Annotated in this window: 48 protein-coding genes (2 of these 48 cut by a window edge); 23 read left to right on the top strand and 25 right to left on the bottom strand. The window is 43.1% G+C overall.

Annotation, left to right across the window (positions count from 1 at the left end; genetic code table 11):
• The 8 genes from AC1DXF_RS03480 to AC1DXF_RS03515 form a co-directional block, all read left to right on the top strand.
• Positions 1-2626, top strand: partial view of a DUF6443 domain-containing protein gene (locus AC1DXF_RS03480; RefSeq protein WP_477446160.1) — the 3' portion only. 1031 nt of this gene lie to the left of the window's left edge; only the last 2626 of its 3657 coding nucleotides appear in the window; the start codon falls outside the window, past its left edge; it ends in the stop codon at positions 2624-2626.
• Positions 2627-2628: 2 nt separating this feature from the next.
• Positions 2629-3327: an Imm52 family immunity protein gene (locus AC1DXF_RS03485; RefSeq protein ID WP_477446162.1), complete on the top strand. Its 699-nt coding sequence runs from the start codon at positions 2629-2631 to the stop codon at positions 3325-3327.
• Between the two features lie 450 nt (positions 3328-3777).
• Positions 3778-4323, top strand: a complete 546-nt coding sequence (locus tag AC1DXF_RS03490) for an REP-associated tyrosine transposase (protein WP_477446164.1) — start codon at positions 3778-3780, stop codon at positions 4321-4323.
• A gap of 101 nt (positions 4324-4424) precedes the next feature.
• Complete coding sequence (locus tag AC1DXF_RS03495) at positions 4425-5027, top strand: hypothetical protein (RefSeq protein ID WP_477446166.1); 603 nt, start codon at positions 4425-4427, stop codon at positions 5025-5027.
• A 1448-nt stretch (positions 5028-6475) separates the two neighbouring features.
• Positions 6476-6940 carry a YciI family protein gene (locus tag AC1DXF_RS03500; RefSeq protein WP_477446168.1) on the top strand — a complete coding sequence of 155 codons (465 nt, stop codon included), beginning with the start codon at positions 6476-6478 and terminating at the stop codon, positions 6938-6940.
• A gap of 4 nt (positions 6941-6944) precedes the next feature.
• On the top strand, positions 6945-7619 hold the full coding sequence (locus tag AC1DXF_RS03505; RefSeq protein ID WP_477446170.1) for a DNA alkylation repair protein: 675 nt from the start codon (positions 6945-6947) through the stop codon (positions 7617-7619).
• 422 nt (positions 7620-8041) lie between these two features.
• A complete protein-coding gene (locus AC1DXF_RS03510; protein ID WP_477446172.1) occupies positions 8042-9523 on the top strand; it encodes a PAS domain-containing sensor histidine kinase in 1482 nt (493 codons plus the stop codon).
• Positions 9524-9539: 16 nt separating this feature from the next.
• Positions 9540-9986, top strand: a complete 447-nt coding sequence (locus AC1DXF_RS03515) for a response regulator (RefSeq protein ID WP_477446174.1) — start codon at positions 9540-9542, stop codon at positions 9984-9986.
• Between the two features lie 19 nt (positions 9987-10005).
• Here AC1DXF_RS03515 and AC1DXF_RS03520 read toward each other — a convergent pair whose 3' ends face one another.
• From AC1DXF_RS03520 to AC1DXF_RS03540, 5 genes are all read right to left on the bottom strand, one after another.
• Complete coding sequence (locus tag AC1DXF_RS03520) at positions 10006-10491, bottom strand: hypothetical protein (RefSeq protein ID WP_477446176.1); 486 nt, start codon at positions 10489-10491, stop codon at positions 10006-10008.
• Between the two features lie 29 nt (positions 10492-10520).
• The gene (locus AC1DXF_RS03525; RefSeq protein WP_477446178.1) at positions 10521-11501 is read right to left on the bottom strand and encodes a type I phosphomannose isomerase catalytic subunit; all 981 of its coding nucleotides are present in this window, start codon (positions 11499-11501) and stop codon (positions 10521-10523) included.
• A gap of 50 nt (positions 11502-11551) precedes the next feature.
• Positions 11552-12265 carry a hypothetical protein gene (locus AC1DXF_RS03530; protein WP_477446180.1) on the bottom strand — a complete coding sequence of 238 codons (714 nt, stop codon included), beginning with the start codon at positions 12263-12265 and terminating at the stop codon, positions 11552-11554.
• A gap of 587 nt (positions 12266-12852) precedes the next feature.
• Entirely contained in the window at positions 12853-14868 is a 2016-nt protein-coding gene (ligA, locus tag AC1DXF_RS03535) for an NAD-dependent DNA ligase LigA (protein ID WP_477446182.1), read from the bottom strand.
• Between the two features lie 238 nt (positions 14869-15106).
• On the bottom strand, positions 15107-16012 hold the full coding sequence (locus AC1DXF_RS03540; protein ID WP_477446184.1) for a DUF6263 family protein: 906 nt from the start codon (positions 16010-16012) through the stop codon (positions 15107-15109).
• 151 nt (positions 16013-16163) lie between these two features.
• On the opposite strand from AC1DXF_RS03540, the gene AC1DXF_RS03545 reads away from it, so the two are divergent.
• The 3 genes from AC1DXF_RS03545 (at position 16164) to AC1DXF_RS03555 (ending at position 17185) form a co-directional block, all read left to right on the top strand.
• Positions 16164-16412, top strand: a complete 249-nt coding sequence (locus AC1DXF_RS03545) for a hypothetical protein (RefSeq protein WP_477446186.1) — start codon at positions 16164-16166, stop codon at positions 16410-16412.
• A gap of 243 nt (positions 16413-16655) precedes the next feature.
• Positions 16656-16895 carry a hypothetical protein gene (locus AC1DXF_RS03550; RefSeq protein ID WP_477446188.1) on the top strand — a complete coding sequence of 80 codons (240 nt, stop codon included), beginning with the start codon at positions 16656-16658 and terminating at the stop codon, positions 16893-16895.
• Between the two features lie 14 nt (positions 16896-16909).
• Positions 16910-17185, top strand: a complete 276-nt coding sequence (locus tag AC1DXF_RS03555; RefSeq protein ID WP_477446572.1) for a type II toxin-antitoxin system RelE/ParE family toxin — start codon at positions 16910-16912, stop codon at positions 17183-17185.
• A 59-nt stretch (positions 17186-17244) separates the two neighbouring features.
• Here AC1DXF_RS03555 and AC1DXF_RS03560 read toward each other — a convergent pair whose 3' ends face one another.
• Complete coding sequence (locus tag AC1DXF_RS03560; protein WP_477446190.1) at positions 17245-19029, bottom strand: DUF885 domain-containing protein; 1785 nt, start codon at positions 19027-19029, stop codon at positions 17245-17247.
• Between the two features lie 84 nt (positions 19030-19113).
• On the opposite strand from AC1DXF_RS03560, the gene AC1DXF_RS03565 reads away from it, so the two are divergent.
• Positions 19114-19587, top strand: a complete 474-nt coding sequence (locus tag AC1DXF_RS03565) for a DinB family protein (RefSeq protein ID WP_477446191.1) — start codon at positions 19114-19116, stop codon at positions 19585-19587.
• A 99-nt stretch (positions 19588-19686) separates the two neighbouring features.
• Here AC1DXF_RS03565 and AC1DXF_RS03570 read toward each other — a convergent pair whose 3' ends face one another.
• Entirely contained in the window at positions 19687-21003 is a 1317-nt protein-coding gene (locus tag AC1DXF_RS03570; RefSeq protein WP_477446193.1) for an alpha/beta hydrolase, read from the bottom strand.
• A 277-nt stretch (positions 21004-21280) separates the two neighbouring features.
• Here AC1DXF_RS03570 and AC1DXF_RS03575 point away from each other — a divergent pair, with 277 nt between their 5' ends.
• A complete protein-coding gene (locus AC1DXF_RS03575; protein WP_477446195.1) occupies positions 21281-23719 on the top strand; it encodes a TonB-dependent receptor domain-containing protein in 2439 nt (812 codons plus the stop codon).
• A gap of 8 nt (positions 23720-23727) precedes the next feature.
• On the opposite strand, the gene AC1DXF_RS03580 is transcribed toward AC1DXF_RS03575, so the two are convergent.
• The 3 genes from AC1DXF_RS03580 to AC1DXF_RS03590 all read right to left on the bottom strand — a co-directional run bounded on the left by AC1DXF_RS03580 (position 23728) and on the right by AC1DXF_RS03590 (position 25368).
• Complete coding sequence (locus AC1DXF_RS03580; protein WP_477446197.1) at positions 23728-23958, bottom strand: KTSC domain-containing protein; 231 nt, start codon at positions 23956-23958, stop codon at positions 23728-23730.
• A gap of 46 nt (positions 23959-24004) precedes the next feature.
• Positions 24005-24394 (bottom strand): DUF1634 domain-containing protein, encoded by a 390-nt coding sequence (locus tag AC1DXF_RS03585; protein WP_477446199.1) that lies wholly within the window; start codon positions 24392-24394, stop codon positions 24005-24007.
• Between the two features lie 137 nt (positions 24395-24531).
• Complete coding sequence (locus tag AC1DXF_RS03590) at positions 24532-25368, bottom strand: sulfite exporter TauE/SafE family protein (RefSeq protein ID WP_477446201.1); 837 nt, start codon at positions 25366-25368, stop codon at positions 24532-24534.
• A 232-nt stretch (positions 25369-25600) separates the two neighbouring features.
• Here AC1DXF_RS03590 and AC1DXF_RS03595 point away from each other — a divergent pair, with 232 nt between their 5' ends.
• The 3 genes from AC1DXF_RS03595 to AC1DXF_RS03605 all read left to right on the top strand — a co-directional run bounded on the left by AC1DXF_RS03595 (position 25601) and on the right by AC1DXF_RS03605 (position 30373).
• The gene (locus tag AC1DXF_RS03595; protein WP_477446203.1) at positions 25601-26974 is read left to right on the top strand and encodes a M16 family metallopeptidase; all 1374 of its coding nucleotides are present in this window, start codon (positions 25601-25603) and stop codon (positions 26972-26974) included.
• Positions 26975-27064: 90 nt separating this feature from the next.
• Positions 27065-28369: a M16 family metallopeptidase gene (locus AC1DXF_RS03600; RefSeq protein WP_477446205.1), complete on the top strand. Its 1305-nt coding sequence runs from the start codon at positions 27065-27067 to the stop codon at positions 28367-28369.
• Between the two features lie 156 nt (positions 28370-28525).
• The gene (locus AC1DXF_RS03605; protein WP_477446207.1) at positions 28526-30373 is read left to right on the top strand and encodes a UbiD family decarboxylase; all 1848 of its coding nucleotides are present in this window, start codon (positions 28526-28528) and stop codon (positions 30371-30373) included.
• A gap of 94 nt (positions 30374-30467) precedes the next feature.
• On the opposite strand, the gene AC1DXF_RS03610 is transcribed toward AC1DXF_RS03605, so the two are convergent.
• The 4 genes from AC1DXF_RS03610 to AC1DXF_RS03625 all read right to left on the bottom strand — a co-directional run bounded on the left by AC1DXF_RS03610 (position 30468) and on the right by AC1DXF_RS03625 (position 33331).
• Positions 30468-31214: a DUF72 domain-containing protein gene (locus AC1DXF_RS03610; protein ID WP_477446210.1), complete on the bottom strand. Its 747-nt coding sequence runs from the start codon at positions 31212-31214 to the stop codon at positions 30468-30470.
• A gap of 189 nt (positions 31215-31403) precedes the next feature.
• Positions 31404-32330, bottom strand: a complete 927-nt coding sequence (mmuM, locus tag AC1DXF_RS03615; protein ID WP_477446212.1) for a homocysteine S-methyltransferase — start codon at positions 32328-32330, stop codon at positions 31404-31406.
• A gap of 330 nt (positions 32331-32660) precedes the next feature.
• Positions 32661-32987, bottom strand: coding sequence for a hypothetical protein (locus AC1DXF_RS03620; RefSeq protein ID WP_477446214.1), 327 nt, complete (start codon positions 32985-32987; stop codon positions 32661-32663).
• A gap of 11 nt (positions 32988-32998) precedes the next feature.
• Entirely contained in the window at positions 32999-33331 is a 333-nt protein-coding gene (locus AC1DXF_RS03625) for a hypothetical protein (protein ID WP_477446216.1), read from the bottom strand.
• A gap of 165 nt (positions 33332-33496) precedes the next feature.
• Between AC1DXF_RS03625 and AC1DXF_RS03630 the strand changes: the two genes are divergently transcribed.
• From AC1DXF_RS03630 to AC1DXF_RS03640, 3 genes are all read left to right on the top strand, one after another.
• Positions 33497-34798: a hypothetical protein gene (locus tag AC1DXF_RS03630; RefSeq protein WP_477446218.1), complete on the top strand. Its 1302-nt coding sequence runs from the start codon at positions 33497-33499 to the stop codon at positions 34796-34798.
• Between the two features lie 210 nt (positions 34799-35008).
• Positions 35009-37489: an AsmA family protein gene (locus tag AC1DXF_RS03635; protein WP_477446220.1), complete on the top strand. Its 2481-nt coding sequence runs from the start codon at positions 35009-35011 to the stop codon at positions 37487-37489.
• A gap of 341 nt (positions 37490-37830) precedes the next feature.
• Positions 37831-38691, top strand: coding sequence for a sigma-70 family RNA polymerase sigma factor (locus AC1DXF_RS03640; RefSeq protein WP_090652399.1), 861 nt, complete (start codon positions 37831-37833; stop codon positions 38689-38691).
• Positions 38692-39114: 423 nt separating this feature from the next.
• Here the strand turns inward: AC1DXF_RS03640 and AC1DXF_RS03645 are convergent, their stop codons facing one another.
• The gene (locus tag AC1DXF_RS03645) at positions 39115-39306 is read right to left on the bottom strand and encodes a cold-shock protein (protein ID WP_090652398.1); all 192 of its coding nucleotides are present in this window, start codon (positions 39304-39306) and stop codon (positions 39115-39117) included.
• 149 nt (positions 39307-39455) lie between these two features.
• Positions 39456-41396: an alpha-amylase family glycosyl hydrolase gene (locus tag AC1DXF_RS03650; protein ID WP_477446222.1), complete on the bottom strand. Its 1941-nt coding sequence runs from the start codon at positions 41394-41396 to the stop codon at positions 39456-39458.
• Positions 41397-41748: 352 nt separating this feature from the next.
• Here AC1DXF_RS03650 and AC1DXF_RS03655 point away from each other — a divergent pair, with 352 nt between their 5' ends.
• Together AC1DXF_RS03655 and AC1DXF_RS03660 are read left to right on the top strand one after the other, a co-directional pair.
• Positions 41749-42300, top strand: a complete 552-nt coding sequence (locus AC1DXF_RS03655) for a hypothetical protein (RefSeq protein WP_477446224.1) — start codon at positions 41749-41751, stop codon at positions 42298-42300.
• Positions 42301-42401: 101 nt separating this feature from the next.
• A complete protein-coding gene (locus AC1DXF_RS03660) occupies positions 42402-44582 on the top strand; it encodes a TonB-dependent receptor family protein (RefSeq protein ID WP_477446226.1) in 2181 nt (726 codons plus the stop codon).
• 52 nt (positions 44583-44634) lie between these two features.
• Here AC1DXF_RS03660 and AC1DXF_RS03665 read toward each other — a convergent pair whose 3' ends face one another.
• Together AC1DXF_RS03665 and AC1DXF_RS03670 are read right to left on the bottom strand one after the other, a co-directional pair.
• Entirely contained in the window at positions 44635-45003 is a 369-nt protein-coding gene (locus AC1DXF_RS03665) for a response regulator (RefSeq protein ID WP_477446228.1), read from the bottom strand.
• Positions 45004-45171: 168 nt separating this feature from the next.
• Positions 45172-45744: a thymidine kinase gene (locus tag AC1DXF_RS03670; RefSeq protein WP_477446230.1), complete on the bottom strand. Its 573-nt coding sequence runs from the start codon at positions 45742-45744 to the stop codon at positions 45172-45174.
• A gap of 308 nt (positions 45745-46052) precedes the next feature.
• On the opposite strand from AC1DXF_RS03670, the gene AC1DXF_RS03675 reads away from it, so the two are divergent.
• Positions 46053-47060, top strand: a complete 1008-nt coding sequence (locus AC1DXF_RS03675) for a hypothetical protein (protein ID WP_477446232.1) — start codon at positions 46053-46055, stop codon at positions 47058-47060.
• A 105-nt stretch (positions 47061-47165) separates the two neighbouring features.
• On the opposite strand, the gene AC1DXF_RS03680 is transcribed toward AC1DXF_RS03675, so the two are convergent.
• Both AC1DXF_RS03680 and AC1DXF_RS03685 read right to left on the bottom strand, forming a co-directional pair.
• On the bottom strand, positions 47166-49745 hold the full coding sequence (locus tag AC1DXF_RS03680) for a family 20 glycosylhydrolase (RefSeq protein WP_477446234.1): 2580 nt from the start codon (positions 49743-49745) through the stop codon (positions 47166-47168).
• A 233-nt stretch (positions 49746-49978) separates the two neighbouring features.
• Entirely contained in the window at positions 49979-50905 is a 927-nt protein-coding gene (locus tag AC1DXF_RS03685; RefSeq protein ID WP_477446236.1) for a cobalamin-binding protein, read from the bottom strand.
• 175 nt (positions 50906-51080) lie between these two features.
• Between AC1DXF_RS03685 and AC1DXF_RS03690 the strand changes: the two genes are divergently transcribed.
• A complete protein-coding gene (locus AC1DXF_RS03690) occupies positions 51081-51704 on the top strand; it encodes a LysE family transporter (RefSeq protein WP_477446238.1) in 624 nt (207 codons plus the stop codon).
• A gap of 218 nt (positions 51705-51922) precedes the next feature.
• Here AC1DXF_RS03690 and AC1DXF_RS03695 read toward each other — a convergent pair whose 3' ends face one another.
• The 5 genes from AC1DXF_RS03695 to murC all read right to left on the bottom strand — a co-directional run.
• The gene (locus tag AC1DXF_RS03695) at positions 51923-53170 is read right to left on the bottom strand and encodes an aminotransferase class I/II-fold pyridoxal phosphate-dependent enzyme (protein ID WP_477446240.1); all 1248 of its coding nucleotides are present in this window, start codon (positions 53168-53170) and stop codon (positions 51923-51925) included.
• Between the two features lie 270 nt (positions 53171-53440).
• Positions 53441-55051, bottom strand: a complete 1611-nt coding sequence (ftsZ, locus tag AC1DXF_RS03700) for a cell division protein FtsZ (RefSeq protein WP_477382431.1) — start codon at positions 55049-55051, stop codon at positions 53441-53443.
• A gap of 127 nt (positions 55052-55178) precedes the next feature.
• Positions 55179-56519, bottom strand: a complete 1341-nt coding sequence (gene ftsA / locus AC1DXF_RS03705; protein ID WP_477446242.1) for a cell division protein FtsA — start codon at positions 56517-56519, stop codon at positions 55179-55181.
• A gap of 1 nt (position 56520) precedes the next feature.
• Entirely contained in the window at positions 56521-57381 is an 861-nt protein-coding gene (locus tag AC1DXF_RS03710) for a cell division protein FtsQ/DivIB (RefSeq protein ID WP_477446244.1), read from the bottom strand.
• Positions 57374-57671, bottom strand: the end of a protein-coding gene (gene murC / locus AC1DXF_RS03715; RefSeq protein ID WP_477446246.1) for a UDP-N-acetylmuramate--L-alanine ligase. The gene runs 1061 nt beyond the window's last position; only the last 298 of its 1359 coding nucleotides appear in the window; the start codon falls outside the window, past its right edge — the gene reads right to left on this strand; the stop codon is at positions 57374-57376. Before murC ends, AC1DXF_RS03710 begins: the two co-directional genes overlap by 8 nt.

A 57671-nucleotide genomic window follows, 5' to 3' on the forward strand; every position in this document is an offset into this window, starting at 1 on the left:
GGTACCGGGCAAGGGTTGGGAATTTATCATTTACAACAAGCTTGACCAGCCTATTGCCACCCAGGATTCGGTACAGCGGATGAAGGTCACACAGGAATGGACGATAACCAAGTACGACGCCATGGGCAGGCCGGTTATTACGGGCATTTTTCAGAACGGCAGCAGTGGCGCCGATAACCATGTGGCCGTGCAGGCGCTGGCCGATACCGCAACAAAATATTGGGAAACCCGGCAGGCCACGGGCAGTACAGGCTATACCTCGGTTGCCTGGCCCGGAACATATACCACTACCCTAAGCGTAACCTACTATGATACTTACACTAATATTCCGAGCTTTCCATCCCTGTACAACCAGCAAAGCAACACGCTGTACAGCAAGAAAACTACGGGGCTGGTAACAGCCACCAAGGTATTGGTACTAAATACTACAGCTGATTATTTGTGGACTGTACCTTATTATGACGAGGACGGGCAGGTGATCCGTACGTTTAGTCAGCATTACCTGGGCGGAGCTTCCTGGCTTAATCAATATAACTATGACGATGAACAAATAAAGTATAACTTCAACAAACAGCCGCTCACAGTAGTAAGGTATCACTACAATAAAAATGCCGCCGGCAGCGGGCAGGTTCTTATAGTCACGGCAACCAATGAATATACCTACGATCACATGGGCCGGAAGTTGCTGTCGAAAAGCAATTTGCAGAATGGCACAGACACTACCGGGTACAGGGCGATAGTTTCCAAAAGCATCTACAACGAACTTGGGCAGTTGAAGCAAAAAGGCCTGCATTCGCTTAACGGAACAAGCTTTCTGCAGAATGTGGATTATAGGTACAATGCCCGCGGATGGCTGACTAACATCAACAACCCAACATTGACAGCAGACGGCGGATTAACCAACGCTGATACCAACGACCAGTTTGGCATGGAGCTGAAATATAATAATGCGCCTGTGCCGCAGTACAACGGGAACATTGGCAAAATAAAAACGCTGACAGGGGCATTATCGGGAACAACTTATTCTGCGCTTACCTATAATTACAGATATGACAAGCTGAACCGGCTGGTAAACGCCATCAGCTCCACCGCCACAGAAACGGCCAACGACAATTTTTACAATGAGAACGTGACTTACGATGTGATGGGCAACATCACGAAGCTGAACCGTTACGATAAGCCCACCACTACCCGCACAGCGATTGACAGCCTGACCTATACTTATGTAAGCGGCAATAAGGTTGACAGGATAGACGATGCCGTAGCGGGTGGTACAATCGGCTTTATTGAAGCGGTGAAGCAGCCTGGTGAGTATACCTACGATGGTAACGGCAACCAACTAAACGACCTGAACAAAGAACTTACCCAGACCTACAATATGCTTAACCTGCCGCAAACGGCGGTGAAAGGCGGCACCTCGGTAGCTTACATTTACGATGCTACAGGCAGAAAACTCAGAAAGTTGTCGACAACCTTTGGTACTACTACTGTTACCGAATATATCGGCGGAATCCAATATCAATACTCCAATGCAACCCCGGTACTTGACTTTATATCTACCGAGGAAGGCCGGGCACGCAAAAGCGGAACAGCTTATAAATATGAGTATGACCTGAAAGACCATTTGGGCAATACCCGGATGACCACTACCTGGAACCCGAGCGATGCAACACAGATGACACCGCTGAACTCGCAGCGGAGCGATTATTACGCTTTTGGATATACCATACAAAGTTTAGTTGGGACTACGCCAAGTTCTGCAAATCACTATCTTTACAATCACAAGGAGTTGCAGGACGAGACGGGGCTGTATGATTACGGCGCAAGGTTCTATGATCCGGTGATCGGGAGGTGGACGAGCGTGGATCCGCTTGCCGAGAAAGGGAGACGATGGTCGCCATACGTTTATGCTTTTAATGACCCAATAAGGTTCATTGATCCGGACGGAATGTGGCCGGATTGGGGTACTATTTGGAATTTTGTGACAAGGCCAGGTACGCCAACCGGAGCTGGCGTGCATTTAGCGAAGCACGTATTGATGGGCACTGCTACTACGATTGGCGTATTACTTAAACCTATCGATAACACGAATAACGGTGGACGTTTCAAAGTAGGCTCAAAAGAATGGAAAGCATTGCAACAAGAGGGGATACGAGATACTAAAGAAGCGGCAGCCACCGTTGCAATTATGTTAGCCACTGATGGCATTCTAGGAAGAGTTGGCAGAGTTTTTAGTCCGGTTGCCAGGGAAGTAACTGGTTCATGGGTTTCGGAAAGTACAAGCGGATGGTCAAACGCAGCAAAGGCATACCAGGAACAAATAACCGGCGTTCCAGCAGGTAGCGCATTTGAAGTAAACGGAGTAAAGTTTGATGGCATAAGTAACGGAAGCTTATTAGAAGCCAAAAGTTCTTATGATGGTTTTGTTGGAAAGGATGGGAGTTTTCGATTATGGTTTAAAGGTCAAAAAGCGTTAGTTAATCAAGCCGAGCGACAAATTGAAGCAGCAAACGGAGCACCAATTGAGTGGAATTTTTCGAGTCAAAAGACTTTAGATGCTACAAAAACATTGTTTGAAGATAATAACATTACAGGTATTACATTAAAATATACACCAGCAAAGTAAACATGACTGATACATTCTATATCGGAGCATATTGGAAAAATAGAAAAGAAGTGCTCAAGAACATAGTCATTCCAACCTTGAATACTTTAACCGAATTAAGGGGAATTGATGATCAATTTTTGAATTTTTACGAATTAGGAATGAGTCGTAAACAAGCGTTGGAACGAGAATTTATTCCATCTTCCGAATATGTGGAAAGGCTATATCGACAAGGGCTTAAAAAAAAGGATATGGATCAAGATGGATATAGCAAAATAGGTTTTAGCTTATGGTTATGGTCAGGACATAAAGACGAAGAATCAAGCCAGATATCTTTCGGGGTAGGCAAAGACTCCGAAAGATTGACCAATGTTTGTTTAATTAAAATTCCTATTGAAGGAATTGCGAAGGTGCGGCTACTACAACTCGACAAAGTAAAGCAGATAATAGAAGTATTGATCAAAAATTGGAATCCTGATATAGTAGTTTTAAATTCAAAGGAACTTTCTGCTGCTTTAAATTCCACAAATGAGTTTGGCTGGGTTACTTATATAAAACGTACAAAAGGCATACTTAAAGTCAGTGGAAAAATTGTTCATGAGCCCAATTATTATGGTGGTGATCTGTTTTATTTGAATACCAATAACGGTCTTGCTTACGATTATAGCTTAATGAATGAATACCTGCCATTAAGAAAAACAATAGCATCATTGGTGCGATAATGACATGCCTTAAAAAGGGATTATCTCAATCCCGAATAAAGCTGTCGGCTTGTGCATACCACCCAGCTATTACAAGTGTTTTCGCTGTGGCAAGATCCAGCCTTGCCAGCGTGCTAAATAATATAATATGTAGCCCCCGGCTACCGCAAGCGTTTTGTCGCTGCCGCTGAGCCTCCGGGCTTGTGGCCCCCCAGCTGCCGCGAGGGCTTTTTGAACTCAGCTACCGCAAGCCTCCAGGCTTGTGCGCACACTGACAGGTAAACGCCATACTAAGTAATAAATATGCAACCCCCAAGCTGGCGCACGCGTGTCGCGTGTGCCCCGCTGATAGGTATACGCTATGCAAAGCCAATTGCAAATCCCGGATGTTTATGAGCATCTGGGATTTTTTGCATGTGTTTATTAATGTTATCTAATCATTGTAGCTTTATAAAACTAAACCAATCACCAATGAGCAGAAAATATAAATTTTTAAATAAAGAGGGGTTATACTTTGTAAGCTTCGCCACAGTTAACTGGATAGATGTTTTTACAAGGCCGGTTTATAACGAGGTAATAACAGAAAGTTTAACTTATTGCAAAAATAACCTCGGCATGGAATTATATTGCTGGTGTATAATGCCCAGCCATATACATTTAATTTACAGGGCAAGGGATAATAACCCCGAAGTAATATTAGGCAGGTTTAAAGAATTTACAGCGAAAAAATTGGTTAAGGAAATTGAGGGCAACATCCAGGAATCTCGCAGGGAGTGGATGTTATCGATGTTTAAAAAGGCGGCTACAAATAGCAGTAACGTTACAAGTTACCAGTTTTGGCAGCATCATAACAAACCTATTGAACTATGGAGTGCCCACGTTATCCAACAAAAAGCCGACTATATTCACAACAACCCGGTAGCGGCCGGCTTTGTTGACGAACCATGGTACTGGAAATATTCAAGCGCTATTGATTATGCCGATGGTAAAGGACTCGTTGATATTGAATTTTTGTAAATGACAAGATTTGTACTAACCAACTTGGCACACGCGACACGCGTGCGCCAGCCCGGGGGAAAATAAGGCAAGAAAGCAAGAAGGCAAAAAACTAAGAGGACATGAAAAGGGACAAGATGAATAAAATTAGCTTAGCAGTAATGTTTCTATTACTGCTACTATTTACTCAATGTGTAAATAATAGTAATAAACAAGAAGTGAAAATTTGGTGTTTGCAAAGTGACAGCAATATATACGTCAGAATAGAAAATAGAACTCGCGAAATATGTTTTGTTCCTAAAATATATTCTATCCAATATAAAGGGTATTCAGATACAGCATATTTTTCTGGAGTTTCAAAAAAAAATAATGAAACCGAGAAATATTACTATGATAAATTTTTTTCCGACCCTGTTATTGTATTTAAAAGACTGGATGGATTAGACTATATGTCACATAAAAAAGACAAAATCGAAACTAGTTATTTTCAATTTCAGCCACCTGAGCTTATTAAAATTAACGCAAATGGAGTTTTTTTATATAAAATACCATTTGTACTAAGTAGAAATATCCAATTTGCTTGTTTTAAGATATATAAGGAAGATTATATTGGAAATGTGAATAACAATTATGAATCATTACACTCTTACGATAATTTTATTGAATACGAAAACAATAAATCAATAAATATTTGTGTGGGGATTTATTCTGCTATAAAATATTAATTTCCTTAGCTACCGCCAGGGCTTTTGCCATGCGTACTGCCCCCAGCTACCGCAAGTGCTTTCCGCTGCCGCAAGGCTCCTGCCTTGTGGCCCGCTGATAGGTAAACGCCTTGCTAAGTAATAAATATGCAACACCCGGATGAAAATAAACATCCGGGTGTTTTTGTATACCCGCAGTTCGCGTTAAGGATTGTAGTGAAAAGCCCACAGCGCGGGTAGGCCGGGGCGGCAAAGGCAAAGCGAGGACTTGTAACGGAAAGCCTGACGCCGCTTCTACCAGCGGGGGAACGCCATGATTTAAGTCAAAAGTAAAAATTCAAAATTCAAAAATGCGCAAACCTCGCTATTCAAAGTTTCCAGGTTTCGAACCACTATGCCTGTAACTTAAAGTATGCTTAAAACAAGCAACAATCTTCGCCCCGGTAAACCAAACCAGAGTTTTTAGGCGATCCGGGGGCGTGTCAACAAAATTGACGGATGTTCTTTAGCCCAAAGTCTTAAGTTCTAAGTCAAAAGAGAAAAAAACAACTTTAAACTTACGACTTAGTACTATTGACTTAACACGGGTACATCACTGTACGCTTTTTCAAAAATCCCACTCACCGAGGAGTAGTTGCTTCCCGAACCCCTCAGGGTCCTTTTGCAAAGAGACCCTGAGGGGACGTAAAAACAAGCAACAATCTTCGCCCCGGTAAACCAAACCAGGGTTTATGCGGTCCGGGGACATCACTGTACGCTGTTTCAAAATCCCACTTACCGAGGAGTAGTTGCTTCCCGAACTCCTCAGGGTCCTTTTGCAAAGAGACCCTGAGGGGACGTAAAGAGACCCTGAGGGGACGTAAACCAAACCAGGGCTTAGGCGGTCCGGGTACATCACTGTACGCTGTTTCAAAATCCCACTCACCGAGGAGTAGTTGCTTCCCGAACCCCTCAGGGTCCTTTTGCAAAGAGACCCTGAGGGGACGTAAAAACAAGCAACAATCTTCGCCCCGGTAAACCAAACCAGGGTTTATGCGGTCCGGGGACATCACTGTACGCTGTTTCAAAATCCCACTTACCGAGGAGTAGTTGCTTCCCGAACTCCTCAGGGTCCTTTTGCAAAGAGACCCTGAGGGGACGTAAAAAACAAGCAACAATCTTCGCCCAAGTAAACCAAACCAGAGCTTACGCGATCCGGGTACATCACTGTACGCTGTTTCAAAATCCCACTCACCGAGGAGTAGTTGCTTCCCGAACTCCTCAGGGTCCTTTTGCAAAGAGACCCTGAGGGGACGTAAAATGACCAATGACAAGCGCAGCGTCAATGACTAATGACAGCGAAGCGAAATGACCAATGACAAGCGCAGCACCAATGACCAATGACAGCGAAGCGCCAATGACCAATGACAGCGAAGCGAAATGACCAAGAGAATAAATGTATATTTGATGATAAACCAACAAATCCTTACATGAAAAAGCTTATCCTCATCATCGCAATGGCTACGTTAAGTATCAATTGTTTAGCCCAAAAATCAGCCAAAGCGGTTTATGATGCTGCACTCGCCAAAAAACTGGGCGCCGATAAATATGGGATGAAAAAATATGTGATGGCCTTTTTAAAGGAGGGGCCAACCCGTTTAACAGATTCGGCGGCGCGCATGCAACTGCAAATGGCCCATTTAAAAAATATATCCAAACTGGCCGATGAAGGCAAATTAGTTGTTGCCGGTCCGTTTTTAGATGACCAGCCTATTAAAGGCATTTTCATTTTCAATGTAGCAACCATTGAAGAAGCAAAAACCCTTACCGAAACCGACCCGGCAATAAAAGCTGGTTCGTTAATAATGGAATTACACCCGTTTTATTGTTCGGCCGCCTTAATGGAAGTGGTAAAAATTCACCACTCGCTCGAGAACGTAAGCATTACCGATTAAAACAATGCAGGTTGACGAAATTTTAGGGTTACTCAGGCAACAGGCCAGCCCAACCTATCTTGCCGGCATGCAGCGTTTTGGTATAGATAGTTCCAGGGCCCTTGGTGTCAAGCTCCCTGTTGTGCGTAAATTGGCTAAAAGCCTAAAAAAAGACCATGTGCTGGCACAGCAGCTTTGGGATACCGGCATCCATGAGGCGCGAATTATGGCCTCGCTGGTTGACGACCCAGCCCTGGTTCCCGAACAGCAAATAAACAACTGGACAAAAGATTTTTATTCGTGGGACCTGTGCGACCAGGTATGCGGTAACCTTTTTGACCGCACTCCCTTTGCTATTGCCAAAGCCATTGAATTTAGCACCCGGGACGAAGAGTTTGTTAAACGCGCAGGGTTTGTATTAATGGCCGAATACGCTGTACATAACAAAAAAGCATCCGACGATATTTTTATCCCCCTTTTTGCCATTATGGAGCGTGAGGCCTGGGATAACCGCAACTTTGTTAAAAAAGCGGTAAACTGGGCGCTGCGGCAAATAGGTAAAAGGAACAGTACTTTAAAAGTAGTAGCTATTGCGGTTGCCAACCGTATTTCGGCCCAAAACAGCAAATCGGCCAAGTGGATTGCCTCGAATGCCCTGGCCGAATTAACAATTGACCGAAATTTCTCAAAAAAAGCCTGAAATATTCATAAAAACACAGTCTGTCAACCCAAAAACTGCCTTTCTTTGCTGTTTTTGTCACAATTTTTATTATTTATTAGAATTTTTATGCCAACGAAGTATTATTCCCTTTCATTTTAGCGTTTAAAACTCGAAAAATACATTTATGGTTACTGTTAAGGGCATTTATTTCTCAATATCCCGTGGATAATTATCCGAATTCAGGCATGTAATTTAAATTTTGTAATTAGCAGTATCAGAGTGATTTATATCATACCAAATACTATATTTGAAATCCCATAATTATTCAAAAAAATTACTGGTCGGGTTAAATGTAAACAACCAAGGGTTGTGTAAATAAATTATTTTCTAATTATGGCACATATTTTATTAATACATGTGGCATTAAGCAAATAAATGAAGGGGCTATTTATAGTATTTGTATGAGTTTTTCTGAAGGGCACAAATTTTCTGAAGATAGCAAGCAACATCTTGCCCAAATCATCGATAATATCAATGCCGGCATTTGGGAATACAACATTACAACAAAAAACATCAAATGGTCGGTAGGGTTTTACACCGTTTTGGGGTACGAGCCGGATGAGATAGAATGTTCGAACCATACATTTTTTGAACATTTACTATACCACCAGGATAAACCTGCTTTTTTAACTGCCCTGAATAGCCAACCGTCAAACTCAACCCAGCCACTACAAATCAGGTTACTTACCAAGGCATCGGGCTATCATTGGTTTGAGAGCACAGTAAAAAAATATAACGACGAAACCGGGCAAATCATTTACGGATCGATCATTAATATTAACCAGTACAAACAGGCCCAGATACAGGCCGCGCACAATGATTTATTTTATAGCGAGGCCCTTAAAATTGCCAAATTGGGCAGTTGGGAATTGAATGCCCTTACCATGGGCCTATCGCTATCAAAGCAGTTTTATGACATTTACGAGCTGCAAAACCAGGTTAGGCTTTCGCTTGACGAGGTTATCAGTTTTTTTGAGCCGCCACATCGCCCGGTAATTAAAAACGCTATTGATAATGCAATTGAATATTGCCAGCCTTATGATTTGGAATTGCTGTTCAGATCGGCAAAAAACAATGTAATATGGGTAAGGGCCAAAGGGATACCCATTATTAACGATTTTGGCAAATGTATTACCATACGGGGGATTATACAGGATATTGATAATAAAAAACGGAAAAACCTGGCGCTGGAATCGTCATTAAATTTATTGACCGACCAAAACCGTCGCCTCCAAAATTTCGCTTACATTGTATCGCATAACCTTCGGTCGCATGCCGGCAATTTACAGTTCATGGTAAAACTGCATGATGAAACCGAACTTCCTGATGACAAGGCCGAAATTTTATCGCACATTAAATCTATCAGCGATAGCTTAAGTGCAACCATTGAGCATTTAAATGAGATAGTTCAAATTCAAACCGAAATTACCAATGAGCGGACGGTAGTTGATTTTGAGACGGTATTTAAAAACATCATATCAGCATTAAAAAGCAATATCGACACGCTTGAAGCCACCATAACCTATGACTTTAGCAGGTGCCCGCAAATACATTACATCCCGGCCTATATGGAAAGTATTTTGCAAAACCTGCTCACCAATGCGCTTAAATACAGTTCGCCGGAGCGAAAGCCGGTTATAAAATGCCATACCATAAAAGAACGGAACCATATTTACCTCTTTTTTGAAGACAATGGTATTGGCATTGATATGGAGCGGTATGGCGACAAGATGTTTGGCATGTACAAAACCTTTCATCAAAATCCCGATGCAAAAGGCATTGGGCTATTTATAACCCGCAACCAGATAGAGGCATTGGGCGGCACTATAAAAGTAGACAGCACCGTAAACATTGGCACAAAATTTACTATTAGGCTGGTATAAATAATACCAATAGCAGATGACAGCAGAGAAGGATCCCGTGGGGGTGTGCTTAATTGATGATGACCAGGTTTATACTTTCGGATTTAAAAAACTGATCAATTTAAGGGGGCTTAACAGCCGGGTAATTAATTTCAGGGACGGAAACCAGGCCATTACCTGGCTAACAAACCCGTTGAATGGCCACAATTTACCCGATGTAATATTCCTGGATATTAATATGCCTAATATGGATGGCTGGGATTTTATGCGGGAATTTGCGGAAATAAAATCCCAATTGGGCAAAAAAATCACGATATACATGCTCAGTTCGTCTATCGACCTGAATGATATTTACCGGGCAAAAAAAATTGCCGATGTAGCAGATTATATTTTTAAGCCTATAAACGAGTATCAGCTAAACAGCATATTTGCCAATATACAACACGGAATTGACCACCGGATATTTAAAAATGGAACCATTTAGTTCCGTTTTTAAATATCGCTTATTGTTTTATATAAGTTGATATTGCTACACTCCCGATTGATTTTATAGTATCTTTAAATACTATTTGAATACTGCCTCCTACATTACTTACTTGCCCGTAGGAAGTAGCTGTATACGGCGTTAATACATTTAACTTTATCAGGTTTCCTTTTTGCGACCATGTGCTTGTTGTAGATTGACCTTTAATCCCGATGATCAAAGATGAAAATGCCGATTTTTTAACATAACAACTATCGGTGCCATTGTATGCCGAACTTGACGTACCATCGCTGTTAAACGTTGATTTGTTATTGGCAAGGCAAGGTGTAAGTAAGCTGGTAAAAGTCTCAGATGCGGAGCCTGTAAGGTTAGTATTAACTATAGATGAAAGTGCAAATGTACCTGTTACATCAATCTTAACAGTAGTATCTGTTTCGGACTTGTCTTTTTTGCAACTATTAAAAGCAAGCAATACTATTGCGCCAAATAAAAATATCTTCTTCATGATTTAGGTTATATCGAATAAAGATAATGTTATTCGATATAACTTTCTAATATTTTAAAGCCGCCGGTGGTCTCCAGTTCAATTTTATCAATGCTTTTTGGCAGCAGGATGCACTCGCCCATTTTTACCGGGTAAGTTTCGCCGTTATAAGTTACGTTATAGGCACCTTCAACGCAAACATGTACTACAAACGAGTCGAGCGCCGAATAATCTTTCGCGGTGCTTTTGTCAAAATCAAGTATATTGGTAGTAAAGTAAGGGCAGGTTACCAAATGAACTGTTTCGTCTTTTTGTGGCTGGTATATGGTTTTGTATTCAGGGTAGTGTTTGTAATCAATGGCAGCCAACGCTTCCTGGGTATGCAGCTCACGTTTATTGCCTTTGTCGTCTACCCTGTCAAAATCATAAATACGGTACGTGATATCGGATGTTTGCTGAATTTCGGCAATCAACAAACCCTTGCCTATGGTATGCACGCGGCCGGCCGGCAAAAAGAACACATCACCGGCGGTAACATCTTCTTTATTCAAAATATCCATGATATGGCCGCTGTTTAATGCGTCTACATATTTCTGCTCCGTCATATCCTGGTTAAAACCGGCTATCAGCGTCGAGCCCGGGTCGGCTTCAATCACATACCACATTTCGGTTTTGCCGAATGAGTTATGACGTTCCCTGGCCAGTTTATCATCAGGATGTACCTGTACCGACAGGTCGTCATTGGCATCAATAAATTTAATCAGCAAAGGGAAAATATTGCCAAAATGCTCATAAACCTTTTTACCAACCAACTCGTCTTTATATTTCTCCAGTAAATCAGCAAGCGATTCGCCATCCAGCGCGCCGCCATTTACCACAGATACATCCGATTTTACACCCGATAGCTCCCAGGTTTCGCCGCAGTTTGGTAAATTGCCATAATCTTTATGCAGATAGGTTTTGATTTTTTGACCGCCCCAGATTTTATCTTTATATATGGTTTTAAACTTTAAAGGATATAATGCCGACATAGTAGTTTGTTGCTTTTGCCCGCTAAGTTAAAAGTTAAATATAAAAAGCCCTAAATAACTTTTAAATCGGCCGGTTTAAGTAACACCTTTCGATAAATGAGAACAACAAGAAACATGACCAGGGTATGCAGGTAAATGAAATCGGCTATACCCAACCCGTGTGCCTGTGCCATTACGCCTGCCTGGATTACCTTGCCTAAAAACTTAAATTCGTAAACAAACATGATAATCATCGGCCCCAATGCCCATGTCAGCATAAAGCCTATAACTTTGCTGTTTAGTAACCTGTTATAAACCATGTATATTGGTGGCCCGGCAAGCAGCAGCACTATTATAAAGCCAATAATTTTAACCAGATATATATTCAATTGCGGCGATAAAAAATGGCGCAGCACTGTTGTTTCATCGCCCCCGCCCATGGCCGCGGTAAAAACGCGCGCAAATGCCAGGTTGCCCATTACCAGCACAAAGCCTGCCGGCCAGCATTTTTTGTTTTGAGATTTTAGCATGAAAAAACCACACCACATCAATATATAACTAAAAACAGGCCCGGCTACCGTAGCTAAAAAAGATAAGGAATTATTTTGGCAGGTGGCGCAAATAGTCCACAAGTTAAAATCTGCCTGTTTGCCGGGGCAGCCGCAAACCAGGTATACAGTAGCCAAGTGCGCCATTTCATGCAGCTGGCCAAACAGGAGCACAAAAGCCATAAAGGCTATGCAATAACGAAGGGTAGGTTTTATAAACATGCAGTTTTGATGCATGTTTTTGGTTGATGGTTACAGGCAACTGTTTTTTTTTAAATAAAGAGGTTCCACCTGCTTTAGTACCTGCTGTGTGTTCTTGAGGGCAGCTATCAGTTTATTTTAATACAAGCTATCTTATTGCGAGGAACGAAGCAATCGCAAGGATGCAAGGCCGGCCTGCATTGTTCGCGATTGCTTCGTACCTTATAATGACATGGTTATAAATAACTGATTGTCAAGGCTGTATTTTAATACAATCTATGTCATTGCGAGGAACGAAGCAATCGCGAACTATACAGGGTGGACTTGCAGAGTTCGCGATTGCCGCGCTACGCTCGCAATGACATGGTTGTTGTGGGGCTCTAAAGCCAACATGTAATCCCTGTTTTTTTCAGGATCATCCTGATATGTACTCGCAATGACATAATTTGAAACTGCTGGTTATCAATTTATTGAATTCATTATTTCTCCTCGCCGCTACGCACAACCCATCCCTGGTTCGGTCGAAATGTCAAGGATTTATTTATTGATAAGAACCTGAAAGATGCATACTCCCAGCAGGCCTTAGTTCAGGAAATCTCACATTATCAATAATAGCCCTACAATTACGCAATCAAATCCAATAACTCCTGGTCGCTGATGATGGGGATATTGAGTTTTTGGGCTTTTTCGAGCTTGGCCGGCCCCATGTTATCACCGGCGACCAGGTAATTCAGCTTTGCCGAAATACTGCTTAAAATTTTACCGCCATTTTGTTCAATGATATCTTTCAGCTCATCGCGCGAAAATTTTTCAAACACCCCCGAAATAATAAAGCTTTGGCCTGCCAGTTTTTCGCTGGCCAGTGTCACTTCCTTTTCTTCGGCTACAAACTGCAGCCCGGCGGCCTTTAATTTTTCAATCTCCTGCTGATGTTTTTCGTCGCTAAAGTACTCCACAATACTTTGGGCTATACGGCCGCCAATTTCATCGGCGGCGGTAAGTTCTTCTTCGGTGGCAGCCATCAGCTTATCAATGGTTTTAAAATGGAAAGCAAGTTTCCTGGCCACCGTTTCGCCAACGTACCTGATGCCCAACCCAAACAGCACTTTTTCAAAAGGCATTAGTTTTGATTTTTCGATACCATCCAGCATATTGCTGATAGATTTTTCGCCAAAGCGGCCCATCTGCTTTAATTCGGCTGCATGGGTGTGCAAATCATAAATATCGCTGATGTGATTTATAAACCCGCGCGAGTGCAGCGTTTCTATAGTTTCGTCGCCCAGGCCATCAATATTCATGGCCTTGCGGCCTATAAAATGCTGCATTTTACCTACTATCTGCGGCGGGCAGCCTTCGTCGTTCGGGCAATACCACGCAGCCTCGCCTTCAGTACGCAATAAAGGCGTATCACATGCCGGGCAATGGATTATATATGCTATAGGCTTGGCATCGGGCTTGCGCTTATCTAAATTAACGCTAATGATCTTGGGGATGATCTCCCCTCCTTTTTCAACAAATACGGTATCGTGCTCATGCAGTTTAAGACGCTCGGTAATTTCATCGGCATTGTGCAGGGTGGCACGCTTTACGGTTGTGCCAGCCAGCAATACCGGCTTTAAGTTGGCAACCGGGGTAACCGCGCCAGTGCGGCCTACCTGGTAAGTTACCTTCTCCAACTCCGTTTCTACCCGCTCGGCTTTAAATTTATAGGATATAGCCCAGCGCGGCGACTTGGATGTAAAGCCCAACTCCTGCTGCTGCGAGTAGTTGTTTACTTTAATAACAATGCCATCAATATCATAGCTCAGGTTAAACCGCTCTTTGTCCCAATGGCTTATAAATTCCAGTACGCCGCTAATATCGCCGCAAAGCCTGCTATGGTTATCTACATGAAAGCCCCAGCTTTTTACGGCTTCCAGGCTTTCCCAATGGGTTTTAAATAATGTTTTCTCGGTGTACAAGCCATAAAGAAAACAATCCAGCGGACGCCTGGCCACCTCGGCCGAATCCTGCAGTTTCATAGTACCCGACGCAAAATTGCGGGGGTTGGCGTATGTCATTTCGCCGTTATCTGTACGCTCTTTGTTCAAACGTTCAAAAGCTTTCAGGTGCATAAACACCTCGCCACGAATCTCGAACAGGTCGGGAAATTCGCCGGATGTCAGTTTTTTAGGAATGCTGTGTATAGTGCGCACATTGGTGGTCACTTCATCACCCTGTGTACCGTCGCCACGGGTTACCGCACGTACCAGTTTACCGTTTTCGTAGGTTAAGCTCATGCTCAGGCCGTCGAACTTAAGCTCGCAAACGTACTCAAAACTATCGCCAATAGCCTTGCGGATGCGCTGGTCAAACTCCACCAGTTCCTGCTCGTTATAGGTATTCCCTAACGATAACATGGGCCAGCGGTGCCTTACCGTTACAAACTCTTTGGTAACCTCGCCGCCTACCCTTTGCGTAGGCGAATCAGGATCTAAAAACTCTGGGAATTCCTTTTCCAGCTTGTTTAACTCTTCCAGCTTTTTATCAAAATCAAAATCGCTGATGGTAGGCATAGCCAGCACATAATAATTGTAATTGTGCTGCTTCAATTCGGCGCTGAGGGCCCTGATCTGGTTTTTAGCTTCGGCGGGTGACATGGTACGAAGGTAATAAATTGGTTTATTAGTTCATTGGTTCATTGGTTCATTGGTTCATTGGTTCATTGGTTCATTGGTTCATTGGAACGCGGGCATAATGGGCATGTCGGCAAAAAGCTGTTATATGGAGAAACATGAGACTTACGAAGTTTTAAAAACTTCGTAAGTCTTCAAGCAACTGTATTAACGACGACCACCAGACAGGACCAATGAACTAATGAACAAGTGAACCAATGAACTATCGGTCAGTAATAACCGTCTCACTTACCATGCTCATCGGGAAGGTAGCGCCGCCGGGGGCGTCGGGATTATCTTTTATGGCTACTGTGCCGCCTATGCTTTGCTTTATTTTTGATTCGGTGATCCAGCCGGTCGCCCTGTCGGCTTTAACATCTGATGTCATGGTGCCTTTCATATTATATTTCATTTGCGCATCCGGCGGGGCGGCAATAGTGGTAATACTGCCTTCGCCATGAATTATGTAGCTGGCGGTAGTGGCATCGGTTAACTGGTATACCATAGCTACATTGGCTTTCATGGTACTCTGTAGCGTTGTATTTATTGTCCATTTATCATTCCTGGCAACCGGTGTTTCGGGGAACACGGCTGTGGACATTTCGATACTGCCCTTGATGGCATTGCCGCCAAACGACTGGATAAACTTTGCCTTTAATTCCTCCTTCTGCACGCCCTGAATTTCCTGAAAACCATCCAGTACAGATGATATCATCCGCTCCACATTGTTAACCGACCGAATTTTACCGCTCCTGGTAAACGTTGCCGTAAAGGGCTTATCTATCAGCGCGCCCAACATAGACGACATCAAATCAGCCGGATCTCTTTTTTCCGAATCAAAACTAACCGGGCCTTCGGGCAATTGCATCTTCATGGTCAGGAATTTATAGGTAACTTCCATATAGTACAACGAATCATCGGCGCTAAGCACCTTAAAGGCTGTGGTGCCTGTTACCGTTACGTCAATATGGTTTACCTGCCCGTTTATGGTTTGCGTTATGGCCGATGTGGTGGCCGTAACCATCTTGTAGGTATTGCCCTTTGTTAAATTTAAAACCAATTTCAGCTTTTGCCCCTGGCACGAAATTGCGGCCAAAAACAGCAAAAACAGGTTAAACAGGTACTTCATAGTTGGTAGCTTATAATAGGCTAAGATATTATAATATTTTGGCTAAAAAATATGCTAAAAAATAGCAATTTATTAAAACTAATTTCGTTAACTTTATGGTAACCAATTGACTTTAATTTTTCAGGTATTTCAAGACCGAAAGGAGGCATTTATGTTACAGCAAATAGCATTTATACCACAGCATCAGTTCCACGTGTTAATCAATTTTAAAAATGATGAACGCGCGGTAGCTGTTTTACCCAACGAAGCAGGAAAGTTCCGCGTGGTTGACCAGGGTAAAGTTATTGCAGAAATTAATTTTGATAAAAACCGCAGCGATGTGGTTTGCAGCCGGGGCAAATTAGGCGCCCATGTTATGGCTCAATTGGCCAACCAAATAAAAAACCATTACGCATCCTAAGTAAAACAGGTAACAAAGACTTTGATAGTTCATGGATAATGGCTCATGGTTCATAGTCCATGGGAATTTATTGTTCATGGGCTATCTTTTTTTTAATTCATCACCACATTTCCAGTTACCGATGGATAAACAAACATCCTTTGCTTTTTTGACATACTGCAGGAAACTTATTTTACTTGTTATAAAAACCTGATTTGTGTCCCGGTGATAAAAAGTATAAATTTGTATATACGTGTTTAACATATGACTACATTAACTATCAGGCAAAAACTAATGAGCTATCTGGCTGATGCCGATGATAGTAAGGTGAATGCCCTTTACACGCTTCTGGAACGGGATATACAGGAAGAGGAAGTGTTCACCTTGACCAATGAACAACTCGATATCCTGAAAAAAGAACGTGAAATGCACTTAAATGGCCAAAGCAAATCATATAGCCGCCAGGAAGCAAGCCAGATTATTAAAGGGCAACGGAGTTTTTAATGTAGCAATTAATAATTAAAACCCGTGCCATTACAATGGCCAAAGAAGCTTATGAATGGTACGAAGAGCAACAGGCGGGCTTGGGCGATCTGTTTTTAAAAGAATTAGATAGCTGCTACGATAAAATAGAAATATGGCCATCTGCTTATGCCAAGGTCAAGAAAAATTTCCGTCAAATCATTCTAAAAAAGTTTCCTTACGTAGTTGTATTTGAAATTTTTGAAAACAATGTCGTTGTTTACGCCATATTTCATACCAGCCGTAGTCCACGGAAGAAATTTATTAAATAAACCATCCAATAACCTTTTTAAATCCAGCTACTCATGCAAAACATGGCAAATAAATTGTGCTACTCCTTCTTGGCGGACTGTTTGGCCAGCATGGCATCCTTTATAAATTTTACCGGTGCGCTGCCATAGCTTAAAAACTTCTCGTTAAACTCTTTCAGTTTATATTTATCGCCCATCTTGTCTTTGTAGGCATCCCGCAAATCGGTAATTTCTTTATAGCCGGTGTAGTAGCTGGTGAGCTGTACGCTGCTCACAGTTACACGCTTCCATTTGCCCTCGGCCTCTGCCTGCTGCTGAAAGGCTTCGGTGGTGAGCATTTTAATAGCCTGCTCTTTAGTCATATTGCCGCTGTGCACGCTATAATCTAAAATAGTATTGCATACCGATCGCAGGTTCCATTTGTACCACATCAGCAGCATTTCGGGCTCGTTGTTGCCATAACCGGCGTTCAGCATCATTTCTTCTGCATAAACGGCCCAGCCTTCCTGCATTGCGCCGTTGCCAAATACTGCTTTGATAATGCTTGGCGACCTGTTGGCATACACTCCCTGTACATAATGCCCCGGAACGGCTTCATGAATACTCAATATCTGGATGATGTATTGGTTATACTCGCGCAGGTAGCTCTCCGCCTTTTCTTTAGGCCAGCCAGAAAGGCTGCCTACGTTGTAGTACGAGTTGCCGTCCTTATCATAGGGGCCGGGGCCGCTCATGGATGCGCCGGCAAAACCGGCCATATAGCCGGGCTCCTTGCGGATGATGAGCGGCTTTGTTGCATCAAGTGTTAACAGGTCTTTTGTCCGCACAAAATTATTCAGCTTAGGAATCAGCTGCACAATAGCCGATTGAAAATCTTCCGGCTTAACGTGATTGCCCGACAGGGTATCTATCACCTGGCTTATCATCTCCAGGCTATCGGCAGGCATTGCCTTTTTACCAAAATATTTTGGCCACAGCTGCCTGCTTATTTTAGCCATTTGCTGGTGAACATACTTTTTACGCTGCGTAGCGGCATTGTACACCTGCTGCGCGGTTTTGGCAGCCACAATCTCGTACTTAAATTCATCTTCGTACAGCTCCCTCCCCAGCCTGAAGTTGCGGGGATGGTCGTTTTTTAAATTCTTTAACCATTCGGCGTAATCTTTTATGGCTTTAACGGTAACAGCGGCCCTGTCAACCATCAGCTTTTGTTCCGCTTTCGGAATGTTGGTTTTTTGCAGCGAATCGGCAAAATCTTTTCCTATCACATCCAACCCACCCAGGTTTTGCTCAATGGCCAGGCCCAGCAGTTCGGCAACAGGGTTTTTAATTTGTTTTTCGGCATCTTTATAAAACAGCGGAACGTTAACCATACGCTGGTAAAAATTACGCAGGCGCTTTGGCAGTGGGGCATAATGTTCATTAAGGATATAAGCAAAAGTGCTGATCACATTATAGGATGATGGGTCCCATTCGTAGCTTTTTAGCTGCTTTATTTGCCATTGAACATACTCCAGCTGGTTTTGCATCATATTATAATCAATGCGGTTGCCTTCGTTAAGCGTGTTTACATCAAAGCGGCTTAGCGAGTCCATTTGCACTTTGGCAAAATCGAGCATTTTATCCCGGCTTTGATCATTAGGGATATATAGCAAGCTATCGTATTTATGGTACCCGGCTGTTGTTGCCCAATCGGGGTTTAGCTTCCATAAATTTTCAAGGAACGAGTTTTCATAAACGGTGAAAGCCGCATCGTCTTTGGCAAAATCGGGGCTCCGGCCGGCGCTTTCTTTTTTACAGCCGGTTAAAGCTATCATGAAAAGCACCACGGCCAATGTTATTTTTAGTAAAACGTTTTTGATCACGGGATAATTGAATTAATATGCCGCATAAACTTAAAACATTTAAGCCGAATAAATCAAACCGTAAATTAATTTGTTACCTTGGGTATGATGAATAACGATCATGAAATATTGGTAGATGAGATAGTTCATCTGCTGCAAGGCGGCAACGCGCACGCCGGTATTAAAAAAGCATTGCAAAATTTGCCTAAAGCGTTACGGAGTGTAAAGCCCGATAAACTCCCCTACAGCATCTGGCAGCTTACAGAGCATATCCGGATTGCCCAATGGGATATGCTGGAGTTTTGTAAAGATGGCAGCCACCAATCGCCCGAATGGCCGGAAGGTTACTGGCCAAAAGAAACCGGACCCGAAAGCGACATGGCATGGGAAAATTCGGTAAAACAGATTGATAAAGACCTTAATGAATTGATGAGCCTGGTTAAAACCGGCGATTTGTTTACAAAAATCCCTCATGGCGACGGGCAAAACATATTACGCGAAGCCCTGCAGGTGGCAGACCATACAGCTTACCACGTGGCAGAGATTATAGTGATCAGGAGGTTGCTGGGCGCGTGGTGAGGCCCCTTAACCCCCTGAAGGGGGAACGAAGAGTTGAATTTTGGCTATTCATATTAAAGCTCTCCCCTTTAGGGGAGGGTTGGGTCGGGCTTGTGGCGCTTACCTCACCCTTTTCACAAAACTGATAACCGACTTGATAAATTCGGGTTTGAGGGGCAAATCGGGGTCTTTGTAAGTGGCCAGGTTTTTATCCTTATCGGCTGGCGCTTCTTTTAAAACATGGTTCATCTCGGGGATGATTTCGAGCACGGCATCCGATTTGGCTTTTTTCAATTTTTCTGCATGGGATACTTTTACCTGCAAATCTGTAGTGCCTTGCACTATCAGTATCGGAATTTTAAGCCTTTTGATGGCCCGGGTCGGATCGTACCTAAACCAAGACATCAGGTACTTTTGAATGCCCGGCCTCGCTATAAAATAAAGGGACGGATCGATATTGTCGGTTGTTTTACCTTTTTTTAAACTGTCGAGCATCCGCTTAAAACCTTCCGAGATATGCGTTGGCTGAGATTTCATTTGCTCGGTAAGAATATTATCGGCCGAATCACCGGCGCCGGCAACGGATATAAACCCTTTAACCGGTTGGTCTATTGACGATAGCATACCCACCAATGAGCCTTCGCTATGTCCCAGTATAATAATCCTCGAAAAACGCTCGTCGTCTGTTAAAAAATTAATCAGGTTTACGCCGTCTTCCACATAATCTTCAAAACGCAGCTGGTCTTCCGTGGTCGAGCTTACACTTTTGCCAACCAGGCGTTTATCATAACGCAGGGAAGCTATGCCGTTCTTGCCCAATTCGTTGGCAATCATTTTATAAGCATTTGTGGCCAGGCCCAATTTAGGGCTGTTACCATCCCTGTCTGTCGGGCCCGAGCCGGCTATAATAATTACTACAGGTATTTTCCCGCTTACTTTTTTGGGCATAGTTAAAGTGCCCGATATGCTGCCGGCAAGGTTTTTTACCAATACAGGTGTCTCTTCAACAGAGGGATCCATTGCAAATGTAACAGCCGGACTGGGAGTTGAAGCAGCTACATCGGCAGGTACGCCTTCAAACGGCTTTAAAAACAAACCTGTAAACTGGTTTTTATCATTTAACGCTATATTTAATAAATAAGTCCCTTTGCTAAACGTTGCTTTGTATGAAGCTATCGGGCTTGCAAACTTTACAAAATCGGTACGGTCAAGGCTCCCCATTTGCGCTTTTAACTGCAGCGTGGTGGTTTTAAAGCTTTCAAGCGGTAAGCTGGTTTTCATTTCCGGGCTAAAGTAGTTGAAAATGCTATCGGGCTGGTTGGTGTTATACAAATGTATAAACCTGTTAAGCGCAACTTTATAATTTGCAGGTTCTGTTTGCGCAAATATGCGGCCTGCAAAACAAAGCATCAGTACTAAAAAACTAACTTTCTTCATGTTATGATATTCAAAAAGGGCTATCGCCGGTTTGATGCGAAATTAAGAAAAATCGTATCGGTTTCCTTTTTATTGATTTACTATATTTATATTGATAAAGCATTGTTACCAGCACTTGTTGCATTATACACAAATTATAAATATCAGGGTCGGCTACTTCAATATTAATATATCATAAAAAACAAATTATAATGATATTATCAGTTTAGTATTTTGTGTTATATTGCGATACATTTTCTAAACGTTACTTTATCGCAAATTTCTACATCAACTATTAATGAAGGTTTTATTCGGAGGCATTTTTTTTGCAATCCTTACCGGAATGTGCCATGGTTCTTTTGCACAAACAAAATCTTCGGTAATTCAGGGTAAAGTTTTGACAGAAGCCAACAGCCCTGCCGAGGCAGCTACTGTTGTGCTCATGCTGGCAGCCGATTCGGCCATCATTAAATCAACCCTGGCCGATAAAACAGGATCCTATCAGCTAACCAATATAAAACCAGGCAATTACATTATTTTGGCAAGCCAAATAGGCAGCGCTAAAATTTACGCCGGCCCGTTTAGTTTAGTTGCCGGGCAAACATTTGGAGCGCCACCTATAACCCTCAAACAAACCAGTACCCAGCTTAAGGATGTAACCGTTATAGCCCGAAGGCCTTACATACAGGTTAAGCCTGGCAAAATTGTGCTTAATGTACAAAACAGCATCCTGGCCGATGGCAATTCGGCGTATGAAGTATTGCGCCAGTCGCCGGGCGTTCATGTGGGTGGCGATAAAGAATCATTAAGCATTACCGGCAGGCAGCCGGCCCTGATCACCATTGACGGCCGCGCAACTAATTTAACCGGCGATGACCTTAACAATCTATTGCGCAGCATGCAAAGCAGCACTATCGATCAGATAGAAATTATCAGCGCCGCATCGGCAAAGTATGATGCATCTGGCGGCGGCGTTATCAACATTGTACTAAAAAAAGGGAAAAACGTGGGCACCAATGGTACTTTAACTGCCGGGGCCGGGTATGGTAAATACGCCAAAGGCAGGGCCGGTATCGTTTTCAATAATCGTACGGCAAAGGTTAATGTATTTGGCAATTACACCTTTGACGATAACAAAACTACCCGCATTATTAATACCGACAGGAATATCAATTATCATGATACCTTAAGTAATTACAATGTAGCGTATCATAATATCCAAAAAACGCAAAACCACAATTTTAAAGCCGGGCTTGATTATTCGCTGTCGGCTAAGCAAAGTATCGGTTTTTTGGTAAGCGGTATTGTAACCGATAGCAAATTCATAAAAGATAATACTTTAAAAATATCCAACCAAAATAAGCTGGACTCTATCATTATCTCACAATCAAACCTGGATAGGGGCAGCAGCTTTTTAAATTATAATATCAATTATAACGGCGAGTTGGATAAAAGCGGCAAAACGCTGTCGGCCGATGCTACCTACTCAACTTACAACCGCCACTCCAACGAGTTTATCACCAATAACTTTTACAGGACCAGCGGCGGTAATTACCGCGATGCTCAGCAATTGGAAAACATTTCGCCCTCCAGCATCCACATCTGGACGTTTAAAGCCGACTATGTAAACCCGCTTACCAAAACCTCGCGCATTGAGGCAGGGGCAAAATATAACTATGCTAAAAGTGATAATAACCTCACGTTTGGCCCCAGGGTTGGCAATGTTTATCAGGCAGACCCCAATTTCAGCAATCGTTTTTTGTATATCGAAAAAGTAAGCGCGGGATATATCAATTACATCAACAAAATTGGTAAGTGGGATATAACCGCCGGCCTGCGTGGCGAAAACACCAATTCAAAGGGGAGTTCGATAAGCAGTACCTGGACAACCACTTCGTATAACTATTTCGACTTGTTCCCGCAAACGCAGGTAAGTTATACTTACAACGAAAAAAACGTTTTCAGCATAAGTTATAACCGCGGCATCCACCGGCCCGATTACCAGGACATCAACCCGTTTTTATATTACACCGATCCGTACGATTACCGGTCGGGCAATAAAAATTTAAAACCCGAGTATACCAATACCATCCAGCTATCGCATACTTACAACGACACCTTTATCACTACGCTATATTACAGCCAAACCAACGATGCGTATGATTTTCCGGTTTACCGCCAAAATGATACCACCAAGGTTAACATAACCGAGCGTAAAAACTTTGGCCATATTTATGTATACGGCCTATCATTTTACGCGCCTGTTCAGTTTACCAAATGGTGGTCGGCAAATTTTAATTTAGATGCATCATACCTGCGTTATAAGGCATACCCGGTTAACGGCAGTTTTAATAAGGCATCGCAGGATATTATTTTTAACAGCACCCAAACCTTTGCGCTTAGCAGTACGATAGCCGCCGAAATTACCGGCAGGTACGAATCGCCAACTTTATACGGGGTAAACCGGCTTAAGCAAAGCTATGCGGTTAATGCCGGCATTAGCAAAACGCTTTTTGATAAACGCGCCAGTATTAAAATAAATTTGAATGATGTTTTTAATACCGATCGCGACCGTAACTATGCCGTGTACCAAAACATCGACCTATCGGAATACAACAAAAAAGAAACCCGGATATTAAGAATTGGATTTTCGTATCGTTTTGGTAAAACATCGGTTAAATCGGCCACCAAACACAATACCGGCAGTGATGATGAGCAACGCCGTACCGGTAATTGACGCAGTGCTTAACCCACCCGCTTTTCGGGATACTTTCCTTTTATCCTGGTGACAAAAAAATTTCCCAATGATTCGGCATTCATGAATTTTTTAAAGGAAGCATTTGAAACGCCAAAATATTGCCACACTCCCCCGCTGTTCCTAAACTCGAGCTCTAAAATTTTCGAAGAGGGATCATAACCTGCGCTATTTAATGCCGATGATTGTACAGCATTCCGTTGCATAACCTGCCTTTGCATATCATTATATATAATATGTTAAAAGCCAAAAAAGTTTTAAGTCATTTTACCCTGCATGCCCGCTCAGCATGCTGGCCAGGATAATCAGCAGTACCAAAATGGTAATGCCCAGGTACAGGTAATCCTTTTCAATCACAAAACCAATGGCCGAAAACACCACCCGTATAATTGGCGTAGCTATTAACAATATAATGCCGGCCTGGATAATGGCCCGGCCGCGGCCGGTAAAAATACCGTGCAAAATGCCGCCCGCGCTACCCACAAAATCGGGTACCCCTTTAAAGGTACTATAGTCTACATGGGTTTGCCCATGCCTGTACAGGTACACTACCCCACCAATAAATACCACGCTCATGGATATCAATACCCCAGCGCGCAGTATCCAACCTATAATGGCTTGCATATCGGTGTCCCGAAATTTCTTTAAATCGTTCATTGTTTTTTGTTCATTAGTTCACTGGTTCATTAGTTCATTGGTGTCGCTTCAATAGTTAAGCTTGTTTATTCTTTACAATTGCAAAGGAATTGCCGGCGCAAAAGACCAATGAACTAATGAACCAGTGAACCAATGAACTATATCTTCCCCGTAAATCCGTTATATATCATTTGTGATGCTAAAAAGGTTACTACTACGGCAAAAACCCAGCGCAGCCAGCCTGATGAGCTGGTATGTACCAGTATTTTTGAACCGCTAAGGGCGCCTAATAAAACACCTATGGCCACGGGCATGGATAGCCCGGGGTCGATATATCCGCGTTGCAGGTAAACCACCGCGCTTGCCGCCGCGGTAACACCTATCATAAAATTACTTGTTGTGGTTGATACTTTAAAGGGGATACGCATAATGGTATCCATAGCCAGCACTTTTAAAGCGCCCGATCCTATGCCCAATAAGCCCGATATGGTGCCTGCAAACATCATCATAAAAAAGCCGCCGCCTACATTTTTTACTTTATAAGCTACCGGGCCATTCGTAGTTGGGTAAGTACTGTTTAATTTTAGTTTTTCGGCCAGTTTGCCGGGTTCCTGGTTTATGGATTCAACCTTCTTTTTTAAAGACATGATGGCCGATAGGATAAGGATAACCCCGAATAAGATGGCAATAAAATGGGTGGGGACATAAACTGCTATTAACGCACCTATCATGGCACCGGCAGTAGTAGCTATCTCCAAAAACATACCCAGCCGGATGTTGGTAATGCCCTCTTTAACATAAGCCGCTGCCGAACCCGAAGATGTTGCAATTACCGATACCAGCGATGCGCCAATAGCGTAATGAATATCTACCTTTAACAGCAGGGTTAGTAAAGGAATAATAACCACTCCCCCACCTAACCCGGTTAATGAACCAAGTAATCCCGCAAAATACGAGCCGATAAGTATAATAAGCGTTAGTACAATTACCGACATAATTTGCAGCGATATTGAACTGCGAAAGTAGCAATAACTTTTTTAGGTTCATTAGTTCACTGGTTCATTAGTTCATTAGTCTTTTGCGCGGGAATTTCTTGCGGTTGTACTAATCAATGAGTTAGCTTTAAGCTTTGTGCATTCTGCTTTTAGCTTCTTTATAATATATAACACGGATAATACATTACCGATTAATTTGTTTTGTTATTTTAAGCCCTTTAAAATTAAATACATGAACAAGAAAGCTTGCCTGCTTACAATTTTATCTGCATTACTCCCCATCCTGCTTTTTGCCCAACTGAAACTACCGGCCAACATGTTTTTAAAAAAACTCCCCAATGGGATGGATATATTGGTGGTTGAAGATAACAGCGTGCCCCTGGCCACCATTATGATAACTACCAAAAATGGTTCATATACGGAAACGCCCAAATTTAACGGACTGAGCCATTTATATGAGCACATGTTTTTTAAAGCTAATAAAGACTATAAAAACCAGGAAGATTTTTTAGACCGCGTGAGCGAACTGGGCATGCAGTTTAACGGATCGACAACTTATGAAAACGTGAACTATTATTTTACCCTGCCCAAGTTTAACCTGAACCAGGGCCTTAATTTTATGAATTCGGCCATCCGTTACCCCTCTTTTAACGCCGAAGAGATGGCGAGGGAAAACGTTGTTGTGGATGGCGAGTTTCAACGCCAGGAATCGAGCCCGACATTTGCTTTGAGCGATGCCATGGACCATCATATGTGGGGAAATTTGTACAGCCGTAAAAATGCCATTGGCAACCACGACGTGATCCGCTCGGCTACGCCCGATTTGATGGATTCCATCAAAAACAAGTATTATTATCCAAACAACTCCCTATTAACCGTTGCCGGCGATGTGGAGCACGAGGATGTTTTTAAAAAGGTAGAGGCTATTTATGGCAGCTGGAAACCATCAAAGTTTGATCCTTTTAAAAAATGGCCCATACCGGAGTTTAAACCATTGCTAAAACCCGACTATTTTGTAGTAGAATCTGCTTTAAGCAACGTGCCTTTTATTATGATTGACTGGCAGGGCCCCGATACCCGCAACGATGTACAATCAACCTACGCGGCAGATGTATTCAGCTATATTTTAAACCAAAACTCATCAACGCTCAAAAAGGCGCTGGTACAATCGGGGTTGGCGCTTGATGTAAACATCAGTTATTTAACGCTAAGCCATGTTGGTCCTATTACCTTGTTCGTGGTGCCTAATCCTGACAAAATTAAGGAATGTATGGCCGAAGTAAAACGGCAGCTGGAATTGATGGACAAAGCTGATTATGTAACCGATGAGCAAATTGCCACATCAAAACAAAAGCTGGGTATTTTAAAGGTGCAGGAAGAAGAAGTCGCGTCGGACTTTGTGCAGGTTTTATCGTTCTGGTGGTCATCGGCATCATTAGATTATTATACCACCTATAACACCAGGCTAAACCAGGTAACCCGGGCCGATTTGCAAAACTATGTACGCAAGTACATTAAAAACAGGCCCTACTGCGCCGGCATGCTTATTAACCCCCAACTGGCTGCACAGGTAAATCCTAAAACTTTTTTCAACGCATCAAACTGATTTAAGTCGAAGTATAAAGTCTGAAGTCATAAGTATTTCAAATTGCTTTCGCTGATGACAATTGACAAATGAAATAAAACATATATTCTAATGAAGAAAATATTTGTAACGCTTTTTTTTATCTGCGGAAGCCTGTCTGTTATGGCCCAGTCAGAAACAACATCATTTGAGGTGGATGGGATAAAGGTAATTTTCAAGCCTACGCTAAAAGATATTATCAACGTACGCATGTTTTACCGCGGCGGCGTAACCAATTACCCGGCCAGCCAGGCAGGTATTGAAAAATTCGCGCTGGAAGCCACTACCGAGTGCGGCACCAAAAAATATTCGGGCAATGTATACCGCGACAGGGCCGATACCTATGGCGTTGACGTGGCCTCGGAGGGCGAATATGATTACGGTAATATCCAGATGCAATGCATCACCAAATATTTTAACGAGGGCTGGGATTTATTTACCGAATCGGTTGTAAACCCGGTTTTTGATGCCGGGGAAGTGGAGCTGTTGAGAAGTAAAATAGTAGCCAAAATGCGCGAAGAGCAATCAAACCCCGATAATCGTGCAGAGCAATTGGTTTTGCAAAGCGCCTTTGAAGGTACACCATACGCCACCGATCCCGATGGTACCGAAGAGATCCTGGGCAAATTAACAGCTGCCGATCTTAAAAGCTATTACAGCTCCATATTCAATAAAAACAGGATGTTTATTGTTGTTGCAGGCAAAATCAGCAAAGATGTGCTCATAGCCAAAATAAAGGCATCATTTGCCAACCTGCCGTCGGCGCCTTATACACCGGTTGCCTTGCATGAGCCCACCTGGAACGATTATAAAGTTGTTAAAGAAGACCGCAACCTGCAAACCAACTATATAGATGCCATCATGAACGGGCCAACATTCAACAGTCCCGACTACGTGCCTTACCGTGTTGGCATTTCGGCGCTGGGCGGTTCGTTATTCAGCGAGTTGCGTACTAAGTTGAATTTATCTTATGATCCCGGCACTTATTCGGTAATGCAGCATATGCCCTATGCGCTAATGTACGTAAGTACAACCAGCCCTAAGGAGGCTGTAACAGCCATGAACCAGCAATTGAACAAAGTATTAAGCTACGGGCTGAGCCCCGAAGGCCTTAAGCGGATAAAAAGCAGTTTTATAACCTCAAACTATATCAAACAACAAAGCACTGCCTCCATAACCGGCAGCCTGGGCATTGCCGAAATTTTGGGCGGCTGGCAACTTGCCGAAGACCTGCCAAAAGCCATCGAAAACGTAACCGTCGACCAAATAAACGAAGCCATGCAAAAATACATCACCGGCCTGCGCTGGAGCTACTTAGGCGACCTCAAAAAAGCCGAAGAAGCCGATGCCGCGTTTAGGATGACCGTTGGTCATTGAGTCATTGGGTCATTGGGTCATTGGGTCATTGGGTCATTGGGTCATTGGGTCATTGGGTCATAAATTGAGTCGTTGTAATTGAAATTGTTTCATTAGTTGAAAATATTCAATGACCTAATGACGTGCAACAAATGACCTAATGACTACCTTTGCGCGATGGGTTATAAAAGTTTACAGGCTTGTATTGCCGACCTGGAGAAACACGGTCATTTGGTGCGGATTAAGGAAGAAGTTGACCCTTATCTGCAAATGGCGGCCATCCACCTGCGGGTGTTTGAAAACCAGGGGCCGGCTATACTTTTCGAAAATGTAAAGGGTAGCAAGTTTCCGGCGGTATCTAATTTATTTGGTACGCTGGAGCGGTCTAAGTTTATTTTCCGGGATACGCTGGAGAAGATCAAAACACTTGTCGAGCTAAAAAACGATCCTATTAATGCCATTAAGAATCCTTTTAAATATGCTAACGTAGCGCTTACGGCCTTATCGGCATTGCCCATGAAAGGTAGTGGCCGGGGTGCTCCTGTAAACTTCGGCAAGTGTCAAATCAGCGATATCCCGCAGATAGTAAACTGGCCTATGGATGGCGGCCCCTTTGTAACCATGCCGCAGGTATATACCGAGGATGCCGATAAACCTGGTATCATGAACGCCAACCTGGGTATGTACCGCATTCAACTGGCCGGTAACGATTATATTTTGAATAAAGAGATTGGGCTTCACTACCAGTTGCACCGCGGTATTGGCGTACACCAAACCAAGGCAAACGCCAGGGGGCTGCCTTTAAAAGTAAGCATTTTTGTGGGTGGCCCGCCAAGCCATCCGGTAGCTGCTGTAATGCCACTGCCCGAAGGTCTATCCGAAATGACCTTTGCAGGGGCCTTGGGCAATCGTCGTTTCAGGTATTTTTATGACGATGAGGGTTTCTGTATTTCGTCGAATGCTGATTTTGTAATTACAGGCACTGTGATGCCCATGGAAAATAAACCGGAAGGCCCCTTTGGCGACCACCTGGGTTATTATAGCCTGGCCCATGATTTCCCCTTGTTAAAAGTCCATAATGTATATCACCGCAAGGACGCTATCTGGTCGTTCACAGTTGTAGGGCGCCCACCGCAGGAGGATACCAGTTTTGGAGCTTTGATCCATGAAATAAGCGGGGCAGCCATCCCGAAGGAAATACCGGGCCTGCACGCTGTTAACGCCGTTGACGCGGCCGGTGTTCATCCTTTGCTGTTTGCCATCGGCAGCGAACGTTATACGCCTTACATTAAAGAACGAAAGCCACAAGAGATACTCACCATTGCCAACCATATTTTAGGCAAAAGCCAGTTAAGCCTGGCCAAATACCTGCTGATAGCTGCCCAGGAAGATGACCCGAACCTGGATGTAAATAACATAGAAGCATTTCTGCACCACATATTGCAACGCGTTGATTTTACCCGCGACCTGCACTTTTATACCCGTACAACCATTGATACCCTTGATTACAGCGGCGATGGCCTGAACACCGGCAGCAAAGTAGCCATAACCGTAGCCGGCGATATTAAACGCGAACTTTGGACGGAGCTACCATCCTGGTTTGATTTGCCGCGCCCGGTAACCAATATCAAAATGGCCGTACCCGGTGTGTTGATGGTTGAAGTACCCAAGCACATAAATCATAAGGATATCGATAACGTTATCAGCATTATAGAATATCGCCTGAAGGAGGAAGAAGACGAACTTGGCGGCCTGGCGCTTATGGTGCTATGCGATGATGCCAGTTTTGCAGCGGCCAACGTCAATAACTTTGTTTGGATAACCTTTACCCGCAGCAACCCATCGCACGATATTTATGGCATAGGCAGCTTCACCAATCACAAGCACTGGGGCTGTACCGGTCCGCTTATTATTGATGCCCGCATAAAACCCCACCACGCACCGGTATTGGAGCGCGACCCCGAAGTTGAAAAACTGGTTGATAAAATGGGCGAAAAAGGCGGGGCTTTGTACGGAATTATTTAGAAAGAGTTGATGGGTTACTACGCGGTGCAGGGTGACGCTAATTGAAAAAAGTATCTTAACTAGCTTACTTCCGGTATTTTTGCCGGGCAACCTGCTAACCGGCGTACCGGTTCAACAATTGCAGGTTGTTTAATGCATCGCCCATGGTGTTGTTAAAATAAGCATAAACTGTTTTGCCCTCTGCCCGCCATTCTTTTACATATTGCGCATATTCATATAAAAAGGCATCGGTATAGCTGCCGCGATATCCCCCTTCGGGACCATGAAACCGCAGGTAAACTACATCATCATGAACAGCTATTAAAGGGCTTGCCGATGCCGGCATGTCATGCAACACCATGCCCATATTATACTGCCCCAGCAGTTCATAAACATCGTCCTGGTACCAGCTCCGGTGTCTGAATTCAACTGCCACTTTCCATTCGCTGCCAGGATCGTTCAGCCGGATAATACTTATCAGTTGTTCAAAGGGGTGCAGGCTGCTTACCTGTATACTGGCCGGGAATTGCACCAGCAGGCAGCCTTTTTTATCACCAGCCTGGCCAATAGCCTGCATAAAGCGTTCCACATCATCGGGGTTAAAAGCCAGGTTTTTGTTATGCGTTATCTCGCGCCATAATTTATAGGTAAACCTAAAATGATCGGGCACCTCGGCGGCCCATTTGGCAACAGTTTTACCAATAGGTAGTTTATAAAACGAGCTGTTGATCTCTATCGAATTAAACAAAGTAGCATAAAATCCCAACCTGCTCAAATGCCGAAATTCCGGCGGAAAATCGCGTTTAGGTATCGGAATTTGTAAACCGCTTGTGCCGGCGTAAAATAAATTATCGTTATCCACCTAACTATAATAACCATACCAGTCCGATTGTTTTATATTAGAACGATCGTTCCAATAACTATTCAGCCCCTTTCACCTTTCACCTTTCACCTTTCACCTTTCACCTTTCACCTTTCACCTTTCACCTTTCACCTTTCACCTTTCACCTTTCACCTTTCACCTTTCACCTTTCACCTTTCACCTTTCACCTTACTTCAACTGCTGCAATTGCCTGATATCTTCAGGCGTTGTTTTACAGCAGCCGCCGATGATTTTGGCACCTGCCGAATACCAGCTTTTCGCCCCGTCATAAAAATGGGAATGACCGGTGCTTGCAGGCAACCAGCATTTATTTACAGCATCCCAAACTTCACCTTTGTTGGGATAAACCAGGATATACTTACTGGTGTTCGCGGCCGCTATCTTTACTAATGACGCTATATGCTGTGGCGCTGTACAGTTAACACCAACCGCGACTACCTGTGCCGATTGATTTAACTGTTTTACAGCTTCGGCAAAATCTTCCCCGCTGCTCAGGTGATTTTCATCTTTACAGCTGAAACTGATCCAGGCTTGTACGCCGGGAAACTCCGCTAACAATTCCTGCAACGCCACGGCCTCATCTATACACGGAATGGTTTCGCATGCCAGTACATCCGCTCCGGTTTCTATTAACACTTGCATCCGGCGGCGGTGAAACGTTTTCAAATCTTCAATGCCTACACCATAATTGCCCCTGTATTCCGATCCATCGGCCAATGATGCCCCATAAGGCCCTACCGAAGCTGCTACCAATGGCTTTTCGCGGCCGGGGAACGCTTTCATAGCCTCATCGCGCGCATCAAAAGCCAATTGTACGCTCAGCTGCATCAGGCCGACAGCTTCTTCGGTTGTATATCCATGCTTTGCAAAACCTTCGAAGCTGGCCTGGTAGCTGGCAGTTGTTATAACATCGGCGCCTGCCATTAAATAATCATAATGTACCTGCTTAATCAGCTCCGGGTTCTCGTTTAACAATTTTGCCGACCATAAACTATGGTTAAGATCAGCGCCCCTTGCCTCCAGCTCGGTTGCCATTGCCCCATCAAGAACAACCAAGCCCTTTTTTTGAATAAAATTATCGAAGATGTTTTTCATGCCTAAAATTCCGGGCTGCAAAGTAGCAATTGTATGAATTCCGGATTATAACTTGCCAAATAATAATTCCTATCTCATAGGGATTACATTTTCTGATATTGCACATTAATTGCTAGCCAAAGGGCAAGCTATGTTCCCTGATGACCTCGTAAGGTAATTGTACGTCTATCGCCAAAACTTTTATATATCGCTACTTTTTTAAATGTTTTAAAGTTACCACTTTGGTGCCTTTGGTAAAATCGATATCATCGCGAAATATTATCCTGATTTTGTTATTGGTTACTTTTTGAGTCCTTTAACTCATGCACTATCCTCTGGTTGAGGAGCGTCTTAATTTAATATCTTAATTCGGGTAACAATAATATAATTCCCGCCATGTATCTCGTTATCGTGTTTCCAGTCCAGAGCCACGTTAATTGGAAATTTAGGGTTCGGACCAAGATTGACCGCAGCCGATTTACTGCTGTTTATCTTATAAAAAGCGGGAGCATTTTTAGTCGTATCATTTTTAATGGCAATTTCAACGCCGCCGCAAGTCATACAATACCGGTTATCAACGCCTAATATTGTGCCGTTGCTCGCGTAAATTTTGGTGCTGTCTTTTTTACACCCGGCAAACACCAATAGGGCAAAAACAATAAAAACCAAATGTTTCATATTTCATTGTATTAGTTAAGGACCTTTATTTGAGTAACAACTATATAATTGTATGTAGCAAAAACGCCGGTATCCTTTTTGTAATTTAAATTAACGTTTATCGGAAACCGGGTATTTTCATTAATTCCCAACTGGGCCAGCGAGGAGTTGATATGATAATAGGAAGGTGGATTTTTTGCAGTATCGTTTTTAATGGTGATCAGTAAGCCACCACATAAAGGCGAAGAGCACATACGTAGATCGTAGCCTGTTAAAACCCCATCGCTTTGATACGGGGTTTCGTTATTCTTTTTACAGGATGCAAATAGCAACCCTAAACAAAAGATGATAGCAAGCAATTTCATGATTAGTTTAATTATTAATACGAATTTAGTATCCGCAACGATACAGGCTACTAAAAATAATTCAAAACCAGCACTTTATATACCCATTAAATACAAATACCAACGAAATAACTTATATTGGTGTTTGTTTTTAATTTAGTACTACATCAACCTTATTGCCTGTAAATGACACCTACCCAAACCAACGCACCATGGCCCTTATGGAGGCTGATTGCCTTCCGCTTTTTTTTTATATACCTTACCCTACAGATAGCCCCGCTGGCCTGGCTGGCCGAAATTCCGGGAGTCGGTAAGTTATTATCTTTTTACTATTCCTTTGTTGATTGGGCTGTAACCACCTCCAATAAGCTTTTTTTTCATGTTCGCGAGGTATTGGTGCAACCAAATGGCAGCGGTGATACCTCGTGGGCATGGGCACAACTGTGGGCGATGTTAAGTGTAACGGTTATTGGCTGCCTTATATGGTCGGTACTCGACCGGAAGCGCATTAACTACACCCATCTTAATTACTGGCTTTGCCTGGCAGCCCGTTACTACCTGGCTTTTTTTGCGTTAAGCTATGGTATACTTAAAATATACGCCTTGCAAATGTTTTTCCCAAACCTGCATCAGCTGGCAACCCCACTGGGCGATTTACTGCCCATGCGTTTATCATGGATGTTTATTGGCTACTCCAAAACCTACCAGGTATTTTCGGGCATTATGGAAACATTGGTTGGCCTGCTGCTATTAAACCGCCGTACAGCTACCCTTGGCGTGTTTTTGGCGGCAGGCGTATTTGCCAATGTAATGATGCTTAACCTGAGTTACGATATCCCGGTTAAGCTATTTTCTATGGAGCTTACTTTGGTAAGTTTGTTTTTACTGGCTAACGAAGCCGGCCGCCTTTATTACTTTTTTGTACTCAACAAGCCGGCGCCTGTTGCCGATGCCTATCATTTTAGATACACCAAAAAATGGATGCGCTGTGGCAGGATTGTATTCAAATGTATATTTATAATTCTGGCAGTGTTCATGCAAATAATAAAAAACTGGCAATATTATCAGCAAGCAAATGAAGCACCAGATAAGCAATATCTTAAAAACGGGGTTTATGAAGTGGCCGTTTATTCAGTAAATAAAAAAGAGCTCCCTTTGTCAGTTGCGGATACCTTAAGATGGCATGACTTCATTTTAGAAAACGGTACCGGGAGCATTAAAACTGCAGATACTGCCTTCAGGCAACGTTATAAACGAGGGTATTTTGTTTATACTACAGATTCGGCAAATCACCTTTTTAAAATACAAAAATTCGCCGGAGATAATTACTGGTTAGCCAGCTTCAGGTACGAAAATCCAGATAGCGCTACCATAAAACTTTGGGGCAAACTACACAATGATAGCCTGTATGTGGTGCTTAAAAAAACCAATCGACACTTCCAGCTTGCCGAACGGCAGTTTCATTGGTTGAGCGAGCGTAACAGGTAATTGTGAGGTGTGAGATCTGGGCCTGAATTCTGTGGTCTGGGGTGTGAGGTCGGAAGTTCTCAAAGGTAAAAGTTCGGCCCATACCTCACACCACAGATCTCACACATCAGGACGCAGACCCCAGACTCAATTGTAACAACTATATTGTTTAAATCTATAGCTATCAAACAATTACTCACCTCTGCGCTTTGTATGATAAAATAGTTAGCAATGCCTAAATGGATTAAAATAGCATTAAAAGTATTAGGATCATTGATAGGCGCTGTCATCATCGCCTTTATAGGCATTTCTATGTACATTATTTTCAACAAAGAAAAGGTATTGAAAATGATGACCACCGAACTCAACAAAAACCTTAACGGCACGCTTACCATCGGTAAGCTCGACCCTACATTTTTCAAGGGCTTCCCCGGTGTTTCGGTAAGCCTTAAGGATGTAACAATAAAAGACAAACAATGGCCCGTACACCGCCATACCCTGTTAGATGCCAAAAACTTCGATGTATCGGTAAATGCCGCGGCTTTACTGCACGGCAGCGTAGAAATCAATAAAATAGATATCAGCAATGCCGCTATTGATTTGTTTACCGATAGCACAGGGTACAGCAACACCGCCGTTTTTAAAAGCAAACCAACGGATTCTGTTAAAATAGAGAAAAACACCAGCCCATCTACCCAGATCAAACGCTTTGGCTTAAACAATGTGAATTTTACCGTCGACGACCGCAAGGCCTTCAAGTTATTTAAGTTTGAGGTACAGGATGTTGATGGCCGCATGCAGTGGCCCGCCACCGGCTGGCATGCCTACATCAGCCTGAAAACAATGGTCAAAAGCTTTTCTTTTAACACCAGGAAAGGCAGCTTTATGAAAAACAAAGTGCTTAACGGCGATTTTGATATCACTTATGATGAACCATCAAAGCAAATTACGGTTGCCCCCAAAGTTTTAAATATTGGCGGCGATGCATTCACCATAGGCGGCAGGTTTGACCTGGGCAAGCCGAACGTTAATTTTGCACTCGATATTGTAAACGATAAAATTTTGTGGACAAATGCAGCTAACTTGCTGGCACCCAACATTACCAAAAGCCTTAAAATGTTTAATATTGATGACCCGATAGCCGTAACCTGCAAAATTGCAGGCACTTTTGGCGGCGGGGGCGATCCATCCATATTTGTTACTGCCCGGGTAAGCGATAATATTGTTACCATGCCCGGTGTTACAATTGAAAACTGCAGTTTTAGCGGCGTATTTTCCAATAATTACGTTAATGGCAGGGGACTTAATGACGATAACTCGGTTATCAAACTCTATCATTTTAACGGTACTTATAAAAAGGTGCCATTCACCATTGATACGGCTTTTATAAATAACCTGAATACACCGGTGGCTACGGGCATTTTTAAATCAAATTTTGATATTGCAAAACTAAACGGCGCCATTGGCGATGAAGACCTGCGCTTTACCAAAGGCTATGCCGATATTAAGCTGGCCTATAAGGCCGACCTGGTTAACTTTCGGCTCTCAAAACCTCAGTTAGCCGGTACTATTAATATCAAAAATGCAGCTGTAAGCTATGTGCCACGTAATCTTAATTTTAAAAACAGCGCCATTACCATCAAATTTGCAGGTAACGATTTATTGCTGAACAATATCCGCATGCAATCGGGCCAAAGCATTGTTTACATGGATGGCCGGGTGAACAATTTTTTAAACCTGTACTACACCGCTCCCGAAAAAATAGTGCTTAAATGGCAGGTGCATAGCCCGCAATTGCATTTGGCCGAATTTTTGGGATTTTTAAACCGCAACGAACCTGTTAAAAACGTTAAAACCAGGAGCAAAAAAACCACCATGAACGATGCCTTAAGTGTAGCATTTGAAAAAGGCAGGGCCGCGATCCACCTGCGGGTTGACAAAGTTTATTATAAAAACTTTTTGGCTACCGATGCCACTGCCGACTTTTTAATGGCCGATAACAACATCAAGGTTAATAACTTAAGTGTTAAACATGCGGGCGGCTTATTAAAGCTTAACGGTAATTTTGTGCAAAACGGCAAGGTTAACGATTTTACCATCAATACTAAAGTTGATAACGTAAATACCAGCAACTTTTTCCTGGCGTTTAACAACTTTGGGATGAACAGTTTTACATCAAAAAACCTGAGTGGCTTTTTATCAGCGCAGGCCCATCTTACMGGCAAAATTAATGGCGCCGGCAATATTGTGCCGGGCAGCCTGAAGGGCCTAACCACAGTTGATTTAAAAGAAGGCGCTTTACTAAACTTTAAGCCGATTACAAGTGTGGGCAAATTTGCATTCCCGTTCAGGGATTTAAAAAATATCCGTTTTCAAACACTTAAGATGACGTTTGACATTGATGGCGATAAAATAAACATCAGCCCGATGCAAATAAATTCAAGTGCCATTAATATGAATGTAGCCGGTGTTTATTCATTCTCGAGCGGCACAAATATTGCGCTGGATATACCCTTGCGAAATCCCAAACGTGATACCGCTATTATTGACGCAACCGAACGTAATAAAAAGCGTATGAAGGGAATAGTGTTGCACATTTTGGCTGCCGACGGCGATGACGGCAAAATAAAAATCAAATGGAACAAAAACCGCGATAAAGATAAAAACGATGATAAAAAAAATGATAAAACCGATGATGAAAAAGGCTCCTGACAGTTTTAAAAATGGCACGATATGTGCCTCATTTATAACAAATAAAATAGATGTATTTTTGACACAATAATAGCAATTGAATGCGTATCTTTGTGAATCCATTTAAGAGAGATCACGATTGATAATACACTTACCGGTAACTGCAACATATTTCAATACGGTAAACACCGCGCATCCTACTGCAATAGTATCAAAAAGCCAACCCCTGCATCATCAGTATCCCGGGTTCAGAAAAAATTTAGGAGCACCGTTAAATGATCATATTTTTATAAGCAGGTTAAACCAACCGTGTAAATTCTTATCGGACATATAATTAGCTGAAATAAATCTATTCAATAAAAATGAGACAACTCAAAATATCCCAATCCATTACCAATCGTGAATCTCAGTCACTTGAAAAATACCTTCACGAGATAGGTAAAGTAGATTTAATATCTGCCCAGGAAGAAGTGATCCTGGCGCAAAAGATCCGTGAGGGCGACCAGGCCGCATTAGAGCGTTTGACAAAAACAAACCTTCGTTTTGTGGTATCTGTGGCAAAACAATACCAAAACCAGGGTTTAACCCTGGGCGATTTAATTAACGAAGGTAACTTAGGTTTAATTAAAGCGGCTAAACGTTTTGACGAAACAAAAGGCTTTAAATTCATTTCATACGCAGTATGGTGGATTCGCCAATCTATATTATCTGCCGTTGCAGAGCAATCACGTATTGTGCGTTTACCTTTGAACCAGATAGGTTCATTAAGTAAAATTCATAAAGCGGCCTCAAAATTAGAGCAGGAATTTGAAAGACAACCAACTCCGGAAGAACTGGCCGAGGACCTTGAGATATCTGTTGATAAAATTGCCGATTCATTAAGCAATGCAGGCCGCCAGGTATCTATGGACGCTCCGTTTATACAGGGCGAAGAAAATACCTTACTTGACGTTTTGCAAAGCACTGATGCAGCAACTGATACCGAACTGATGATGGATTCATTATCACAGGAAATCAAACGCTCATTAGGTATCCTTGCCGAGCGTGACCGTGAGGTTATTATCCTTTTCTTCGGTTTAGGTGGGTATGCCGCCCATTCGTTAGAAGAAATTGGCGAGAAATTTAACCTTACCCGCGAGCGTGTACGCCAGTTAAAAGATAAAGCGTTGATGCGTTTACGCCACAACTCAAAATCAAATCTTTTACAATCGTACTTGAACTAAGGAACGATCTTACAGATTATAAGAAACGCGGATGATGAAAATTATTCGCGTTTTTTTGTGATATAATTACTTCTCCTGTCATGCTGAGTAGTAAAATTTCGCGAAATTCTGAAGGAAGAATGACAATGATTTCTCCCCAATGTCATGCTGAACTTGTTTCAGCACCTCACGTGCTAAGTATAGTTCATGCGGGTCACCTGTCCTGTGGGATCCTGAAACAAGGATGACTTCCGTTTTTTAACACACCATGGGTAGGGACGAAGCATCTGCACACCATGCAATATTGGTCATGCACAGTGTTCGCGAATAGATGCTTCGTTCCTCAGCATGACAGCCTTTTCTGATACAAAACATTACCCCACAAAAAAAGCATCTGCTCTTTTAAGAACAGATGCTTGTACGATTATGATAATAGTTTATTTATTAACCTACTTTTACATTTACCGCATTTAAGCCTTTTTTACCTTGTTCTACATCGTAGGTAACGCTATCGTTTTCACGGATAGTGTCGATAAGGCCTGAGGCATGTACAAAAACTTCGGCGCCACCATTTGTTGGTACGATAAATCCGAATCCTTTGCTTTCATTGAAAAATTTTACTGTTCCTTGCATTATATTTTTATTTAATTAGGCGAATGTACAGTTAAATAATTAACAATCTGTTATAAATAAGGCAATTAAAGTTTTTTTATCACTGAGGTCATTAAACAATAAAGGCCCGCGGTGTGTTCCGGGGCCTTTATTATTAGCGTGTTAGCCTTTAATTAATGAGTTAAAGCAGCGCTGCTGTACACATGATATTCGCCGGGCGCAAGCGTTACGGGCATGGTTGCCGACGTAACATTTATAGTTGTTCCGGTTAGCGCATCGGTGTAAGTACCGGTAGCTGGAAACGTGATATTGGCAGTTTGAGATGCCACATCAAAGTTGCCTAATACTTCCACATTAACGCCGGCATCCTTTAACTGGATGCTTTTGACTGCACCCGACAGGCTATATACAAAATTGGTGCTGGCAAATACCGCGTTCTTTTTACGCAGGTTAATCATGGCCGAATAAACTTTATACAATTGTATGCGCTGTGCCTGGGTAAAATAGTTCCACAAAATGGGTTTATTGCTGGTGCGGCCCCCGTTGGAGTCGATAGATTGATCGTAGCCTAACTCGCCAAACTGCCATAACATTTTAGGGCCGGGCACCGAAAACAGGAACGCGGCAGCCATTTCTTCGCGTTTCAGACCGGTTGTAATATCCTTAACATTATAACCGCCCGATGCGTTTCCGTAGCTTTCATTTTTAAACATCAGGCGTTCCTCGTCGTGGCTTTCAAAATAGCCCACCAATTGGTATGGCAGGGTAAAGGTATGCTGATCATAAAATATTCCCTGGAAATTTGAATTAGTTAACCAGCCCATGGTAGCTTCATTGGCATTATAATTTAAATTGTTCCACAACATCATGCCCTCGCCGGCCAGTTCCTTTTCTTCCTGGTTAGCCGCAAAGTGTTCCAATATCACATAAAAGTTATTATTGTCGATACTTTTAATGTAGTTATTGTACCCTTTCCAGATAGCTACGCGGCTGGCATCATACTGCCCCCATGGGCCTACAGCGGCATCGCCTGTGCCGTAATTTACCTGGGTAAACCCTTTGGAAAGATCAAACCGGAAACCATCTATTTTGTATTCCTGCATCCAGAATTTGATTACGTTTTTTACAAAATATTTGGTAGCAGCGCTTTCATGATTAAACTGGTATCCCACGTTGTACGGGTGTGTAGGATCGACGTTGTACCAGGGGTTATTTGCTGCCGGCTTGCCCGCGGCAGTGTTAAAATACATTTGCACCATCGGCGATTGGCCGAATGAATGGTTTAATACCATATCCTGGATAACAGCTATCCCTCTTGAATGACATTCATCAATAAATGCTTTCAAGGCGTTTTTGGTACCATAGTATTTATCGGGTGCAAAGTAAAACGAAGGGTTATATCCCCATGAAAGATTACCTTCAAACTCGTTTATGGGCATCAGCTCAATGGCATTTACACCAAGTTTTGCCAGGTAGTTTAACGAATCTTTCAAGGTTTGGTAATTGTGGTTGGTGACAAAATCGCGCAGCAATAATTCATATATCACCAGGTTCTTTTTTTCCGGCCGTACAAAGTTTGGCACCTTCCAGCTATAAGCGGGCTGGTTGGCTTGCAGCACACTCACGTTGCCCGTGGTTTTACCTGTGGGATAAGCTTTTAAACCCGGATAAGTAAGGGCGTCTATATAGCTGTCATTATTAGGATCGAGCACTTTTTGGGTGTAAGGATCGGCCACTTTAAGCGTACCATCAATCAGGTATTGATAGGCATATTCGGTATTAGGATCAAGGTTGTCAATCTGGATCCACCAGTTTTTGCCATCGGGTGTATGGTTCATGGCATATTTGGCGTCAGCCGTCCAGTTATTAAAATCGCCTATTACGCTTACCGATGTTTTTGAAGGCGCATATAAATTTAAAATAACCGATTTGCCTGAGTTGATATAAGCAACCCCGTCAACGGCACCCGCAGGTAATGCTTTACCTCCCGGTACCACTACGGTAGTATCTCCGGGAACGTTCCCGGAATTATCCCCGGAAGAAGGCTTCTTGCACGAAGTAGATCCAATCACCAATAAGGCGACCAGCAAAAAGTAAACATTTTTGATTATCATATATTTTGTGTTTATAAAATTGGCGGTATAAAAGTAACCTGAATTTTCTATTTTAAGCATAGCAATACTAAAAATAAATTTCTCAACAAATAGCAACAGGGGGTATGCTATGAAAACCAGGCATTTACAAAAGTATATAATTAGGTTTTAAGAAACAATAGGCGCAGGCCGGCCACTTTGGGGCAACCGGATAGCCGAGAAAATATTTTTGAGATGGCAGCAAAAGATTCTGGTTGAAGGGGCCACTTTTTATTTGAACCTGGTGCCTGCATTGTAAATCCTGTAGTATTTTCAAATAAACCTATAAACCCACAAAAATTATACTTAGCATTGTGCTTATTTAGAATCATTCTTGAAAAGAATTTTTGCCATATCGCTGCTCATTGCCCACCTTTTTAATTTAGGAGGATATATGTTATTGAGCCAGTACCTGGTTTATCGGTCGGATAAATTTGCCAGCGAGCAGATAAGCAAAGGCCGGTACGATACTACCAACCTTATTGAAATAAAAATTCCGCAGCACCTGCCGGGCATCAGCGATTGGAAATCATACATCAGGGTATCCGGCCAGATCCAGCTTCAGGGCGTAGCCTATAACTATGTGAAGCTTAAAGTAACACGCGATACCGTATTTGTGCAATGCATACCCAATTATCAAACCACCAAACTACTAAGCCAGAATGTGATATACGCCAAACAATTAAGCGACATTCCGGTGAGTAAAAAGGCGCACGAATCGTCGGGCAAAAGGACCGGCGTGGATAATAAATATAGCCACCCGGTAATAGCCTATACTTTTACCCCTGGTGTATCAGCAATTAAAAAGCCTCTTATAGTTATTTTTATAAAGATAAACCCACCCTTGATACTGGTTGATGGCCGCCCGCCAGAGGTTATTGGTTAATCAAATAACTCATTATCTATTAATAACATCAACAGCCGCATAACGGGCCAACGGTACTTATTGGTGGCCGGGCCATGCGTCTATACTGCTAATTAAAACTCATGAACAATTTTTATAAAGCAATACTAATTATACTATCTATCGCGGCATCCGGCTATGCACATGCGCAAAAAAGCACCAAGGATACCTTACGCCTGGATAGTGTAATAGTTAAAGAAAGCAGGGCAAAATATCTGCCCAATATGCAGGGTACTTATATTTTTGCCGGCAAACGTACTCATTTGATTTATCCCGACGCCGGGAAGATAACCCTTGTTAATAACAGTGCCCGCATGCTATTTGCCAAAGTGCCGGGCATTAACGTTTGGGAAATGGATGGCGCCGGTTTGCAACTAAACATAGGCAACCGGGGTACCGATCCGCATCGCTCTATCGAAATGAACATGCGGCAAAACGGATACAATACCAACTCCGATGCATTTGGCTACCCCGAAAACCACTACAATGTGCCCTTCCAGGCCATTGGCGAAGTACAGTTTGTACGAGGCTCGGCCGCCCTGCAGTTTGGCCCACAATTTGGTGGCATGGTAAACTATAAAATAAAAGAGGGAGACACCACCAAAGTATTTGGTTTTGAAAGCGAGCAAACCGCCGGTTCAAATAACTTTTTTAATTCGTACAACGCCATTGGCGGCAAAGTTGGCAAACTGAGTTACTATGCCTTTTACTCCACCCGCCGGGGCGACGGTTGGCGGCCTAACGCGGCTTTTGCCTACCATGCGTACTACGCCAACATCAAATACCAGTTTAACAGTAAAGGCAGCATAGCGTTGCAATTTTCACGATCGGATTATGTGCAGCAAATTGCAGGCGGCTTAACCGATGCGCAATTTGCGGCAGATAACCGGCAATCATTCAGGGCAAGGAATTTTTTTAACCCCGAAATTAACATTCCCGCATTGTTATTCAATTACGCTTTTACCGGCAATACACGGCTGGAAATTACCTCGCATGTGGTATTTGGCCAGCGTAACAGCGTGCAGTTTATCAATACTTCTAATATCAAGGATACTGTTAATACCAGTCTGAAGACTTTTAACCCGCGCCAGGTAGACAGGGACTACTATGCCGGCCTTACCACCGAAGTCCGTTTACTGCATAGCTACACGTTGGGCGACCTTAAAAGCACTTTTACAACCGGGGTAAGATATTTTGAAGAGACCACCAAACGTAAGCAAAAGGGTGTAGGTACCATTGCCTCCGATTTCGATTTAACGCTGGTTAAACCTTACGGAATAGATTTAAGACTGCACTCCATCAACTATGCAGCCTTTGCCGAGAACATTTTCCAGGTTACGCCACAATTTACTATAACGCCGGGAGTACGGTACGAGGTTATTAAATCAACCACCTCGGGCGTTATCAGCAATGCTACCTTCCCCATTGGCTATAAAGGGAACCGCAACTTCCCGCTGTTTGGCACGGGGTTACAGTACCAGTTCGGGAACGGCAGCCAGTTGTATGGTAATATTTCGCAGGCTTACCGCCCTTATATATATGCAGCCGTTACCCCAGCCGATAACCTAACGGTGATTGACCCTAACATTAAAGATAGCCGGGGATATGATATAGATATGGGTTACCGCGGCAACATCGGCACCTTATTTAGTTATGACATTAATGGCTTTTATGTACGCTACAACAACCGGGCAGGCACCCTCACCCAAACCGACGCCCAAAATGTGAGCCATTTATATTTAACTAATATTGGCAATGGCGTGGCCAAGGGGATCGAGGCTTATACCGAAGTATCGTTACTCCGTTCGTTTGATGCCCGTGCCGGCAGCGATATCCGTTTGTTTAACTCACTGGCTTATACGCACGGGCGCTACATCACCGGGGCAATTAACCAGGCAGGCAAAAACGTCAGTTTGGCGGGCAACCACCTGGAAAACGTGCCCGACTGGATAAATCGTACCGGCCTTACCTTTTTAAGCGGGCCCGTGAGCAGTACCCTCCAGTTAAGCTATACCAGCAAAAGCTTTAGCGATGCCAATAATACGGTATTTAACTCAACCGGCGCCACAGGAATAGTAGCTGCCTATCATGTGGCCGACTGGGCATTCAACTATCAGTTTCTGAAAAATTACCACATCGGCGCGGGAATTAATAATCTTTTTAACGCCAAATACTATACCCGCCGCATTAACATGTACCCGGGACCCGGCATTTTACCGGCAGACGGCCGCACATTTAATGTAAGCTTTGGAATTAAGCTGTAACTAAAAAGGCCTTCCATATTCAGGAGGCCTTTTTTTTTTATTGTTGTATCAATTACTCCAAATACTTCTTTACTATTCCGGTTAACTCGGTTAAATCGAATGGTTTTTTCAAATAGCCATTGGCGCTTCCTGCTTTAGTAATTTCTTCAATATTGTTTACAGCCGATATCATAACAACCGGTATATGGCTTGTGGTTGGGTCGCTTTTAAGTCCTTTGCTTATTTCCTGTCCGCTGGCATCGCTTTTCCAGTCGGTAAGCCAGTTATCCAGCAGGATAAGGTCAGGATTGATTTCCAAAAGCTTTTTTAGTATCCTGGCGTTGTCTGATGCTGTAACCTCGTAACCCTCCTCTTCAAGAACGTAAACTATGGTATCCCTGATGTCTTTGTCATCTTCGATCACTAAAATTTTCTTAGCCATAAGGTGTTGATAGTTAAGAACGAATATAATCAATCTTAATTAAGAATTATAAAATTTACCTATAATTCACTTGATATTTAACCCGTTCGATGATATAACAACAAACAGGCCACCTTTTGTTTTGGCAATTATGTTGATACGCTAAAATATTACAATATATAAACCGCTTTAGCTATTATAACAAATGCGGCAGCGGGGTTCGTAACTTTCTTTTTCGCCTAAAAGAATGCGTGCGTTATCGGGTACCAGGCGATAAGAGTACAAAGCAGGGTTTCCGCATTGTACACAAACGGCATGCAGCTTGGTAACCGATTCGGCAATGGCCATAATGGCCGGCATAGGGCCAAAGGGCCGGCCTTTAAAGTCCATATCCAATCCGGCAACAATTACCCGGATGCCTCGGTTAGCCAATATGGTACATACTTCGGGAAGCTGATCATCAAAAAATTGTGCCTCGTCTATCCCTATCACGTGGGCATCATTGGTGAGCAATAATATAGCCGACGCACTATCAACCGGTGTAGAGCTAAACTTGTTGGCATTGTGCGAAACGATGGCATCCTCGCTGTAACGCGTATCTGATTTAGGGCTAAATATCTCTACTTTTAGTTTGGCTATGCGTGCACGGTTTAACCTGCGGATAAGCTCTTCCGTTTTACCCGAAAACATAGATCCGCACACCAGTTCAATACTGCCGCCTGATTCACTTTTACGCCTGAAAACATCTTCGTGGTAAACCATTCTTTAAATAAATTCTAAATACTAAACTCTAAATCGTAAGCTCTAAATCCTAAAAAACAAACTCTAAATCCTAAACCCTAAATTCTAAACCCTAAACTTTAAATCTTAAACTCTAAAACCAGGCATGATTGCCAAATTTCAATGTTAAAACTTTATTTCTAAAACCTGAAAATAAAAACGGGAGATATAAAACAAAGCAGCTGATATTCATATTTGTAGTTATAGCCTACAATGCGTATGCTATAGTACGGCGCCAAATATCAGAATTTTATCCTATTTTTGGTAAGCATTTTCCCAACATTGAAGCCATGAAGCAAATGGATATTTTTAAAAAGATTGGTGGTATTTTACAAGAGCTTAATGACCAATATGATTACCTGAAAGCCGAAAGCAGTGACTTGAACGAACTTGAACTGGAGCTTTTTGTGGCAAATGCCCAATTTTTGAAAGATCATGCCGAGATACTGCGCAAAATACATGAACGCAAAACCGCGCCCGCTGATAAACCCGAGCCGGTTACCGTAAAGCCAGAACCTGTAATTGAAAAACCCAGGCCCGTAGTTACAGCCACACCGGCAACCAAGCCGGAGCCTTTACATGAACGCCGCTTTTTTGAACCTATGGTTCAGCAGAAACCGGTTGTTGAAACCAGGCTGGAATTAACCAATGAAGCCGAACCTCCCGTTCATGTACCTTATAACCCGGTTAAACCCGAAATTGAGCTACCTGCTCCTGCTCATGAAGAACCACCCCAGGTAATCGACCTGGGAGCAGATAGCACCGAAGATTCATATTCGCTTGAAAGGGAAGGTGCAGAAACTCCGGAACAAGAGTTAGTATTGGATGAAGCCAGCGAACCAGAAGAGGAAGTAAAAGCATTAGAAACCATTACAGTGGCCGAACCGGTGATTGAAAAGCCGGCATCCGTACCACAGCCCGAGCTATTTAAGCCGATGGTGGCTAAATTTGAACCTGTAAAAGAAGAAGCTGATAAAGTACTTACCTTTAATCAAAAAATATCGGCACAAATAGCCGAACGGGACAAAAACCTGTCGGCACAGACTAACGCGCTGCCCATTACCGACCTGAAATCGGCCATAAACCTGAATGATAAACTACTTTATATTAAAGACCTGTTTAACGGCTACAGCCTGGCCTACAGCGAAGCTATCGAAATAGTAAACCGCTTTAACACCTACGAAGAAGCCGAGCGCTTTTTGAAAACTAACTACGTTGCCAAAAACAACTGGGAGGGTAAAGCCGCAACTGCCGAGAAGTTTTATGCCTTGTTGAAAAGACGGTATCCTACGGTTTAGTCATTAGGTCATTAGTGGCAAAAAAAATCCGCAGTCAATTGTTTTGGCCTGCGGATTTTTTTTGTTCTTATTTTGACTTGCGACTCAAGACTTCGGACTTAAGACTTACAACGCCGATCCTTGTTTCTTTCCTTCTGCGGCTTCGCCTCCAGTAGCAACATTACCTCCCCTACCCTTGGGATCGAAGGCCCGAAATTTAATTTCTCCACCTTTATAATCAACCGGGCCGGTGTATATTTTGCTATTAGCATCAGGATCTTTACCGTTGGTTGTGTAACGGATAGTTAAGCCCGGGAATTCGATATTGCTTGAATATTTACCCTCTTGCAAGCTGATGCCCGGTTTAGGTATACGGTAGTTATACCCTCCGTTAAAGTAGCTTAAACGAGGCAATTCCCGTTTGCCCAATACATTCAAAAATGTCGACCAGGCTAATTCGTATTGTTGTTTTGCTTTTATGGGGTCTTTTTCGGTAGCCCAGGCCGGGTCTGCCGCCCAGGCGCGTTCGGCAAGGCCAAGCAGGCGGGGGAATATCATGTAGTCCATACGTGCGGGGCCTTTCACTGTTTCGGCCCATAGCGCGCCCTGCAAACCGATAATGTTGGTTTTGCCATAGTCGGTAAGGCGTTGTTTGCCTAAAAATATGCTTTGGTTTATGGGTGCACCGTTCTTGTCAACATCGGCATTTTTAAAATAATCGTATGGGATAAAGGAGTAAAATTTGTCGATACCCAAAAACGCGCCCCAATAATAGCCCGGCTCATCAAATGATTTATAGTTGGCCATATCAAAGTACAAGTTGGTAACACAGGTGAGCACAACCTTGTAACCACCATTGGCCAGCTTGTAGGCCAGGTCTTCCTGTCCGCCGCCTAATACGTTATTCCACACATCGGCCTGCAAATGCTCGCCGGTAAAATCGGGGTTGGGTACATAGGTGTCGTTACCGTCTATTTTTGTTTTGCGCAGGGCCATTTCCTCCCATCCCGCCAGGTGAATTCCTTTGGCTTTTAATATCTGGTTTACCCTGCCGTAAAAATAATACCATAAATCACCTGTATTTTGAATTTCGGGATGGCTGGCCTTTAAAGCAAGATAAGCCGGGGATTTTTCCCAAACATGGGGTGGCACTTCATCGCCACCAAAGTGAATACCGGGCAGTGGCGCACCGGCTTCTTTGTAAATACTTACCAGGTCATCAACAACCCTTTCAACAAAAGTATAGGTTGATGGCAACGATACGTTGATCACATTATCATTCCAATATTGCACAGACCGGTATTCAGATTTATCATCCAAATCGCGTAGTAAATATTGGGTTGCCTCGTCTATTTTCCCTTCGGCAACCAGGCGGTCGTAACGGGCATCCATCGCTTTGATAGATGCACGGGCATGGCCGGGTGTTTCAATCTCGGGGATTACGATGATGTGCCTGTCGGTAGCGTATTTTAGTATTTCGATGTACTCGGCTTTCGTATAAAAACCCGAGCCGTAAGGATTATCTATATCAGGCCCCGAACCATGAGATGCAGGCAGGTGAGTTTTACTATCCAACGTATGGCCACGTTTTGAACCAATTGAAGTAAGTTCGGGCAGGGAAGGAATTTCTATTCTCCATCCTTCGTCATCTGTTAAGTGCAGGTGCAAAACATTCAGCTTATAAAGGCTCATTGCCTCAATCAGTTTGATAACCTGTTTCTGAGTCTGGAAGTTACGGGCCACATCAAGCATTACCGCACGGTGGGCAAAACGGGGAGCATCTTTTACCTCAACACATGGAATTTTTATGTTCTTGCCGACTTTAACCAATGCAGCTGGCGGAATGAGGTTTGTTAACGACTGAATACCGTAAAAAGCGCCGGCGGCGGTAGAGGCGTTAATGACAACACCTTGCGCACTTACCTTAAGTTCATATCCCTCGGCAGCAATACCCTCAACTTTTTTCAATGCGATAACTGTGCCCGGTGCCCCGGCAGAAACAGTTAACGGCCTGCCCAATATTTTGCCAAAGCTATTGGCCAAGTAAGCCGCTTCCTTTGCAAAGGCCCCATCGGCAACAACCGCGGTTTTTCCATCGATGGTAAACGCACCACTGGTTTCGGTATAACTTACCGGCGTTGGTAATATTTTAGGTAAGTGATCAGCTGGGATATCGGTAACGGTTTTATTCCTGTCGTAAACAATTTCGGGAGTAACCAGGCCCGCGTAGCTTGGTTTGTATGGCTTAATATCAAAAGAGCCAATGCTGTAGCCTTTTTCGGGCTGGGCATCCCATACCATATAAATACCTTCGGGAGCGTCGGTAATATTTACTACAGGTTCTTCGTTTACGTATTCTATCCGCGCCGATTCGCCTGGTTTAAGCTCTTTAAAGCCCACAGTTGGGGTAATGCTGTATAAATCGCCATTTACCTGGTTTATTTTGGCGTTGCCGCTTACCGCGTTCTCGGTAAAACCGCGGCCCGAGTTGAAGTAAAATTTCCATCCACCGGCAGGCAAAACGTTTTTACCGCTATTAGTGATCACCAATACGGTTAATGCTTCATTTTTATTCTGATAATTATCGTCCATAACCTCCCAGCTGATGTGCAGGTCGGCGGCATTAAATTTTACAGCATCGGTAGTTTTGAAGGCAGTATTCATTAAAAATGCTGCGGCAAGCATCAGGATAAAAATTTTGCGCATAGTTGGGTTACGTTAGATAATAAAGGGCAGCTAAATATAGGTAACTTTTTAAATAATTTTAATAAGTTGAAACATTATTATCCCTGTATTTTTCAAAACCTTCGCAAACTGTATGCTGTGTGTACCGGTACGAGGTGGTACGCCCTGGTGAAACGCCCTGGTACGGGGTGGTACACCTTGACTACCAAACCATTCATAAAAAAGCGCGACAACTTTAAACTAAATCCCGCGGGTTATACGCTAAATTTAATCCACCCTTCGCCCTCGTAACCAAAGGCAAATTGTTTAGGGCGGATGATTTCGGCCAGGATTTCTATAGAGTCAACTATACGTGGGCCCGGGCGGTTAAAGTACTGGTTGCCATCGGCTATGTACAGTTGATTGTTTTTTACCGCCTTTAAATCGGCAAAGCCCGGTAATTGCATTAAAATATCAATCTCCTTTAACGTACGCTCTATCGAAAAACCGCAAGGCATCACTACTATAATTTCGGGGTTCTGTAGCCGGATATCGTCCCAGCTTACGTAGGGCGAGTGTTTACCCTCCTGTGCCAATACAGATGTGCCGCCGGCAATGCTAACAAGGCCAGGCACCCAGTTGCCGGATACCATCATGGGGTCAAGCCATTCGATACAGGCCACAGTTGGCTTGCTATCGGCAAATTTCAATTTGTGTTTAATAATATCTACCCGCTCGTTCAACAGTTCCAGCAGCTCGGCGCCGGCCTGTGGTACGCCCAAGGTATCGGCTATAGTGGCAATATCGTTAAAAATATCGTTGAGGCTGTTAGGGCGCAAGGAAATTATCCGGGCCTTTTTGTCAAGGTAATTATCCAAAGCCAGTTCAACATCGGCCAATGATACCGCGCAAACCTCGCACTGGTCCTGTGTAATTACTACATCAGGGGCCAGTTGTTTAATCACTTCGCGTTTAACGGTGTAAACAGACAAGGCATCGGCCAACAGTTCTTTCACCTTTACATCAATAGCTGCGCTGCTTAACCCATCAGAAAAATTGGCTTCGGTACAAACCGGCAGTTGTTTTACCCATTCCGGATAATCGCACTCGTGCGAGCGCCCCACCAGGTTATCCTGAAGCCCCAGGGCACATACTATTTCGGTAGCAGACGGAAGCAGGGAAATTATTGTATCAGTTGACATGTTTCAGATGTGCAGATTTCAGATATGCAGATGTGCAAATGTACGGAAGATTGATTTGAAGATTTGGTGATTTGAAAATTTGAAAATTAAAAAGCAATGCTCCCATCTTCAAATTTTCAAATCACCAAATTTTCAAATTCGTTATTTTCCCCATTTACAACCTATCTTTACGGCAATGATATTCCTTACCTTTTTCATCGGGCTTATAGCCAACTTTATTGGTTACATACCTCCCGGCAACATCAATCTTACACTTGTACAAATCACCATAAACCGTGGTATAAAAGAGGCTTTACGTTTTATTATTGCGTTTTCGTGTGTAGAGTTTTTCTTTACCTATTTTATTATGCATGCCGCGAGGTGGCTTTCGGGCCAAATACACCTGGCCGTTGTTATTGATTGGGTAATGGTTGTACTTTTTGGCACTTTAGGCACCATTACCTGGATTCACCGGAATAAACCGCCCGAAACCAATTATTCCGAACATGCCAGCATTAAATACGGAATCCTGCTTGGCTTTCTCAACCCAATGCAGGTACCGTTCTGGATGGTTACCGGCACCTACCTTATTACCCACCAATGGATCCTGGACGGAAGGCTTGCCCTGGTCATATTCAGTATAGGCTCGGCGGCAGGCTCCTTTTTATGCCTGTTTTTATATGCCGAATTTGCCCGGTATATAAAAAGTAAATTTGCCTTGAGCACCCGGTTAATTAATACCAGCATAGCAATTTTATTCTTCGCCTTTGCGGCGTATCACATTGTTAAGCAAGTGTATTTATCGTTTTTTAAGCACTAATTTTTTTAATTTGAGGATTTGAAAATTTGAAGATGGATGCTTCTTAATTTGAGGATTAACTATGTTTGGGGACTTCGCCGTTTGAAAATTTGAAGATGGTGGTGCGTTCGTCGCCCGGAATTGACCTAATAAAAAAGGCCTCATCACTGAAGCCTTCTAACTCATATTACTGTTGAGAATTTCATTTTCAAATCCTCAAATTTTCAAATCTTCAAATTCTAAACAGCTATCTCCAATTTATTCTCTTTATAATATCCGGCTTTTAGTTTTTCGCCCATTTCGCTGTAGGCGTTTAGCGTGCGTTCTACATCCTCCAGTGAGTGTACGGCGGTTGGGATAAGCCTTAACAATATTAATCCTTTAGGGATAACCGGGTAGATGACTATGGAGCAAAAGATGCCGTAATTTTCGCGCAGGTCGCGGGTTAGGCTGGTGGCTTCGTAAAGGTCGCCCTCTAAAAATACGGGGGTAACCATGGTATTGGTAACACCCAGGTTAAAGCCCCGGTCTTTTAATCCTTTTTGCAGGGTTGATGAGATGAGCCATAATTTTTCGCGAAGCTCCGGTTGTGAAACCAACAGTTCAAAGCGTTTTTTTAAGCCCAATACCATTGGCATTGGCAACGCCTTGGCAAATGTTTGCGAACGCATGTTATAACGCAAAAAGTGTACTATCTCCTGGTCGGCGGCAACAAATGCGCCAATGCCTGCCATTGATTTGGCAAACGTAGCAAAGTATACATCCACACCTTCAATAACATCCTGCTCCTCATGTGTGCCCGCGCCGGTTTTACCCATGGTACCAAAACCATGCGCGTCATCAACTAATAAACGGAAATTGAAATCTTTTTTAAGATCCACAACCTCTTTCAGTTTACCCTGCGCGCCCGACATGCCAAAAACACCTTCGGTAATCAGTAATATACCACCACCTGTTTGCTCGGTTAATTTGGTAGCACGCTCCAGTTGTTTTCTACAGCTTTCAATATCATTATGCTGGTAAACAAAACGTTTGCCCATGTGCAACCGAACGCCGTCGATGATACAAGCGTGCGATTCGGCATCATAAACTATTACATCGTTCCGGTCAACCAGGGTATCTATAATGGATACCATTCCCTGGTAACCGTAGTTCAATAAAAAGGCGGCTTCTTTGCCTACGAATGCAGCCAGGTTATTTTCCAGTTCTTCGTGGTGGATGGAGTTGCCCGACATCATCCGGGCGCCCATCGGGTACGCCATGCCATAATCGGCAGCGGCTTTGGCATCAGCTTCCCTTACTTCAGGATGATTGGCCAAACCCAGGTAATTATTAAGGCTCCAAACCAAATGCTCTTTCCCATTGAACTGCATATGCGGCCCAATTTCCCCCTCCAGTTTGGGAAATGAAAAATAACCATGTGACCATTTTTGGTGCTGGCCCAGCGGCCCGCCCAAGCTTTTTGTTATTTTATCAAATAAATCCAAAATAATTTACCGTTAATCGTGAATAATATGCAAATATAGCCGTAAATAGCACCTGATACAATAGCTATAACTTTTTAGAATAGCTTATAACTGAGGAGGAGTATCAAGTAGTAAGTATCAAGTAGTAAGATTTTTTCCAGGGGCCAAGTTGATGACGTTGAGGCATCAAGGTAGATTTTCATTTAACCAAAAAAGCCGTTATAAGAATGGGATATTACTTACAACGGCTTTGCGTTTTTTATCTTGATACTTGATACTTACTACTTGATACTAATCCGCATTATCATGCAAAAACGAGTTATTTCTCCTTATCTCGGTGTTGCCTTCGTTATCGGGCATCAGGCTGAAACGGGAGATGGCGCTTTCGTCAGATTTTGGGGTATCCTGCAGGGCAACTTCTTTGCGTTTGTAAGCAGGTACATTTTCCAGCTCCTGGATGTTGCCTGTACGTAGTTTCATGCTCAAATCCTTAAGTCGCATGATACGCTCGCGAGATTTTTTCAGCTGCTCCTCTATCGATTCGTTTGTTTTATTATCATCAGCACCTGCAAGGGCTACCGGTTCCGGCTCTGGCACAGGAGTTGGCACGGGCTCGGGCTTACGCGCTTCCTGTACAGGCGCACTGTAAGTTTCGGGCTCACTCATTTTAAAAGTGAAACCAGCCATGTCCTGCTCGTTTTCTTCTTCCTGCTCCTCTTCATGCAGGTTAAACTTAACTACATCGTCGTCCCTTTTCTCGGTGGCTCCAAACATATCAAACAAACCGGTTTGCTTAGGCTCCTCCTTGTGTTTAATATATGGCTGAGCAGGCGTATTGGCTTTAACCGGGTTTATAAATTCATTTACAGGTTTTACCAACGGTGCGTTCTCGGGAACCAACATTGATACTATCTTTTTGTTATTTTGCTCTTTTGCGCGCTCATCCTGGGTTTGGAAACCTGTGGCTATAATGGTAACCGATAATTTATCTTCCAGGTTTTCGTCAACACAGTTACCCCAAATCAGGTCAGCAGCCAAACCAGCTTCTTCCTGTATATAATCGGTAATAATGCTCACTTCATCCATGGTGACTTCTTTAAGGCCCGAGCTGATGTTAAGCAAAATGTAACGCGCACCTTCTATCTCATTATCTTTTAATAATGGCGATGCTAATGCACCTTCTACCGCCTTTAAAGCACGGCCTTCACCTTCGGCACTGCTGCTGCCCATGATACATACACCGCTATCTTTCATTACGGTACGCACGTCCTTAAAGTCAACGTTGATATAGCCTGGTAAGGTTATAATCTCGGCTATGCCTTTTGCTGCTGTGGTTAATATATCGTCTGCCTGGCCAAAAGCCGAACTCATGGTAAGGTTACCAAAAATCTGGCGCAGCCTGTCGTTCGATATCACCAGGAACGAATCAACATATTTACGCAGTTCTTCCATCCCGGCATCGGCCTGCATTTTGCGGCGTTTACCTTCAAATGAAAAAGGCGTAGTTATAATGCCAACGGTTAATATATCCATTTCGCGCGCGGCTTTGGCTATAATCGGGCTTGCACCTGTGCCGGTGCCACCGCCCATACCTGCGGTAATAAACAACATTTTGGTATTAACGCCCAGCATTTGTTTTATATCGTCGATATTTTCGATAGCCGAGTTTTTACCAACTTCGGGAATCGAACCTGCCCCCATACCTTCGGTAAGGCTGGCGCCCAATTGTACCTTGTTGGGTATAGGGCTAAGTTCCAGCGCCTGGGCATCTGTGTTACAAATTATAAAGTCGACACCGGTAATACCTTGCCTGTACATATGGTTCACCGCGTTGCCGCCACCACCGCCAACACCAATAACTTTGATGATCGACGATTTTTCTTTTAACATCTCAAACTGCATAATCTTCGTTTTCAGGTATATGTGATTTAACCACTATTTAGATTTTACCATCGTAATAATAATACTTTTTCAACAACAGTTTTCCACAAATGTCTACAATGTGGAAAAACTAAACCGTTGTGTATAATTATTTCAAAAAGTCCTCATCATTTATATCATCCTTAATAAAGGTGATGCTTTTCTTTAACAACCTGTCAAATAAACCACCCTCTTTTCCTTTACCCTCAAACTTGGGTTTCTGTGCTTTTTCAACCGGGGCATCTACGTTCATGTATTCCGTTTTCTGGATACCTTTTATCAATAGGCCTATACCGGTAGCAAACGTTGGGCTTTGCAGCTCTTCGTAAATATTTTTGGGCAGCACTTCATTCTTGGCCAAATGCTCGGTTGGGTAACCTACGCGGCAATCTAAACCGGTAACAAACTCAACCAGCTGGCGCAGGTGTTTCAATTGCGCGCCACCACCTGTAATTACTATACCGGCAATCAGCTTTTTCTCGTAGCCCGATGATTTAATCTCGTAGTACACGTGCTCCACAATCTCTTCCATACGGGCCTGTATCACGTAAGCCAGGTTTTTAACGCTTATCTCTTTTGGTTCGCGGCCGCGTAAACCGGGTACACAAACAATCTCGTTTTCCTTGTTCTCATCTGCCAGGGCCGATCCAAACCTTACCTTCAACTGCTCTGCTATGTTGCGCATTACCGAACAGCCTTCGCGGATATCCTCGGTTACGCTGTTGCCCCCAAAAGGAATAACGGCGGTATGACGGATAATGCCTTCGTGGAAAATGGCCACATCGGTAGTACCGCCGCCAATATCAACCAAAACAACACCGGCTTCTTTTTCCTCTTCGCTCAAAACAGATTCAGAAGATGCCAATGGCTCCAGTATCAAATCCTGGCTATCCAGGTTGGCCTTGTTAACGCATTTTACAATATTTTTAATAGCCGTAACCTGGCCGGATATGATGTGGAAGTTGGCTTCCAAACGTACCCCTGCCATGCCAATAGGGTCTTTAATTCCCGGCTCGTTATCTACAGTAAACTCCTGAGGCAACACATGTATAATATCCTCGCCCGGAGGCATTACCAGGTTATACATATCCTCAATCAGTTTATCGATATCCTTGCGGCTTATCTCTGATTGTAAATCGCGACGGGTTATTAAACCGCGATGCTGCAAGCTTTTAATGTGCTGACCGGCAATACCTACAAATACCACTTTGATATCTACATTTGATTGCGCACCGGCAATATCAACCGCCTGGGTAATACCCTGTACGGTTTTATCTATATTTGATACCATTCCGCGGGTTACACCTGCAGATTCTGCTTTACCAATTCCTAATACCTCAATCTTCCCATTCTTGCTCCTGCGACCAACGATGACGCATATTTTAGTAGTCCCGATATCCAATCCTACTACAATTGGTGAACTTTTTTCTTGTGTTGAGCTTTTGTCCATATTACATTTTTATTTGAGATGTATCCTTTTTCATTTTAAGCGAGTCCAGCTTCAATGCTTTCATTTTGGCCGAATCTGCTTTTGTCAGTTCGTTTTTTACACCAATTACCTGGTTGGTGTATTTAATATTAATGGTGCGGTATTTATCCCAGCCCACATGCGGCAGCACCTGTTTGTAAAAGGCTTGCAGGTTCCTTAGTTTTACATTTAACGAGTCGGCATTACCTATCAAAATCCGCTGGCTCCCTACCCTCGGTATCAATTCAATCTCGCGGTCGGTATTCACATATATCTGTGCTATCTGCGCATCCCACAGTGAATCCCGGCGAATAAAATCGGCTGTTTTATATAAATCCTTTGCCAGCTGCGTATGCAATGAATCAACGTGGTTGGTAAACAACTCATCGATATAACCATTGGCCACCAATACCCTTGCGGTAAAGTTTGACGACAGCGGTATTTTTAACCCGTGCTGATCGATATAAAAATCCATATCGTAATGGTTCATCACCCTTAATATGGGCTGCCGCTGGCTAACCTCTACCCTTAATACGCCATCCATTTCGGTATAAACTTTTGCAAACTCAATAAATGGATTTGCCCTTAGCTCATTTTCCAGTTCCTGGATATTGATGTGCTCCAGTTTTTGACCAATTAAGGTATGGCTGTTGGTTTGCAATATTTGGTCAACCTCCTGCTTGTCAATAAAATACTGGTTGCCCGGAATATTTACTTTTACCGCGGTACAAATCACAGAAGCTTTTTTTGTTTCGATAAAACTCATGAGCACCACAAGGCCACCCAGGCAAATTACCCAGGCAAATCCTATCAAAAGGCGCTTCCAGATGAGTTTTTTATCCATGTTGCATTATCTCCTTTAAAGGGTGTACCAGTGTATCTATATCGCCCGCGCCTACTGTTAGCAGCAGTTCGGGCTTTTCATTTTTTACCGCGTCTAATGCACCTTGCTTGCTTAGGATGCGTTTATTTATCAGCGCCATTTTATTGAGCAGCATATTTGAAGTAACACCTTCAATAGGCAACTCCCGGGCCGGGTAAATATCCAGCAGTATCAGCTCATCAACCATACTCAGCACCTCAGCAAAGCCATCGGCAAAATCGCGGGTACGGGTATACAAATGGGGCTGAAAA

The sequence above is a fragment of the Mucilaginibacter sp. P2_A5 genome, assembly GCF_056404995.1.

What these genes read in the sequence shown, in the direction of transcription:
- AC1DXF_RS03485 (WP_477446162.1), top strand. Translation starts at nt 2,629, where the DNA reads ATGACTGATACATTCTATATCGGAGCATATTGGAAAAATAGAAAAGAA.
- AC1DXF_RS03490 (WP_477446164.1), top strand. Translation starts at nt 3,778, where the DNA reads ATGAGCAGAAAATATAAATTTTTAAATAAAGAGGGGTTATACTTTGTA.
- AC1DXF_RS03495 (WP_477446166.1), top strand. Translation starts at nt 4,425, where the DNA reads ATGAAAAGGGACAAGATGAATAAAATTAGCTTAGCAGTAATGTTTCTA.
- AC1DXF_RS03500 (WP_477446168.1), top strand. Translation starts at nt 6,476, where the DNA reads ATGAAAAAGCTTATCCTCATCATCGCAATGGCTACGTTAAGTATCAAT.
- AC1DXF_RS03505 (WP_477446170.1), top strand. Translation starts at nt 6,945, where the DNA reads ATGCAGGTTGACGAAATTTTAGGGTTACTCAGGCAACAGGCCAGCCCA.
- AC1DXF_RS03510 (WP_477446172.1), top strand. Translation starts at nt 8,042, where the DNA reads ATGAGTTTTTCTGAAGGGCACAAATTTTCTGAAGATAGCAAGCAACAT.
- AC1DXF_RS03515 (WP_477446174.1), top strand. Translation starts at nt 9,540, where the DNA reads ATGACAGCAGAGAAGGATCCCGTGGGGGTGTGCTTAATTGATGATGAC.
- AC1DXF_RS03520 (WP_477446176.1), bottom strand. Translation starts at nt 10,491, where the DNA reads ATGAAGAAGATATTTTTATTTGGCGCAATAGTATTGCTTGCTTTTAAT.
- AC1DXF_RS03525 (WP_477446178.1), bottom strand. Translation starts at nt 11,501, where the DNA reads ATGTCGGCATTATATCCTTTAAAGTTTAAAACCATATATAAAGATAAA.
- AC1DXF_RS03530 (WP_477446180.1), bottom strand. Translation starts at nt 12,265, where the DNA reads ATGCATCAAAACTGCATGTTTATAAAACCTACCCTTCGTTATTGCATA.
- ligA (WP_477446182.1), bottom strand. Translation starts at nt 14,868, where the DNA reads ATGTCACCCGCCGAAGCTAAAAACCAGATCAGGGCCCTCAGCGCCGAA.
- AC1DXF_RS03540 (WP_477446184.1), bottom strand. Translation starts at nt 16,012, where the DNA reads ATGAAGTACCTGTTTAACCTGTTTTTGCTGTTTTTGGCCGCAATTTCG.
- AC1DXF_RS03545 (WP_477446186.1), top strand. Translation starts at nt 16,164, where the DNA reads ATGTTACAGCAAATAGCATTTATACCACAGCATCAGTTCCACGTGTTA.
- AC1DXF_RS03550 (WP_477446188.1), top strand. Translation starts at nt 16,656, where the DNA reads ATGACTACATTAACTATCAGGCAAAAACTAATGAGCTATCTGGCTGAT.
- AC1DXF_RS03565 (WP_477446191.1), top strand. Translation starts at nt 19,114, where the DNA reads ATGATGAATAACGATCATGAAATATTGGTAGATGAGATAGTTCATCTG.
- AC1DXF_RS03570 (WP_477446193.1), bottom strand. Translation starts at nt 21,003, where the DNA reads ATGAAGAAAGTTAGTTTTTTAGTACTGATGCTTTGTTTTGCAGGCCGC.
- AC1DXF_RS03575 (WP_477446195.1), top strand. Translation starts at nt 21,281, where the DNA reads ATGAAGGTTTTATTCGGAGGCATTTTTTTTGCAATCCTTACCGGAATG.
- AC1DXF_RS03580 (WP_477446197.1), bottom strand. Translation starts at nt 23,958, where the DNA reads ATGCAAAGGCAGGTTATGCAACGGAATGCTGTACAATCATCGGCATTA.
- AC1DXF_RS03585 (WP_477446199.1), bottom strand. Translation starts at nt 24,394, where the DNA reads ATGAACGATTTAAAGAAATTTCGGGACACCGATATGCAAGCCATTATA.
- AC1DXF_RS03590 (WP_477446201.1), bottom strand. Translation starts at nt 25,368, where the DNA reads ATGTCGGTAATTGTACTAACGCTTATTATACTTATCGGCTCGTATTTT.
- AC1DXF_RS03595 (WP_477446203.1), top strand. Translation starts at nt 25,601, where the DNA reads ATGAACAAGAAAGCTTGCCTGCTTACAATTTTATCTGCATTACTCCCC.
- AC1DXF_RS03600 (WP_477446205.1), top strand. Translation starts at nt 27,065, where the DNA reads ATGAAGAAAATATTTGTAACGCTTTTTTTTATCTGCGGAAGCCTGTCT.
- AC1DXF_RS03605 (WP_477446207.1), top strand. Translation starts at nt 28,526, where the DNA reads ATGGGTTATAAAAGTTTACAGGCTTGTATTGCCGACCTGGAGAAACAC.
- mmuM (WP_477446212.1), bottom strand. Translation starts at nt 32,330, where the DNA reads ATGAAAAACATCTTCGATAATTTTATTCAAAAAAAGGGCTTGGTTGTT.
- AC1DXF_RS03620 (WP_477446214.1), bottom strand. Translation starts at nt 32,987, where the DNA reads ATGAAACATTTGGTTTTTATTGTTTTTGCCCTATTGGTGTTTGCCGGG.
- AC1DXF_RS03625 (WP_477446216.1), bottom strand. Translation starts at nt 33,331, where the DNA reads ATGAAATTGCTTGCTATCATCTTTTGTTTAGGGTTGCTATTTGCATCC.
- AC1DXF_RS03630 (WP_477446218.1), top strand. Translation starts at nt 33,497, where the DNA reads ATGACACCTACCCAAACCAACGCACCATGGCCCTTATGGAGGCTGATT.
- AC1DXF_RS03640 (WP_090652399.1), top strand. Translation starts at nt 37,831, where the DNA reads ATGAGACAACTCAAAATATCCCAATCCATTACCAATCGTGAATCTCAG.
- AC1DXF_RS03650 (WP_477446222.1), bottom strand. Translation starts at nt 41,396, where the DNA reads ATGATAATCAAAAATGTTTACTTTTTGCTGGTCGCCTTATTGGTGATT.
- AC1DXF_RS03660 (WP_477446226.1), top strand. Translation starts at nt 42,402, where the DNA reads ATGAACAATTTTTATAAAGCAATACTAATTATACTATCTATCGCGGCA.
- AC1DXF_RS03665 (WP_477446228.1), bottom strand. Translation starts at nt 45,003, where the DNA reads ATGGCTAAGAAAATTTTAGTGATCGAAGATGACAAAGACATCAGGGAT.
- AC1DXF_RS03670 (WP_477446230.1), bottom strand. Translation starts at nt 45,744, where the DNA reads ATGGTTTACCACGAAGATGTTTTCAGGCGTAAAAGTGAATCAGGCGGC.
- AC1DXF_RS03675 (WP_477446232.1), top strand. Translation starts at nt 46,053, where the DNA reads ATGAAGCAAATGGATATTTTTAAAAAGATTGGTGGTATTTTACAAGAG.
- AC1DXF_RS03680 (WP_477446234.1), bottom strand. Translation starts at nt 49,745, where the DNA reads ATGCGCAAAATTTTTATCCTGATGCTTGCCGCAGCATTTTTAATGAAT.
- AC1DXF_RS03685 (WP_477446236.1), bottom strand. Translation starts at nt 50,905, where the DNA reads ATGTCAACTGATACAATAATTTCCCTGCTTCCGTCTGCTACCGAAATA.
- AC1DXF_RS03690 (WP_477446238.1), top strand. Translation starts at nt 51,081, where the DNA reads ATGATATTCCTTACCTTTTTCATCGGGCTTATAGCCAACTTTATTGGT.
- ftsZ (WP_477382431.1), bottom strand. Translation starts at nt 55,051, where the DNA reads ATGCAGTTTGAGATGTTAAAAGAAAAATCGTCGATCATCAAAGTTATT.
- ftsA (WP_477446242.1), bottom strand. Translation starts at nt 56,519, where the DNA reads ATGGACAAAAGCTCAACACAAGAAAAAAGTTCACCAATTGTAGTAGGA.
- AC1DXF_RS03710 (WP_477446244.1), bottom strand. Translation starts at nt 57,381, where the DNA reads ATGGATAAAAAACTCATCTGGAAGCGCCTTTTGATAGGATTTGCCTGG.